This is a genomic window from Pseudonocardia sp. ICBG601, assembly GCF_020496245.1.
This window is the reverse complement of record NZ_JAHLJA010000026.1, coordinates 1-56,846: the sequence shown is the minus strand read 5'-3', so window position 1 is coordinate 56,846 and position 56,846 is coordinate 1. Positions and strand designations below refer to the sequence as shown.

Here is a 56,846-nt window from a genome sequence, read left to right as displayed (position 1 = left end):
GCGCGCCGACGCCCTCGCCGCGACCGCGGCCCGGATCGGGCCCGCCGCCCGGGCCGAGACGTGCGACGTCGCCGACCCGGACTCCGTCGCGGACCTGGCGGACCGGCTCACCGACGAGGAGGTCTCGATCGTCGTCAACAACGCCGGGATCGCCGGTCCGGTCGCCCCGCTGGTCGAGGTGAGCCCGCAGGAGTGGGACGAGGTGTTCGCGGTCAACGTGCGCGGCACCTACCTGGTGTGCCGGGCGTTCCTGCCGCCGATGCTGGAGCGCGGCGACGGCGACGTGGTCAACGTGGCCTCGGTGTCGGGGAAGCGGCCGCTCGCCCGGCGCACGCCGTACTGCGCGTCGAAGACCGCGGTGCTGGGGCTGACCTCGACGCTCGCGTTCGAGGCCGGCCCGGCCGGGGTCCGGGTCAACGCCCTGTCGCCCGGCCCGGTCGAGGGTGACCGGATGGACCGGAACTTCGCCCTCGAGGCGCGGCGGACCGGCACCGACGTCGCCGCGGCGCGCGCGGCGTTCGTCGGGCGGGCCGCGCTCGGCCGCATGATCACCGCCGACGAGGTGGGCGCGGCCGTCGTCGCGATGCTCGCCATGCCGGGGCTGTCGGGCGCCGACGTCGACCTGTCGGCCGGGATGATCGCGTGAGGGCGCGGGTCGCCGCCGGGGAGCGGCTCGCCGGGGCCCTGGTGCGGATGCCGTGCGAGGAGATCGTGGAGATGCTCGCCGTCGCCGGTCTGGACTTCGTCCTGATCGACTGCGAGCACGGCCCGGCCGACGTGTCGTCGCTGCGCACCCACATCGCGTTCGCCGACGCGCACGGGCTCCCGGTGCTGGTCCGGCCCGGGGAGGGCGAGCACCACCTGGCCCAGCGCGCGCTCGACCAGGGCGCCCGCGGGATCGTCGCCCCGCACGTGGAGGACGCGGAGGGGGCCGCGGCGCTGGTGCGGGCGCTGCGGTACCCACCGCACGGGACCCGCGGGTTCGCGACGTACCCGCGGTCGGGCCGGTTCGGCGAGGTCACCGCGGCGCAGCACCGGGCGGCGGCGCAGGACGTCCTGGTCGTGGCGATGCTCGAGTCACCCGGCGCCCTCGCCCGGGCCGGGGAGATCGTCGGGGTGGACGGGATCGACGGCTGGCTCGTCGGCGTCGCGGACCTGGGCGCGTCCCGCACCGACACCGACCCGCCCGTTGCGGAGCTGCTGGAGGCGGTGCGCGCCGACCCGGCGCTCCGCGGCGCCGCGCGGGCCGACCTCGCGGGTTCGGCGGACGCGGCCGCGGCGTCGTTCGACGGTGGGGCGCAGCTGGTGGTCTACAACCTGACCGCGGTGATGATGGCGTCGTTCCGGGAGCTGGCCGCGGCAACGGGCTGAGCGTCGCCGCCGGCAGGGCCGGCTCCGACCATGATCGCCGCGAGTGAGGGTTCCGGTGCCGTCCGTGGCACCGGAACCCTCACTCGTGCTGATCGTGCGACCGGCCCGATCGGCGCCGGGCCCGCGGACGGGTGCGGCGGTCCGGCGCACAACACCCCGGAGCCAGGGCTCGGCGCGTCCCCCTGTCCCGGGCGCGTCGGCTCCCTCACGTGCCGACGCCCGCGCGGTGATCCGCGGTACGCGCGCAGAGCCGGTCGTCGCGCGCGTCCCGACACGCGCGAACAGCCGATCACCGCGCGAGCGGCGGATCACCACGCGGGCGGCGGATCAGCACGCGCACGCGGGATCACCGCGCGGGCTCCGGATCACACACGCGAGCGATCAGCGGGCGGAGCGCCCGTGCACCTCGGACAGCCACTCCCCCAGCAATGCCGCCACCGTGTCCTGGGCCTCGACCGGGAGCAGGTGACCGACGCCCGGCAGCACGTGCAGCCGGGCGTCCGGCACCAGCTCGGCGATCTCGGTGTGCCGCTCGACCGGGCACAGCCGGTCCTGCCCACCGGCCAGCACCAGGGTCGGCACCGCGACGGCGGGCAGGGCCGGGCGCTCGTCGACGCGGGTGCCCTGCAGCCGCAGCTGGGCCGCGAGGCGCCGCTCCCCCGTCTCGTCGGCCATCCGCAGGGCGGTGGCATCGAGCGACCGGTCGTGCAGCAGCAGCTCCAGCGGCTGCAGGGCCCGGGCGGGGGCGCCGTCGTCGAGCCGGGTGAGCGCCGCGTCCCAGCCGGCGCGCTGTTCGGGGGTCGGCGGCCGGGCGTTGGTCGCCATCAGGCACAGCCCGGCGACCCGCTCCGGGGCCCCGCCGGGTCAGTGCCATCGCGACGATCCCGCCCAGGCTGAGCCCGCCGAGGGCGACCGGGCGGGCAGCCCGTCGAGCAACGCCTCGACCTGCTCGTCGAGGGTCGGCCGGTCGAGGACCGGGTGCAGCGCCCCGGCCCCCGCCGGGCCCCACAGCCGGGCCGAGCAGTTCATCCCCGGCAGCAGGACCAGCGGCGGGGACGACGGGACGCCGGGCACCGCTCAGCCCTTGACCGAGCCCGCGCCCAGACCGGCGACGAGGTAGCGCTGGGCGACGAAGGCGAACCCGATCACCGGCAGCGTCAGCAGGATCGCGGCGGCGCCCGCCTGCTGGAGCATCGGCAGGGTCTGCCCGAGCTGGGTGGCGATGAACACCGGGACGGTGCGGGCGACGACGTCGGTGAGCACGTTCGCCGTCAGGTACTCCTGGAACGCGAACAGGAACATGAAGATCCCCGCGGTCAGGATCCCGGGGCCCATCAGCGGCACCATGACCCGCCAGAGGATCTGGAAGCGGCTGCAGCCGTCGAGCATGGCGGCCTCGTCGAGCTCCTTGGGGATCTCGGCGAAGAAGTTGCGCAGCAGCCAGATCGAGAACGGCTGGTTGATCGCCACGAGCGCGGCGGCGACGGCGAAGGTCGTGTCGTAGATCCCCAGCGAGCGCGACAGCTCGTACATCGGCAGCACGACCGCGAAGCGGGGCAGCGCACGGAAGATCAGCGCCGTGATGAGCAGGGCCACCGACACCCAGCCCGGGTAGCGCGACAGCGCGTAGGCGGCGGGGATGCCGATGAGCAGCGCGATCACCGTGCTGATCAGCGCGACGACCAGGGTGTTGAGCAGGTACCGGTAGAACTCGGTGGTCTGCCACAGGTCGACGAACGCGGTGAACGTCGGGGTCCAGGTGAACACCGGCGGGTCGAGGAAGGCGACGTCGGTGGGCTTGGTGACCGACATGGCCGTCCACAGCACCGGGCTCAGCATCACCCAGCAGACCACCAGCAGCAGGCCGCCGACCAGCACGCTCCTCCCCCGCGGGCGGCGGCGGGCCCGGGCGGGGCCGGCACCGTCGGACGGGCCGGGGGCGGTGGTGGCCGGCGGGGTGGTCTGCACGCTGGTCACTGGCGGGCCTCCTTGGCCATGTCCCGGATGAACGGGGAGAGCAGCAGCACGATCAGGACGATGAGCAGCACGTTGATCGCGCTGCCGAGCCCCAGCTGCTGGCCGCCGTCCTGGAAGGCGATGTTGTAGATGTAGAGCATGATCGACTCGTTGCCGATCTGCGGTGCCTGCGGCGAGAGCGGGACGAGCTGGTCGAACGTCCGCAGCACGTCCATGATCGAGATGATCGAGACGAAGGTGAGGACGCCCCGGATGCTCGGCACGATCACGTGCCAGTGCACCCGCCAGCCGGTCGCTCCGTCGATCCGGGCGGCCTCGACGATCTCCCCCGGCACGCCCTGCAGCCCGGCGAGGATCACCAGCATGGCGAACGGCAGCATGAACCAGACCGTGTCGAGCCCGATCATGACCCGGTTCGCCCACGGCTCGGTGAACCAAAGGATCTCGGCCCCGGTGAGTTCGGTGATCAGGTAGTCGACGACGCCGCCGAAGTTGGAGTCGAACAGCCAGGAGAACATCGTGGCGCCGACGACGTTGGGCACGACGTAGGAGACCAGCAGCACGCCGAGGACCCAGGGGCGGGACCGGCCGAGCCCGTTGACCAGGACGGCGAGCAGGTAGCCCCCGACCAGCAGGACGGCGACGACCGCGACGGTCAGGCCGACGGTGAACAGCACGGCCCGCCCGAGCCGGGGGTCGGACAGGGCCTGGGCGTAGTTGTCCAGGCCGAGGAAGGTGCCGGGTTCGCCGTAGTTGACCCGCTGCAGGCTCCACTCCACCGTCTTGTAGAGCGGGAACAGCAGCAGGCCGAGCATCACCAGCAGGCTCGGGGAGACCAGCCCAGGAACTCGCGCCTGCGCATGATCGCCTCACCTCGCTCTCGTGGGTGGTGGGAAGGGGGGTCAGCGCCGGTACTCGGCGACGATCGCGGTCGCGATCTCCTGCATCTGCCGCTGACCGTCGGGGATCGTCGTCCGGCCGGCCAGCACGTCGGCGACGACCGGGCGGGTCTCGTTGCTGATCCGGGAGGTCCACGGGGACGGCTCCGGCGGCGGGGCCTTCCCCAGCGCGGTCAGCTGCGCCGGCGCGAACGGGCTGCTCGCCGGCGTCACGCTGCCCTCGCGGGCCGGGAAGGCCGCCGGCACCGCGGCCCGCGACGCCTCCTCGCCCACCGAGGCGGCGACCAGCCGGAACAGCAGGTCCTTGTCCACCTCGGTGTTCTCCGGGATGACCCAGCCGTCCACCGACAGGGCGTTGTAGAGGACGTCCCCGCCGGCGACCGACGGCGGCGGGGCGAACGCGAAGTCGGTCGCGAACCGGCTGTTGGCGGGGTCGGTGAGATCCAACATGCGGCCGCTGAACATGATCGCGATCGCGGCCGAGCCGTTGTACATCTGCTGCTGCACCGCGGGCTGGGCGAACGTCGTCACCTGCGGGTCCATGAACGGCAGCAGCGACCGCAGCTCGGTGAAGGCTCATCGACTGTTGACAAAGTATCCGGTACTAGCTCATACTGCTTTAGATGCGTATAGCGCGAGCTGCCGAGTACATGGGCATGTCGGTGGTGGGTGTTCGGAAGGCTGCCCGAGAGGGTCGGCTGCCGTGTCGAGTTTCAGCCTGCGCGGCCTGTGGGGTGTCGAAGTTCGGGCGGCCGGTGTCGCGGTCGACGTAGTCGGTGCCCAGCGAGCCCAGCGCCGCGTCGTAGGCGGTCGCGACGTCCGAGCTCGCCAGCAGCGGCAGGGCCAGCGGGTAGCGGATCCCGCCCTCGCGCTGGATGCGGTCGGCGGCCGGGCGCAGCTCGGCGAAGGTCCGCGGCGGGGCGATGCCGAGGCGGTCGAACACGTCGCGGCGGTAGGCCATGACGAAGGTCTGGGCCTGCATCGGGATGCCGTAGAGCTTCCCGTCGTAGGACAGCGCCTCGCGCATCTCGGGGTTGAGCCGGTCCAGACCGAGCTCCGCGCCGTAGCGGGCCATCAGGTCGTCGAGCGGGTGCAGCTTGCCGGTCGAGGCCTGCTGCGGGACGACGAACCCGTAGGTCTCGAGGATGTCGTAGGTGCCGTAGCGCCCGGCCAGGGTGGCCGTCGTCTTCTGCGACTGGCCCGCGTAGTCGACCGGCTCATGGTGCAGGGTCACCCCGTCCTTGGAGCAGCTGCGCACCATCGAGTTGGTGAACGGGTCGATGGCCGAGGAGTTGTAGGCCAGGACGTTGACGTCCACCGACGACGGTGGCGGCGGGAAGTCACACGGGACGAGCGTGGCGGTGGCGGCGGGGTCCGCGACCCGGCGCCGCACCCCGCGAGCAGCAGGACGACGGCGAGCCCCACCGCGACCACCGGCAGGCGGGCGCCGCGGCCGGCGACCGCGCCCCGTGTATACATACGCATGCGCGTTCAGCTCCTGAGCGCGTCGAGTCGGATGCGGGCGCTGTCCCGGTGTCCGACGAGCTGCTCGAAGTCGGACACGGTCACGGTCGGCTCGGCCTGGGCCCGGGTCGCCTCGCGCGTGGCCCGCTGGTAGGTCAGCTGTTTGAGGAAGCCGGCCACCGACAGCCCGCCGGTGTAGCGCGCGCCCCGGGTCGTCGGCAGCACGTGGTTGGTGCCGGACATGCCCTTGTCGGCGTAGGCCACCGTCGAGTGCGGGCCGAGGAACAGCGAGCCGTAGTTGTGTAGCCGCCCCAGCCACCAGTCGAGGTCCTCGGCGATCACCTCGAGGTGCTCGGGAGCGAGGGTGTCCATGACCCGGGCGACGGTCTCGCGGTCGGGCGCCAGGTAGACCGTGCCGTGGTCGCGCCAGGCCGCGCCGGCGATCTCCGCGGTGGCCAGGCCCGCGAGCTGCTTCTCGATCTCCCGCGGGACCTCCTCGGCCAGCCGCTCGGAGGTGGTGGCCAGCGACGCGGGCGAGGTCGGCCCGTGCTCGGCCTGGGCCAGCAGGTCCGCGGCGACGGTCGCGGCGTCGGCGGTGTCGTCGGCGATCACCGCGACCTCCGACGGCCCGGCCAGCACGTCGATGCCCACCTGCCCGTAGAGCTGGCGCTTGGCCTCGGCGACGTAGGCGTTGCCGGCGCCGACGATCATGTCCGAGGGCGTCCCGTCGAGCAGCCCGAACGCCATGGCGGCGAGTGCCTGCACACCGCCGACGGCGTACACCGCGTCGGCACCGCTGATGTGCGCCGCGTAGAGCACGGCCGGGTGCGGGCGCCCGTCGCGCGAGGGCGGGGTCGCCGCGACGATGTTCGGCACGCCCGCCACCCCGGCCACCCCGACCGTCATGAACGCGCCGGCCAGCAGCGGGAACCGGCCCGCCGGGAGGTAGGCGCCGACGTTCCCGACCGGGATCAGACGCTGACCGCACACCACCCCGGGCAGGACCTCGGCCTCGAAGTCCTGCAGCCGGTCCCGCTGCATCCGCGCGAACCGGCGGGTCCGGTCCGCGCCCGCCTCGAGCGCCTCGCGCAGGCCCGCGGGCAGCTCGTCCCCGGCACGAGCCAGCTCGGCGGGGGCCGACGAGCAGGTCGGTGCCGGTGAACCCGTCGAGCTCCCGGGCGTAGCGCAGCACCGCGTCCATCCCGCCGGCGGAGATGGTGCGCAGCATCTCCGAGACGGTGGCGACCACGGCCGGGTCGCGCAGGTCCGCGCTGTCGACGACGGCAGGCGCCTTCGCCACGGTGACGGGCGACCCGATGCGCCGCAGGTCCGCTTCAGTGAGATGCATACGCATACACTAAGAGCAGCGGGGGGACCTGACAAGAGGCTGACGGCGTTCGGGCCGCGCGTTTCACCTCCCGGTACCCGGCGACGACCTGCGAGGCGGGTCGTGAACGGCGGGCGGGGCCACCCCACTCGTCGTGGTGACCCGGCGGTGTGGGTGCTTGCCCCGACGCCTCCCGCCGCCGAGAGTCCCGGCCGTGCCCCGTGTCCTGTCCGTCCTGTTCGCCGCGGTGCTCGGTTGTGCCGCCCTGCCCGCGGCCGCCGTCCCCGCGGCCGCCGAAGGACCGGGGCGGACGTTCGTCGCCGTGTCGGTCGCGACGGTGTGGACCTCACCGGACAGTCCGCGCCCGCGGGACCGGGCCGCCGTCGCCACCCCGGCCGACCCGGCCGGGTGGCTGGGGTCGATGAGCAGCGCGGACCGCCGCGAGCTCACCACCGCCTCGCGCACCCAGACCCAGGTGCTGCTCGGCGCCCCGGTGACCGTGACCGCGCGTCGCGACGGCTGGGCGCAGGTCGTCGTGCCCGGCCAGCCGTCGGGCAAGGACCACCGTGGCTACCCCGGCTGGGTCCCCGAGGCCCAGCTCGTCGACGACCCCGCGTTCGGCGCGCTCGCCGCGGGGGCGCCCGCCGGCACCGTCGACGGCGTCGCGACGACCTGGCTGTACCGCGACGCGGCCCGCACCGAGCGGCTGCGCGAGGTCAGCGTCGGTACCCGGCTGCCGGTCGTCGACGAGGCGGGCGATGCGGTCCGGGTCGCGCTGCCCGGCGGCGACCAGGCATGGACGGCGGCGGAGACCCTCCGGCCGGGGGCGCCGCCCTCTCCGACCGGGGAGGGGCTGGTCGCGACAGCGCGGCTGTTCCTGGACCGTCCGTACCTCTGGGGCGGGCGCTCCGGGTTCGGTCCGGACTGCTCGGGCCTGACCGGGCTGGCCTACGCGCTGCACGGGATCACCGTCGGGCGCGGCGCCTCCGACCAGTCCCGCGGTGGACGGCCGGTCGGCGACCCCGCCGACCTGCGGCCCGGTGACCTGCTGTTCTGGAACTCCCCCGCGACGCACGTCGCGATGTACGCCGGCGGCGGCACGATGATCGAGGCGTTCGATGCGGCCACCCCGGTCCGGGTCACCCCGGTGCGGTTCGACGCGACGTACTCCGGGGCCCGCCGGTACCTGCCGTGATCTGAACACCTGACGAGGTGTGACCGCCGCCCCGGCAGGTCCCTTCGGCGGTCTCGGATGCCTACAGTGTCCGGCGTGCCGTCGCCGACCACCCGTACCCGCACCGACGCCTGTCCCGGCGTCGTCTCGCCGCACGCGGCCGCGGACGGGGCGCTGGCGCGGATCCGGCTGCCGGGCGGGACGGTCACCGCGGCGGCGCTGCGGGCGGTCGCGGCCCTTGCCCGCGAGGCCGGGGACGGCGCCGTCCACCTGACCTCGCGCGGGAACCTGCAGCTGCGCGGCCTCGACCCGGCCGCCCCGCGCCCGGTGGAGCGGCTGACCGTGGCCGGGCTGCTGCCGTCGACCACCCACGAGCGGGTCCGCAACGTGCTGGCCTCCCCGCTCTCGGGGCTCGCCGGGGGTCTTGCCGACGTCCGGGGTCTGGCCACCGCGCTCGACCGCGGCCTGTGCGCGCGCCCCGCGCTGTCGGCGCTGCCCGGCCGGTTCCTGTTCGCCCTCGACGACGGCCGCGGCGACGTCGCCGCCGAGCGTGCCGACCTGTGCTGGCGGGCACGGGGCCCCGAGTCGGGCGAGCTCCTCGTGGCGGGCGTCCCGACCGGCCGGTGCTGCTCCCCCGCCGAGGCGCCCGCGCTGCTGCTCGACGCGGCCGCGGCGTTCCTCGACCTGCGGGCCGAGCACGCCGCCGACCCGTCCGCGCGGGCCTGGCGCGCCGCGGAGCTGCCCGGCGCCGCGACCGGGGTGGCGGCCCGGCTGCGCGGACACCGGTCGGTGTCCTCCCCCGGTCCGGGGCTCGACGACAGCACGCCCGGGGGTCCCGGCCCGGTGCTCGTCGGAGCGCTGGGTGGCGGTGCGCTGGGGGTCGCGCCGGTGCTCGGGGAGCTGTCGGCCGGGCAGCTGGACCTTTTGGCCGAGTCGGCCCCGCAGCTGCTGGTCACCCCGTGGCGCACCCTGGTCCTGCCCACCCCCGCACCCGGTGCCGCAGCCCGGCTGGCGGCGGCGGGGCTCGTCGTCGACCCCGGCCACCCGGCAGTGCGGGTCAGTGCCTGCGCGGGCGCTCCGGGATGCGCGAAGTCCCTGGCCGACGTCCGCGCGCACGCGCTCGTGCTGATCGCGCGGGGCGGGCCGCGGGCGGGCGCGGGGCCCGACGCGGTGCACGTCGTCGGCTGTGGCCGGCGCTGCGGCGCCCCGCACACGGCGCACCGCGACGCGGTCGCCACCGGGCGCGACACCTACGTCATCGACGGACGCACGATCACGACCGAGGAGCTCCGCTGAGCGGGTACGACTACATCACCGACGGCAACGAGATCTACCGCCGCTCGTTCGCGACGATCCGCGAGGAGACCGATCTCTCCGGGCTCCCGCCCGGTGTCGACGACATCGCCGTCCGCATGATCCACGCCTGCGGCCAGGTCGACCTCGTCGACGACATCGCCGCCTCCGACGGCGTCGTCGCGGCCGCCCGCTCCGCGCTGCGGGCCGGTGCCCCGATCCTGTGCGACGCGATGATGGTCGCCTCCGGGGTGACCGCCGCCCGGCTCCCCGCGGACAACGAGGTGCTCTGCCTGCTGCGCGACGCCCGGGTCCCCGACCACGCGCGCCGGATCGGCAACACCCGGTCCGCGGCCGCGCTGGAGCTGCTCGCCGACCGCTTCGAGGGCGCGGTGGTCGCGATCGGGAACGCCCCGACCGCGTTGTTCCACGTGCTGGACCTCATCGACCGGGGCGACGCACCCCGCCCGGCCGCGATCATCGGCATCCCGGTCGGGTTCATCGGTGCCGCCGAGTCCAAGGTGGCTCTGTCCGAGCGGACCGACCTGGAGCACCTCGTCGTCCACGGCCGTCGTGGCGGGTCGGCGATCACCGCGGCGGCGCTGAACGCGCTGGCCCACGAACAGGAGATCATCGCGTGAACGCGCAGCACGGCGTGACGGGCACCCTCTACGGCGTCGGCCTCGGTCCGGGCGACCCCGAGCTGACCACGATCAAGGCCGCCCGGCTCGTCCGCGACGCCGACGTCATCGCCTACCACTCCGCGCGGCACGGCCGCTCCATCGCGCGGCGGATCGCCGAGCCGCACCTGTCGGGGACCGCGATCGAGGAGGCACTGGTCTACCCGGTCACCACCGAGGCCACCGACCACCCCGGCGGCTACCAGGGCGCGATCGACGCGTTCTACGCCGAGGCCGCCGCCCGGCTCGCCGCGCACCTGGACGCGGGCCGCGACGTCGTGCTGCTCGCCGAGGGCGACCCGCTGTTCTACGGCTCCTACATGCACATGCACAAGCGCCTGGCGGGGCGCTATCCCACCGAGGTCGTGCCGGGCGTCACCTCGATCAGCGGTGCGGCCGCGGCGATCGGGCAGCCGCTGGTGGAGCGCGACGAGGTGCTCACCGTGCTCCCGGGCACGCTGCCCCGTGAGGAGCTGGCCCGGCGGCTCGCGGGGACCGACTCGGCGGCGGTGATGAAGCTCGGGCGCACCTTCACCGCGGTCCGCGGGGCGATGGCCGACGCCGGCGTGCTCGACCGGGCCCGCTACGTCGAGCGGGCGACGATGGAGGGGCAGCGGACCGGGGCACTGTCCGACGTGGACCCCTCGGACGTGCCCTACTTCGCGATCACCCTGGTGCCCGGCGAGGTCGCCGCATCGGTGCCCGAGGAGGCCGTCGCGTCCGTCGCGGAGCGCGGGGGCGCGGCGGCCGAGGAGCGGTCGGTGCGCGGGCCGGGTGAGGTCGTCGTCGTCGGGACCGGGCCCGCCGGGCGGGACTGGCTGACCCCGCAGGTCGCCCGCGCGCTGTCCGAGGCGGACGACCTCGTCGGCTACGGCCCCTACCTGGACCGGGTGCCGCCGAACCCGCGTCAGACCCGGCACGCCTCGGACAACAGGGTCGAGTCCGAGCGGGCGGCGCACGCGCTGGACCTCGCCGCCTCGGGCCGGCGGGTCGCCGTCGTCTCCGCCGGGGACCCGGGGGTGTTCGCGATGGCGACCGCGGTGCTGGAGGTGGCCGCGGAGCCGAAGTACCACGACGTCCCGGTCCGGGTGCTGCCCGGCATGTCCGCGGCGCAGGCCGTGGCGGCTGCCGTCGGCGCCCCGCTGGGGCACGACCACGCCCTGATCTCGCTGTCGGACCGGCTCAAGCCGTGGGACGTCGTCGCGGACCGGCTGCGTGCCGTGGCCGCGGCCGACCTGGCGATCGCGATCTACAACCCGCGCTCGAAGGCCCGGCCGTGGCAGGTCGGGGCGGCCCGCGACGTACTGCTGGAGCACCGCGCCCCGGACACGCCGGTGGTGCTGGGCCGCGACGTCGGCGGCGCCGGGCAGCGGGTCGTCGTCACCACGCTGGGCGAGCTGGACCCGGAGCAGGTGGACATGCGGACCCTGGTGGTCGTCGGCTCGTCGACGACCCGGGCGGTCGAGCGCGGCGGCACGACCGTCGTGTTCACCCCCCGGCACTACGGCCCCGGCGGCACGACGACCGACTGATCACATCGGCTCGTTGACGACATCCTGACGGATGCCGGTTCCGCGCTAGCGTCACGCCGTGCAACTGCGGGTGTGGCGATTCGGGCCCGACGACTGGGAGCAGGCCCGCGTGGCCCGCCTCGCGTCGGTGCGGGACGGGTTCGGTGAGGACAGCGACTTCTACCGCGAGCAGGCCGCCCTCGAACCGGCCGCCTGGCGGGTGGTCCTGACCGAGCACGTCCGCTTCGCCGCCTTCGACGGCGACCGCCCGGTCGGCACCGCGTGCTGGCGGGCCGGTGACGACGGCGACGGCCTGCTGTACGGCATGTGGGTGCACCCCGACCTGCGCAGCACCGAGGTGGCCGACGCGCTGGTCGACGCGGTCACCGCCGTCGCTCGCGAGAACGGGTCGCGCACGCTGTCGCTGAAGGTGGAGCCGGACAACGCCCGCGCGATCGCGTTCTACCTCCGGACCGGGTTCGTCGCCGACGGCGTGCCCGGTCCGGGGCTGACCGTCATGAGCCGCCCGGTCTGACCGCGTCCGCGAGCCCCAGCAGGGCCGTGAGCTCGGCCAGCCCGGAGAGTCGCAGGTCCCCGTCGAGTCCCCGCAGCGCCGCGGTCGCCGCGCCGGCGGCCCGGCCCGCGTCGAGCCCGGCCTGCGCGTCCTCGACGACGAGGCAGGTGGCCGGGTCCACCCCGAGCTCGGCCGCCGCGGCGCGGTAGCCCTCCGGGTCCGGCTTGCCGTGCCGCACGTCGTCGCGGGCAACGAGCACCGGTGCGACGATCCCGGCGGCGCCGAGGCGGGCCTCGGCGAGCCGCCGGTCCGCGCTGGTCACGACGGCCCACGGGATCCGCGCCGCGTCGAGGGCGGCGAGCAGCGCGTGCGCGCCGGGCAGCGCGACGACGTCGTCGAGGTCGTCGTACTGCAGCTCGAGCTGGCGGGCCGCGGCCGCGTCGAGCGCGGCACCGGTGAGGTCCGGGCGCAGCAGCCGGATCGTGCCGTCGCTCGGCACCCCGTGCGCGACGCGGACCAGGTCGGCCTCGGCGACGCCGTACTCGCGGGCCCAGGCGGCCCAGGACCGGGCGACCGCCTCGTCGGACTCCACCAGGGTGCCGTCCATGTCGAACAGGATCGCGGCGTACACCGCACCACCTCTTTCCCTCGGACGGCGAGCATATCGAGCCTGGAAGGATCCCCTCCATGCGAGCAGTACGGATCACCGCGTTCGGTGCGCCACCCGAGGTCGTCGACCTGCCGGACCCCACGCCGCCCGCGGGCGGGGTGGTCGTGCGGGTGGAGGCGACCGGGTTGTGTGCCAGCGACCGCTTCGCCTGGGCCGGGCACGACGGCGACGTGACGCTCCCCCACGTCCCCGGCCACGAGCTGGTCGGGCGCGTGGTCGCGACCGGCACCGGGGTCACCCGGTTCCGGGCCGGTGACCGGGTCACGGCGCCGTTCGTCTGCGGCTGCGGTGTGTGCCCGGACTGCCGGGCGGGCCGCGCACAGGTCTGCCCGCACCAGCAGCAGCCCGGCTTCACCCACGACGGCTCCTTCGCCGAGCTCGTCGCGCTGCACCATGCCGACCACAACCTGGTGCCGGTCCCCGACGACGCCGACGCCGCCGGGGCCGCGCTGCTCGGCTGCCGGGTCGCCACCGCGCACCGGGCGCTGGTCGGGCGCGGCGGGCTGGTCGCCGGGGAGCGGGTCCTCGTGCTCGGCGCGGGCGGGGTCGGCCTGGCCGCGGTGCTGATCGCGGCGGCGCTGGGCGCCGAGTCGATCGTCGCGGACCCCTCGCCCGCGGCCCGGGCCCGGGCGGTCGAGCTGGGCGCGGTGGCGGCGGTGGACACCGCCCTCGGCCCGGACGCGGTCCGCGAGGCCGTCGGCGACGGCGGCGCCCGCCTCGCGGTGGAGGCCGCGGGCCGGGCGGACGCCCTGGACCTCGGCGTCCGGTCGCTGCGCCGGCAGGGGACGCTGGTGCAGGTCGGCCTGCTCGCCCGGGAGCCGGTGGTGCCGGTGCCGCTGATGATCGCGCACGAGCTCACCGTCACCGGCAGCCACGGCATGGCCGCCGCGGACTACCCGGAGCTGATGGCGCTCGTCGCCGAGGGCCGACTCGACCCGGGCCTGCTGGTGACCCGGCGGACCGGGCTGGAGGCGCTCGCCGGGGCGCTGGCCGCGGCCCCGGAACCGGGCGGGATCCTCGTCGGCCTGCCCTGAGTCCCGGCCTGTTCCGGGGCCCGGTCCGCCCCGGGTACGGCGTGCCCACGTTCCGGCCTCCCCCGGGTTCCGGCAGCCCCCGGGTTCCGGATGCCCCGACGGACGACGCGCGACCGATGGGCCGGCCGCTACCCCCGATCCGGGCCGGGCACCTCGTCCGGGGACCGCCGCGGCGCGGCGAGGCGCCGGGCGGCCTCCACGACGAAGGCACGGCGCGCGGCCCGCTCGGCCGGGTCACCGGGCTCGGCACCGGTCACCATCGAGGCGAGCTGGGGCACCGTGTGCCACCAGGCGGCCAGCGCGATCAGCGCGAACACCAGATGGGCCGGGTCGAGGCCGTCGTCGATCGTCCCGGCGCGCTGCGCGGCCGCGAACCGCTCGACCTTCTCCCGGTAGTGCCGGCTGCGCCCCGGGCGCCCGGCGACGTGTCCGGTGGCGTCCAGCCCCTCCCACTGCAGCAGCCGGGCGAGCACCGGGTGGTCGGCGTGGTGGTCGAACGTGGCCCCGGCGAACTCGCCGACGTCGTCGAGGCCGGTCCCGGTCGCGCGGACGCCGGCGGCGAGCAGCTCGAGCTGCTCGGCCAGCACGAGGTCCCAGAGTGCCTGCTTGTCGCCGAAGTAGCTGTAGAGGCGCTCCTTGTTGATCCCGGCCCGGGCGGCGATGCGGCTCATCTTCGTGCCCTCGCGGCCGCGCTCGGCGAACTCGGCGGTGGCCGCGTCCTTCAGCCGGCGTCGCGTCCCCTCGGTGTCCCAGGCCATGGCCGCACGGTAGCGAAGGGGCGTACGCTCATCTCCAACGCCATCGTTGGAGTTGGAGATCGAGATGGAGGCCGTCATGACCGAGCCGACCGGACCGGGTGCGGGCGACGTCGCCGTCGTCACCGGCGCGAACAGCGGGATCGGGTACGAGATCGCCCGCGGGCTGCTGGCCGCGGGACTCACCGTGTACGTCGGGGCGCGCGACGCCGCCCGCGGTGCCGACGCGGTCGCCGCACTCGGTGCGGGCGCCCGGCCGCTCGCGCTGGAGGTGACCGATGCGGCCTCGGTCGCGGCGGCGGCCGCCGCCGTCGAACGGGTGGACCTGCTGGTGAACAACGCCGGGGTGGGCGACTCGTTCGCGACGGCCCCGGAGTCGACCGCCGAGGACCTGCGCCGGGTCTACGAGGTGAACGTGTTCGGCGTCGTCACTGTGACCAACGCGTTCCTGCCCGCGCTGCGGCGCTCGGCTCATCCACGGATCCTCAACGTCTCCAGCGGGACCGGGTCGCTGACCTGGAGCACCGGCCCGAACCGGCAGTTCGACCACCGCTCGGGCGGGGGCGCGGCGGCCTACCGATCGTCGAAGACGGCCCTGAACGCGCTCACCGTGTCCTACGCCCAGTCGCTCGCCGACGCCGGGATCGCGGTGAACGCGCTGGCCCCGGGGCTGCGGGCGACCAACCTCAACGCCCGCGCGGCCACGTCCGCCGGGGACCCGGCCGAGGCCGCCGCCGGCGCGGTGCGGCTCCTGCTGGCCCCCGACGGCGGCCCGACCGGCACCTTCGTCGACTGGACGGGCGAGCCGGGCCCCTGGTGATCAGTCCCCGAGCAGCCGGGCCAGAGCCGCCTCCACCGTGGACTCCACCGCGACCCCACCGGGCAGCGGCGGCCGGTCGACGAGCAGGACCGCCACCCCGCGTTCCCGGGCCGCGGCGAGCTTCGGCGCGGTCGCCGCGCCGCCGGAGTCCTTGGTGACCAGCACGTGCGGGACGACGGCGTCGAACAGGGCGCGCTCGTCGTCGAGGGCGAACGGGCCCCGGTCGAGCAGCAGCTCGTGCCGGGCGGGCAGCGGGCCGTCGGGCGGGTCGACCGCCCGGATCCAGAACGCCGCGTCGACATCGGCGAAGTGCGCCAGTCCCCCGCGGCCGGTCGTGAGCAGGACCCGCCCGGCGGGGCCGGGGAGCAGGTCGGGCAGGGCGGCCGCCGCGGCGGCGACCGAGGGGACCCGGTGCCACCGGTCCCCCGGCCCGGGCGTCCAGCCCGGCCGGCGCAGCACGACCAGCGGCACCCCGGTGCCCGCGCAGGCGGCGGCCGCGTTCGCGGTCATCGTCGACGCGAACGGATGGGTGGCGTCGAGCACCGCCGCCACCCGCTCGGCACGCAGGTGCGCGGCCAGCCCGTCGGCACCGCCGAACCCGCCGATCCGGACCTCGCCGTCGGGCAGGGCCGGGCTGCGCACGGCCCCGGCCAGCGACGACACGACCCGGACGTCGTCACGGACGGCCAGCGCGGCGGCCGCGGCACGGCCCTCGGTCGTACCGCCGAGGACCAGCACCGTGCGGGGAGCACTCACACCCGTCAGGGTAGGGGGATGGCGATCACGACCGTGGTGTTCGACGTCAACGAGACCCTGTCGGACCTGACACCCATGGGGGCCCGGTTCGCCGCGCTGGGCGCACCGGAGTCGCTCGGGCCCCTGTGGTTCGCCGCGACCCTGCGCGAGGGCATGGCGCAGGCCGCGGGCGGGGAGCTGACGACCTTCGCCGAGCTGGCGACGGCGACCGCGACCGGGCTGCTGCGCCGACACGGGGTCACCGACCCCGAGGCGGGCGCGCGGCACGTCGTCGAGGGGTTCCTGGAACTGCCGGTGCACGACGACGTGCACGGCGGGGTCGCGGCGCTGCGGGCCGCGGGGCTGCGGCTGGTGACGCTGTCGAACGGCGCCGCGTCGGTGGCCGAGCGACTGCTCGGCGAGCACGGCCTGCGGGAGCAGTTCGACGCCGTGCTGTCGGTCGAGGACGCCGGGATCTGGAAGCCGGCGCCGGAGTCCTACCGGTACGCGCTGCGGGCCTGCGGGGTCGACGCGGGCGAGGCGGTGATGGTCGCGGTGCACCCGTGGGACCTGCACGGCGCCGCCCGGGTCGGGATGGCGACGGCCTGGCTGGACCGCCACGGCGACACCTGGCCCGGGTACCTCACCCCGCCGACCTTCACCGTCGGCGCGCTGCCGGAGCTGGCCGGCCATCTGGCCTGAGCCCGCGGGCCGCCGGCCGTGGTGCCGGGCCGGCCCCGGCACGGCGTCAGACCGCCGCCAGTACCGGCTCGAACGCGATCTCGGCCGCGCCGACCAGCGCGCCGTCGCGGCCGAGCGGGGACACCGCGAGCCGGGTCCCGCCCGTGGCCCGGCTGACCAGGCTGCGCCGGCGCAGCTCGGAGCCGACCCGGTCGACCACCGACGGCGGCAGCGCCCCGAACAGGTCCCCCAGCACGACGAGCTCCGGGGCCAGCATGTTCACCACCGTGACGAGCCCGGCGGTCATCCATCCGGCGTAGTCCGCCAGCAGCCGGTCGGCCCGCCCGGTACCGCGGCCAGGTCGCGCAGCTCGGCGACGAGCACCCCGCGCGGGGTGTCCTCGGGCAGCCCCAGCGCGCGGCACAGCGCGGGCTCGCCGACCTCGGTCTCCCAGCAGCCGTGCGAGCCGCAGAAGCACTCCCGCCCGTCCGGTCGGACCATGAGGTGCCCGAGCTCGCCGACGTAGCCGCCGGTGCCGCGCAGCGGCGTCCCGCCGGACACGACACCGCCGCCCACCCCGACGTCGGCGGACAGGTAGACCATGTCGGCGACATCGCGGCCGATCCCGCGCAGGTGCTCGGCGAGCGCTCCGGCCTCGGCGTCGTTGGCGACCTGCACCGGCCGGGCCAGGACGGCGGCGAGTCGGGTGCCCAGATCGACGTCGCGCCAGCCGAGGTTGGGTGCTTCGTGCACGAAGCCGTCGGAGCGCCGGACGACGCCGGGCACCGACACCCCGACCGCCTGCTCGGCGACGCCCAGCTCGTCGCGGAGCAGGGCGGCGGACTCGGCGAGGTGGGTGATCACCTCGCCGGGCAGCCGGGTGGTGCGGTGCAGGTTCCAGCTGTGCCGCCCGAGGATCTGTCCGCCGATGCCGACCATCGCCAGCGCCACCTGCTCGACCCGGATGTCGACGGCGAGCACCACCGCCGCCTGCGGGTCTGGCAGCACCAGCAGCGACGGCCGTCCGGCCCCCGAGCGCCGGGCCGGGACGGCCTCGGTGACGACGCCGGCCTCGGCGAGCCCGTCCACCACCGCCTTGATCGTGCTGCGGTTGAGGCCGAGCTCGCCGGCCAGCGTCGCGCGGGTGCAGGGTCCCTCGACGTGCAGCCGACGCAACAGGACGGCCCGGTTGTGCCGGCGCGCGTCGTCGGGTCGGGTCCCCGATCCGGGCTGGGTCATGTCACCGGCCGGTGGCCGCCGCCCGGCGCCGGGACGCCACGTCGACACCGGCCGCGAGCAGCAGCACCAGGCCGGTCACCACGAACACGACGGCGGCGGGCTGCTTGAGCAGGCCGAGACCGTTCTGCACCGTGGCCAGCACCGTGCCGCCGATGACGGCGTTGCTGATCCGGCCGCGTCCGCCGAACAGCGAGGTGCCGCCGATGACCGCGGCGCCGACCGCGAACAGCAGGGTGTTGCCGCCACCGGCCGCCGGGTTCACCGACCCGATCTTCGACGAGTAGACGATCGCGCCGATCGCGGCGAAGGCGGTGGAGATAACGAACACCGACGCCCGGATGCGGGCGACGTCGATGCCGGCCCGGCGCGCGGCCTCCCGGTTGCCGCCGACGGCGTAGACGTGGCGGCAACCGGGTCCGGTCGAGCACCCAGGTGCCGAGCACCAGCAGGACGAGCACGATCGGGACGACGTAGGGCACCCCGGCGATCGCGATGACGCCCGGCGAACGGTCCTGGACCAGCGCGAACGTCACCAGGCCGCCGAGCACCACCACCGCTCCGATCTTCAACGCGACCAGCCCCGTCGGCGGCGCGACCAGCCCGCTGCGCAGCCGGGTCCGCAGCCGGACCGTCTGGACCAGCGCGTAGCCACCGGCGACGACCACGAACAGCACCCACGACGCCGTGACCGAGAGATTGCCGTTCGCCACCGCGTTGATCAAGGGGTCGCGCAGCGCGATGGTGCCGCCGTCCCCGATGAGCTGCAGGATCACCCCCTGCCACGTGATGAACAACGCCAGCGTCACGACGAACGACGGCATCCCGATCCGGGCCACGAGGAACCCGGTGAGGCAGCCGATCACCACCCCGACGCCGACGGCGAGCCCCATCACGGTGAACGCGTTCGCCGGGACCCCGATCACGAGCACGACCGCGGTGAGCAGGCTGATCACCGACCCGGCCCACACCCGGACCAGCGCCGCGAGCACGGCACCGGCCAGCATGACCGCCGCCAGCAGGACGAACACGGTGGTGCCGGTGGCGCCGAGCACGTTGCCGTCGCTCATCAGGTGCAGCGCCATCAGCGCCGCGGCCAGCCCGGACGCCGTGCCGGCGGCCAGGTCGATCTCCCCGGTGAGCAGCACGAACATCAGGCCCATCGCGATGATGGTCGGACCGGCGCCCTGCTGGAGCAGGTTGGCGAGGTTGAGCAGACTCGGGAACGTGCCGCCCGAGTCGAGCACGCTGAACAGCACGAACAGCGCGGCCAGGCCGAGCAGCGCGGGCAGCGAGCCCAGGTCGCCGCCGCGCAGCCCGCGCAGGTAGGCCGTGATCGCCTCGCGGGTGGTGCGGGCGGTGGTGTCGATGCCGAAGTCGGCGGCCCGGTTGGCGGGGTTCGCCCGGCGGGCCGCGCTCTGCTCCTGCTCGGGCGCGGGCGTCCGTTCGGTCACGGTGTCTCCTCCCGGGCCGGCCGGGCCGGACGGGTCGGGGTGGGGGGCCATCAGGACACCGCCTGCTCGGGCCGCGGCAGCCCGAGCTCGCCGGAGCGGCCCGCGGTGATGAGCTGGACGACGTCGGAGTGGGTGACCTCGCGGGTCGGGACCTGCGCGACCATCCGGCCGAGGTAGAGGCAGGCGATCCGGTCGGACACCTCGAAGACGTCGGCCATGTTGTGGCTGATGAGCACGACGCCGAGGCCCTGCTCGGCCAGCCGTCGCACGAGGTCGAGCACCTGACGGGTCTGGGCGACGCCGAGCGCCGCGGTCGGCTCGTCGAGCAGCACGACGCGCGAGTCCCAGAGCACCGCCTTGGCGATGGCGACGGTCTGGCGCTGCCCGCCGGACAGCGACGCGACCGGGGTCCGGACCGAGGTGACGGTGCGGACCGAGAGCGACGCGAGGGTGTCGCGGGCGGCCTGCTCCATCGAGCCCTCGTCGAGCATCCAGGAGCGCCCGCGCTCGCGGCCGAGGAACATGTTCTGGACGATGTCGAGGTTGTCGGCGAGCGCGAGGTCCTGGTAGACGACCTCGATGCCGAGCTTGGCGGCGTCCGACGGGCCGGCGACGGTCACCGGAGCCCCCTCGAACAGCACCTCGCCGGAGTCGATCGGGTGGATCCCCGCGACGCACTTGACCAGGGTGGACTTTCCCGCGCCGTTGTCGCCGACGAGCGCGGTGACCTCGCCGGCGCGCACGGTCAGGTCGACGTCGTGCAGGACCTGCACGGCGCCGAAGCTCTTGGACACACCGCGCAGGGAGAGGATGGGGTCGGCCACTTCGGGCACCTTCCACGTGGGCGCCGGCCGGGCCGCGGCGGGATCACCGCCGCGGCCCGGACCGGCTGCGGGTCCTACTTGATGCCGAGCTGGCCGCAGGCGGCCTGGGTCTCGGCGTTGCAGATCTCCGAGGCCTTGACGTAGCCGGCGTCGGTGACCTTCTTGACCGAGTCCTTGGTGATCAGCTGCGGCTCGAGCAGCAGCGACTTGACGTCACGGTTGCCCTTCGGGTCCTCGACCGTCTGGGTGGCGACGCCGTCGGCGGCCGCGGTGTCGCCCTTGGCCAGGGCACCGGCGAGCTTCGCGGCGGCCTGCGCCTCCTGCTCGATCGGCTTGAACACCGTCATGTACTGGTCCCCGCGCAGGATCGCGGCGAGCCCGTCGGCGGTGGCGTCCTGGCCGGTGACCACGACCTTGCCGTTCAGGCCGTACTTGGCCAGCACCGTGACGATGGCGCCGGCGAGGCCGTCGTTGGCGGCGACGACGCCGTCGACCTTGCCGCCGTTGCCGGTGAGGATCTGCTCGAAGGTGGTGCCGCCGACCTGGTTGTCCCACTTGTCGATCTTCTGGCTCTGCACGAGCTTCAGGCCCCGGACTCGTACTTGGGCTTCAGCACGGTCTGCTGGCCGTTGTAGAACAGGGTCGCGTTGTTGTCGGTCGGCGCGCCCTCGATCTCGATGACCTGGGCGCCCGGCTTGTTGCCGATGCCCTGGACCAGGCCCTCGCCCTGCAGGGCGCCGACCTTCTCGTTGTCGAAGGAGACGTAGTAGTCGCTGACGCCGCCGAGGTTGAGCCGGTCGTAGTCGATGACCGGGATGCCCTGGGCCTTCGCCTTCTGGGCGACGGCGGTGCCGCCGTCGCTGCTGATCGAGGCGATGATCATGACCTTGACACCGCTGGAGATCATGCCGTCGGCCAGGGTGGAGAACTTCTGCTCGTCGCCCTGGGCGTTCTGGATGTCGGGGTCCATGCCCTCGGCGCGCAGCGCCGCGTCCAGCATGGGCTTGTCGAAGCCCTCCCAGCGGGCCGAGGAGTCGGTCTCGGGGAGGATCACCCCGACCTTCACCCCGCCGCCGGACCCGCCGGAGCCACCGCCGGCGGTGTCGTCGCCGCCGCCCGCGCTGTTCTGTCCGCAGCCCGCGACGGCCAGCAGCAGGCCGAGGCCCGCCGCCGCGACCGCCCGACGCAGCCGGGGACCGCGCCCCGTGTTCCGTGCCCCCATCGGGGTCTCCCTCCACGACGTTGTGGACCGCTCGCATGATCACGAACGGGTGAATGTTGCGAGCGCCAACGTATTGGGCGGAACCGGCTCCGCAACAGCCTTCTGAATCGAGACAGTTCCCGTTTCGTCATCACGATCCGGTCACGAACGCCTACTTTGTTGCCCTCGGGCACGATCCGGAGCGCCGGAACGCCGGCCCTGCCTCAGCCGCGCAGGGTGTCCAGCAGGTCCGCCTCGACCGCGGCCAGCGCCGGGTCGGTACGGCTGCGCGGACGCCCGGCGTCGACGACGAGCTCCCGCACCACCGTCGCCGGGCGCGGCGAGAACACCAGCACCCGGTCCGAGAGCAGGGCCGCCTCCCGCACGTCGTGGGTGATCAGGACCGTCGTCCAGCCGTAGCGGGCGCGCACCGACTCCAGCCAGTCCTGCATCGCGGTCCGGGTGAGTGCATCCAGCGCGCCGAACGGCTCGTCGAGCAGCAGCACCTGCCGGCCCGCGACGACGGTGCGCAGCAGCGCCGCGCGCTGACGCATGCCGCCCGAGAGCTCGCCCGGGCGGGCGTCCTCGAAGCCGGCCAGCCCGAACGGCTCGAACAGCGCGCGGGCGCGCTCGCGGGCCTCGCGGCGCGGCACGCGGGCGACCTCCAGCCCGAGGGCGGTGTTGTCGAGGACCGTGCGCCACGGGAACAGCAGGTCCTGCTGGGGCATCAGACCGAACGGGGCACCGCGCACCGGGCCGCCGTCGACCTCGATGTCGCCGGTCACCGTCGCCCGTCGAGGATGCCCGCCAGGGCCCCGAACAGCGTCGACTTGCCGCATCCCGACGGCCCGACGAGCGACACGAACTCCCCCGGCGCGACGTCCAGGCTCACCCCGGACAGCACCGGCAGGTCGCCGTAGGACACCGACAGGTCGCGCACCACGACCTTCACCGCGCACCTCCCCCGTCGTGGTCGGCCACGTACCAGGGCGTGACCAGGCGCTGGAGCAGGAAGGTCAGTGCGAACAACGTCACCGACAGCACGGCGGTGACACCGACCGCGGCGAGCACCAGGTCGGTGCGGAACTGGTTCTTCTGGAGCTGCATGAAGATCCCCAGGCCGGCCCGGGCGCCGACGTACTCGGCGAAGATCGCCCCGGTCACCGCGTAGGTGATCGCGATCCGCAGCGCCGTGAAGAACGACGGCAGCGCCCCCGGCAACCGCACGTAGCGGAACCGCTGCCAGCGCGAGGCACCCATCGACCGCAGCAGGGCGGTCGCGGCGCGGTCGGTCGCGGCGAAGCCCTCGATCAGCCCGACCGCCACCGGGAAGAACGTCACCAGCGCGATGACCAGCACCTTCGGCAGCAGGCCGAAACCGAACCAGATGATGAGCAGCGGGGCGATCGCGACCACCGGCAGCGTCTGCGAGGCCACCAGGAGGGGGGTCAGCGCCCGCCGCAGCCAGGGCGAGAAGTCCACCGCGACCGCCGCGGCCCAGGCCAGCGCCATCGAGACGGTGAACCCGATCAGCGTCACCTGGACCGTCGGGAGGGTGTTCGCCCAGAGCTCGGCCCGGAACGCCCAGCCCTGCTCGACCACCCGCAGCGGCGAGGGCAGCACCTGGGGCCGGGTGCCGGCGACGGTGACCGCGACCTGCCAGGTGAGCAGCAACGCGGTCACCAGCGCGACGGCCGGCCACAGCCGACGGGTCACGGTGCCAGGTAGTCGTTGGTGAACCAGGTCGAGAAGTCCGGCTTCTGCCGCACCGGGGCCCCGTCCGGCCCCGCGACGGTGCCGGTGTCGTAGAGGAACCCGGAGAAGCCGGCCCACTGCTGCGGGGTCTGGAACCCCACGCGGCCCCGCGCGTCGCGCAGGAAGCGCTCACTGAGCATCTGCGCGCCCCGGTCGACCAGCTCGTCGGAGGTGAACGCGCCGGGGTTGGCCTCCTTCAGCATCCGCGCCGCCGTCGCCGGGTCCTGTGCGGCCAGCGCGTAGCCCTTCTGGACGGCCTGCACGAACCTGCGGGCGGTGTCCGGGTTGTCCCGCAGCCAGGTCGAGTTGCCCAGCAGCAGCACGTTGTAGGAGTCCGGGAAGCCGTAGTCGGTGTAGCGGAAGGTACGGATCGGCTCGCCCCGCAGCTGTGCCTCGATCCCCTCGACGTTGACGAACGGCTCGGTGAAGTCGGCCTGCCCCGAGTAGAGCGCCTCGTAGGCGGCGGTGGACAGCACCTCGGTGCGGAAGTCTCCGCGCCCGCCGTCGGCCCGGATCACGGCCTGCATCTTCTGGTTCTCGCCGGGCCCGCCGAACCCGGCGTAGACCTTCCCGTCCAGGTCGCGCGGCCGCGTGAGGTCGGACCGGTCGGCGCGCACGGCGATCTCGGTGGCCCAGTGCTGCAGGATCGCCATGACCGAGGTGATGTCGGCACCCGCGGCCCTGGAGAAGGTGAACGAGTCCTGGAAGCCGATGCCGAAGTCCGCGGCGCCGGAGCCGACCAGGGTGTCCGGCGAGGTCTGGTTGTAGGGCAGGAACTCGACGTCGAGGCCGGCGTCGCGGAAGTAGCCCGCCTGCTGGGCGGCGAACAGCCCGATGTGGTTGGTGTTCGGCGTCCAGTCCAGCGCGACGCGGATCGGCCCGCCCCCGGCCGCGGCCCCGGAGCCGTCGCCCGCGGCGCAGCCGGACAGGGCGAGCGCGAGCGCCAGCACGACGGCCAGTGGACGGAGAGCACGTGACAGCACGGAGCGGCCTCCCTACGCCGGTGTGACCCGGATCAGGTTCGAACGGTCGGCGGCCGGTCCTGCCGCCCTCTCAGCCTCGGTGCGCGGGCTCCCGCGGTACGTCCGGAGACCTTACGCGGCCCGCCCGGTCCCGCCGGGGCGACGTCGGTCGCACCGCGCCGTTCGGACACCCCCCGTCACCGGAGCCGCGACTTCGGTCACCTGCGGTGATCGGTCGGACGCGCCGGGCGAGCCGCCGTCCGCGGCGGTGACCACGATCGTTATCCTCACCCACCACACCCGCGACGCTGTGTCACGGACCTCGCTCGCGGGAGCTGACGCGGAAGGGACGAGATGGCGGCCTCGCTCTGGACCTCCGGCACGACCGGGCGGCCGATGCCCGACCCGGCACCCGCCCTGGTGCGGGTCGCGTTGCAGGCCGGTTCCGTCTCCGTCGCGCACGCGGACGTCGCCGCGATGCTGTCCGGGATCTGCGTCGCACTGGTGCCCGCCGCCCGGGTCGGAGGTGCGGCGCTGCTGCTGCGCGAGCCCGCCGACCCCCGCGACGCCGAGGCCCGGCGGGTCTTCGGGTCCGACACCGCCGCCCTGCGCCTGGGCGAGCTGCAGCGCCGGGCCGACGCCGGGCCGGGCCCCGCCGCCGAGCGCGGCGACCGCACCCTGACCACGCCGGACCTGACCCGGACCGGGCCGCCCGAGCTGGCCGCGGCCGCGGCCGACTGCGGCCTGGTCCGCTCGCTGTCGGTGCCGGTCCCGGTCGCCGGGCGTACCGCGGGCGCCCTGCAGCTGTTCGCCCGGGGCGGGCCCGACGACCCGCTGGGCGAGCGGCTGGTCGTCGCGCTGGCGCCGGTGGTCACCGCACTCGCGGCCCGGCTCACCGACGTCCGCGAGCTGGCCCGGCTGCAGCTGGGCACCGCGGCGTCCGCGGTGCCCGAGCAGTCCGACGCGGTCGACCGCACCGCGCTGATCCCGGCGGCCCGCCGCTCCCCCGCGGCACCGGTGGCGCCGCGGGTGCCCGCCCAGCGGCAGGCCCGGCACCGCCGGCGCGACCAGACCTGATCCCCGGGGTCAGGTCTCCGGCCGGTCCTCGCGGGCCGCGCCCCGTTCGAGGAGCTGCTGGTGCTCCTGCAGGTAGGCCGACGCGCGCTGGCGGCTGACCCCGAACAGCCTGCCGATCCCGGCGATCGACTCGCCCTCGCCGTGCAGCGCGACGGCCTCCTCACGGCGGAACCTGCCACCCACGGCGCCCAGGCCGTCGAGGGTGCGGGTGAGGGTCTCGACGATCAGCAGCCGTGCCTCGCGCGGGACGATCTCCCGCCAGCTCAGCCCCTGCGCCCGCAGTTCCTGCAGCTCGGCCACCCGTAGGCGGGCCGAGGACAGCGCGGCGACCGACGCGTCCAGCTGGGCCGCGAGGGCGGCCAACGCGGTGTCGGCGTCGTCCGCGGGCCGGTCGCGGAGGTCCGCTCCGTCGTCCGCACCACGCTCGGTCGTCGTCACGCCGTCGAGCGTACGGGGGCGGCGACGACGGGCGGTGGCCGCGGCGTACCGTGATCCACGCAAGGGGGTTGCTCCCTCGAACAGGGCAATCCCGACAGTACGTGTGGAGGACGCGAATGGGCCGGTACGACGTCGTCATCGTCGGCGGAGGATCCGCGGGGGCGGTGCTGGCCTCGCGGCTCACGGAGGATCCCACACGCCGGGTGCTGATGCTCGAGGCGGGCCGCCCCGACCACCGCTGGGACCCGATCATCCGGATGCCCGCCGCGCTGTCCAAGGCGTGGGGCAACCCGCGCTACGACTGGTGCTACGTCACCGAGCCCGAGTCGGGTCTGGCCGGGCGCCGGATCGCCGTCCCGCGCGGGAAGGTCCTGGGCGGCAGCAGCAGCATCAACGGGATGGTCTACCAGCGGGCCCACCCGGGCGACTACGACCGCTGGTCCCGCCTGCCCGGCTGCGAGCAGTGGAGCTCGGCCCACCTGCTGCCCTACTTCCGCCGCCTGGAGCGTCGGACCTCCGAGCACGGCACCCCGCTGCCCGACGGCGGCCACGGCCCGCAGATCCTCGAGCAGGCCCCGGCGGCCGGCCCGCTGAACGCGGCGTTCCTGGCCGCGGCCCAGCAGGCCGGGCACGCGCTGGTCGACTCGACGAACGGTCCGGTCCAGGAGGGCTTCTCCCGCACCGAACGCACGATCTCGCGCGGGCGCCGCTTCTCGGCCACCGACGCGTGGCTGCACCCGGTCGCCGGCTCCCGGCCCAACCTGACCGTGCGCACTGGCGCCCTGGTCCGCGCGCTGCGCACCGACGCCCGCGGCACCCGGGTCATCGGGGTCCGCTACCGCGCCTCCGACGGCACCATCCGCGACGTCGACGCCGGCGAGACGATCCTGGCCGCCGGTTCCATCGCGACACCGCAGCTGCTCCAGGTGTCCGGTTTCGGTGACCCGGAGCACCTCGCGGGCATCGGCGTCGAGACCCGGGTGGCGCTGCCGGGGGTCGGCGCGAACCTGCAGGACCACCTCGCGGTGCACCTGCAGCACGCCTGCTCCCAGCCGATCTCGCTGGCGCCGCGGCGGGCACCGCACCGGCTGCCCGCCGCGGCGGCCCGCTGGCTGGTCTCGGGCACCGGGGTCGGGGCGAGCAACCACTTCGAGATCGGCGGGTTCGCCTCCACCTCGATGGCCGGGGACATCCCGGACGTGATGATGCTGTTCGCGCCGGTCGCGATGCGCTTCGCGCCGGACGTCCCGCCGGTCGGGCACGGCTACGAGATGCACGTCTCGGTGATGGCGGGCGACGTCCGGGGGACGGTGCGCGCGGTGTCCCGCGACACCGCGGTCCCGCCGCGCCTGGTGCAGAACTACCTGGTCACCGACGGCGACCGGCGTCGCTGGGTGGAGGCCGTCGGCCTGGCCAGGGAGATCCTGAACCAGCCGGCGTTCGCCGACCTCGACGCCGGGGAGACCTTCCCCGGGGAGGCCGTCCGCTCCGACGCCGAGATCCTCGACTGGGTGTCCCGGCGCGCCCAGAACGGGCTGCACCCGACCAGCACCGCGCGGATGGGCACCGACGCCGACGCCGTCGTGGACCCGTCGACGCTGCAGGTGCACGGCACCGAGGGCCTGCGGGTCGTCGACGCGTCGATCTTCCCGGACGCGCCCAACGCCAACACCTACGGCCCCGTGGTGGCGGTGGCAGAGCGGGCCGCCGACATCGTCACCGGCGCGACCCCGCTGCCCGCCGACCCGGCGCCGTCGCGGCGGGCCGGGACGCACGAGGGCACGGGCTCCGGACAGGAGCCGTTCGCGCCGGCATCCTGAGGCGCCCGACCTCCTGACACCCCCGACATGCCGAACGGGGCGGGGATCCGATCGGATCCCCGCCCCGTTCGCGGGTCTGTGTGTGGGGCCGCGGCGGCCCCGGGCGTCACTCCCCGGTCTGCACCTGCACCCCGGACTCACGCAGCTTCTCGGCGTGGGCACGACCGTGGTGGTTGCAGAACAGGAGTTCCCCACCGGAGGGCAGGATCGCGCGCACCTTGGCAGCCGCACCGCAGCGGTCGCAACGGTCGGCAAGGGTCAGTTCGGGCCGGGTCAGCGTTTCGGGCTGCATAGCGGTCTCCCTCCGTCGCGGCGGCGGGCTTCGGGCGCTCGCCGCCGTATCACTGTGACGACCGCACGAGCGGCTCGCCCACACCTGTACAGACGCTCGAGGCCCCTGTACGTGTTCCCGGGATGCGTCGCGACGTCCGTCACGTGTGGCGCGGGCCGCACGGTCCGGTGGCGCCGCGATGTACCCGCGGTGACCGATTGCGTATGAAGTTGACTGCGTGTGAATCATGCGGGGAACTCGGCCGACGTGCAAGCGCGCCACGGTAAATACGGTGTGTCGCGGACTACGGTGGGCGAGTGAGTCCCCGCCCGTCGCCCGATCGTGTTCCCGCTCCGCTGCTGTTCCTGGCCGGTGGGATCTCGATGTACGTGGGGGCCGCACTGGCCGTCGGGCTGTTCGACCGGCTGGCGCCGTCGGCGGTCGCCGAGCTGCGGCTGATCGGTGCCGCGCTGCTGCTGGCCTGGCGCCGCCCCGACCGCGACGCCTGGCGCGGCGTCCGCCTCGGCCGCGCGGGGGTGTTCGGGCTGGCCACGGCCCTGATGAACGTCGCCTACTACGAGGCGATCGCCCGGCTGCCGCTCGGCACTGCGGTGGCGGTCGAGTTCACCGGCCCGGTCCTGGTCGCGGCACTCGCCTCCCGCCGGTTCCGCGACATCGGCGCGGTCGGCCTGGCCGCCGTCGGCGTGCTCCTGATCGCCGACGTCCGCTGGTCCGGCAGCCCGGCCGGTGTGCTGTGGGCACTGGGCGCGGCGGCGATGTGGGCCGCCTACATCGTGCTGGGCAAGCGGGTCGCACGCGCCGGTTCCGGCATCGACGACCTGGCGACGGGGTTCACCGTGGCCGCCGTCGTCCTGGTCCCGCTGTTGTTCGTCGGGGGTCCGGGAGCCGCGACCGGGTTCGGCGTCGCGAACCTCGCACCGCTCGCCGATCCGGCGGTGCTCGCCCTGTCCATCGGGCTGGGTGTGCTCAGCTCGCTGATCCCCTACGTGCTGGACCAGGTCGTGCTGCGCCGGGTCGGGCAGGCCCGGTTCGCGGTGCTGCTGGCGCTGCTGCCCGCCACCGCGACCCTGGTCGGGCTCGTGGTGCTCGGTCAGCTGCCCGGGACGCTGGAGGCGGTCGGGATCGGCCTGGTGGTCCTCGCCGTGGCCCTGCGGTCCCGCGACGGCGACGAACCCGTCCCCCTGCCCGCCACGTCCGCCCGGGACCGGGCCGCCCCATCCTGACCGATCCGCCCTGACCGGCCCGGCGACACGACGCCCGCGGTGATCCGTTCCGCGCGCGGTGATCCGCGGTCCGCACGGTGATCCGCCGTCCGCGCGCTGATCCGGAGTCCGCACGCTGATCCGTCCGCGCACGGTCCTCCGGAGTCCACACGCTGACCCGCGGCGCTCGCTGATCCCCAGTCCGCGCTGATCCGGAGTCCGCGCGCTGATCCGCCATCCCCACGGTGATCCGCGGTGCGCGCGCAGATCCGCAGTCCGCGCGGTGATCCGCAGTCTGCGCGGTGATCCGCAGTCCGCGCGGTGATCCGCAGTCTGCGCGGTGATCCGCGGTCCGCGCGTGTCCGGACGCGCGCGTCGAGCGGATCAGCGCGCGCGGAACGGATCACCGTGTGCTCGGCCGCACCGGCGTCCCGGTGGTGCTGCGGTGGCGCTGCGGTGGCGCTGCAGCCCCGCGACGGCGACAGGCCGCCCCATCGCCCGGGCACGGGCCGCCGTGCCCTTCCGGCCCGGCCTGCGCGGTGGTCCCAGCACGACGGTGCTGCCTGCGGGCCCCGCCCGCGCAGGAACGGGGCTCGCGCGCGGTCGCGGCCCGCGAGGGCGGCCCTCAGCGCCAGGAACGCAGGGTCGCGATGCGTTCCTCGAGCTGCTCGATGGTCGCCATCGCCACCGGCGGGCCGCCGCAGTGCGCCCGCAGCTCGTTGTGGATCTTCCCGTGCGGCTTGCGGGTCTTGTGGTTGTGCAGCGCGACCAGGGTGTTGAGCTCCTTGCGCAGGGTCTGCAGCCGCTCCCGGACGCTCTGCCCGCGTTCGGCGGCCGGCGGCGGGGTCGGTTCGGTCGCCGGCGTCGCGCGGGCCTGGGCACCGGTGCGCGGTGACCCCTTCGCGATCCACTCCGCCTGCCGCTGGGACAGCAGGGTGCGCACCTGGTCGGGCTCCAGCAGACCGGGCAGCCCGAGGTAGTCCTCCTCGTCGGCGGAGTAGGTGGCGCCCTCGTAGATCAGCTGGTCCAGCTCGGCGTCGGCGCCGAGGGAGGTGAACGCCTGCTCCTGCTCACCGGGCTCGTCCTTGACCTTGTTGGCCTCGTTCAGCTCGGCGTCGTTCCAGACCTCCTCGGGCCGCTGCGGCTTGCCGAGGACGTGGTCGCGCTGCGCCTCCAGCTCGCTGGCCAGGCCGAGCAGCACCGGGACGCTGGGGACGAACACCGACGCGGTCTCGCCCTGCCGCCGCGACCGCACGAAGCGGCCGATGGCCTGGGCGAAGTAGAGCGGGGTCGAGGCGCTGGTGGCGTAGACGCCGACGGCGAGGCGCGGCACGTCGACGCCCTCGGACACCATCCGGACCGCGACCATCCACCGCTCGGTGGAGCGGGAGAACTCCGCGATCCGCTCCGAGCCGCCGCCTCGTCGGACAGCACGACCGCGGGCCGCACCCCGGTGATGCCGGTCAGCAACGCGGCGTAGGCCCGTGCCGCGGTCTGGTCGGTGGCGATGACCAGGCCGCCCGCGTCGGGCATGCCCCCGTCGCGGTGGCTCTGCAGGCGGCGGTCGGCCGCGGCGAGCACCGCGGGCATCCAGTCCCCCGAGGGGTCGAGCGCGGTCCGCCAGGCCATCGCGGTCTGCTCGCGGGTCAGCGGCTCCCCCAGCCGGGCCGACATCTCCTCGCCGGCACTGGTGCGCCAGTTGGAGGTGCCGGAGTAGGCCAGGAAGACGACCGGCCGGACCACGTTGTCGGCGAGCGCCTCGGCGTAGCCGTACTGGTGGTCGGCGCGGCTGCGCGGGGCGCCCTCGGCGTCGGGGACGTACTCGACGAACGGGATCGGGTTGTCGTCGGAGCGGAACGGCGTACCGGTCAGGGCCAGGCGGCGGGTGGCGGGCTCGAACGCCTCGTAGACGCCCTCGCCCCAGCTCTTGGCGTCGCCGGCGTGGTGGATCTCGTCGAGGATCACCAGCATCCGGCGGTTCTCGGTCCGGTTGCGGTGCAGCATCGGGTGCGCGGCGACGCCGGCGTAGGTGATCGCGATGCCCTGGTAGTCCCGCGAGGTGCCGCCCGCGGAGTTGCGGAACTCGGGTCGAGCGCGATCCCGGCGGCCGCGGCCGACTCGGCCCACTGGTACTTCAGGTGCTCGGTCGGGGTGACGACGGTGATCGCGTCGACCACCCGGTCGCGCAGCAGCTCCGACGCGACGCGCAGGGCGAAGGTCGTCTTGCCCGCGCCCGGGGTCGCGACCGCGAGGAAGTCCCGCGGCGAGGTCGCGAGGTAGCGGGCGAGTGCGCTGCGCTGCCACGCGCGCAGCGGGCGGGTGTCGGGCGACACGAGCTGGGTCTGCGACACACGTCTCCCCTGGTCCGTGGGTCGTTCCCGGGTGGGAACCGGCGATTCCCCGCCACGTCCGCGCGTCGACGCCGACACGGCTGCGGGGCGCGGATCAGGGTAGCCGGGCGTCGTGGCGGCGCCGCCCGGTGGGCGGGCAGGGAGCCTCCCCGGCGGTGACGGGCCAGGTCAGCCCCGGGGCAGCCGCGGGCGGCGGGCAGTGAGGACGAACGCGGGCGGGAGGTTGGCGAGCACCGCGCGGCCGTGCACGACCTCCTCGAAGGCCGCGGCGAGCCGGCGGCGGAGCCGGCGGGCGGGCGGCAGGGCCCGGGTCACCGAGTAGCCGAACTGGGTCAGGGCGCCGTGGGGGTTCAGACAGCCGGCGACGACGTCGGTCAGCCACGGCTCCTCGCGCGGGTAGGCCGCCCACGGCAGCCCGGACACGACGACGTCGGCACGGGCGAGCCCGCGGGCGGCCAGCAGCGCGGGCAGCTCGGCCGCGTCGGCGACGGCGACGTCGAGGCCGGGGTGGCGGGCCCGCAGCAGCGTGGCCAGGCGCGGGTTCAGCTCGACGGCCAGATGGTGGCCGCGGCCGCCGAGCCGCTCGGCGATGACGTCGGTGAACGCCCCGGTGCCCGGCCCCAGCTCGACGACGACCGGGTCCCCGGTCGCGGGGACCGGCGCCGTCGCGGCGAGGGCCAGCGCCCGGGAGCTCGGCAGCGCCGATGCCGTGCGCAGCGGGTCGCGCAGGAATTCCCGTAGGAACGCACCCGCCCCGGCGGTGGAGGTCAGCGTTGCCGTCAGCGGGGCCGTCTGCGGTGACGTCTGCGGTGCCGGGGACGGGTGGACGGTGCGACGGTGCTCATCGGGCTCCGGGTTCTCGTGCGACGCGACCGGGCCACCGTGCCGGTCCGGTCCGAACGCCGCCCGACGACGGGGTGAACGCGCCGCGACCGGTCGCGGTGGGGATGATGGAGGCGATGAGCGAGCGCGACCGCACCCCAGCCGACGCCGGCCCCCTCGCCCTGCCCGCGGCGGGGCTGCGGCTGGCGGCCGCCGTGTCCGCACGGCCGCTGCTGCTCCTGCGCCGCGGCGGCGGCTGGGTCGCCGAGCTGGGCCGGGTCGGCCTGGGCCGCTCCGACCTGGCTCCGGACGTGCCGGCCGGCCCGGTCGCACCGGTGGCGCGGTGCGTGGCCCAGGTGCTGCTCGCGACGACCGGGGCGGTGGCCGGGCTGCTCGACGACGCCGTCGCGAGCCCCGACATGCCCCTGCCCGCCGCGGACGCCGAGCGGCTGCGCGCGACCCTCGCGGGCCTCACGTCACTGCTGCTGCCGGGCGCCGGCCCGCTCGTGATCACCGGATCGGCGGGAGCCGGTGCCAGGGACGGCGCCGCTGCCACGGCCAGGACCGGTCCCGGCCGGCAGGACGACCGCGGACGGGCCGCCGCCGTGACCGACGCCACCGCGGCCACCGCGGCCACCGACACCGTGGCCACCGACCGCGTGGCCACCACCGACAGCGTGGCCACCGACACCACGACCGCCGACGAGGCCTGCCCGGCCCCGGCCGAGGCCGCCGAGCGGGTCTTCACACCCCCCGGCGCCGACACCCCCTCGGTCCCGTTCGACACCGGCGCCCGCGACGCCCGGGGCGGCCCCGTCCCCGGCCGCGACGTCGCCGCCACCCCCGGCGCGGTCGTCCTGCGCACCCCGATGTTCGAGCTGCTGCAGTACCTGCCGCGGACCGAGAAGGTGCGCGACACCCCGGTGCTGGTCGTCCCGCCGCTGGTGCACCGCTACTGGCTGGCCGATCTCGCGCCGGGGTACTCGCTGGTCGAGCACCTGCTCGAGAAGGGCCTGCAGGTGTTCGCGCTGTCCTGGCGCCCGGCCGGCCCGGCCGACGCCGCCCGGGACCTCGACGCGCACGCCGCCGCCGTCCTCGACGCCGTCGACGCCTGCGGGCGGATCACCCGCGCCCCGCGGGTGTCGCTGCTCGGGGTGCGCACCGGCGGGCTGCTGACCGCGGCGGTGCAGGCCCACCAGGCCGCGATCGGGCTCGACGACCGGGTCGCCGCGGTCGCCTACCTCGCCACCGTCCTCGACCAGTCCGACGCGCTGCCCGGCTTCGCGCCCGACCCGGCGACCGTCGCGGAGACCGCCGACCTGGCCGCCCGCGACGGCGTCCTCGACGGCGCGACGGCGGTGCGGGCCTGGGCGTGGCGGCGCGGCCCGGACCGGGTGCTGCCGTGGGCGGTGCCACACGGTGGCGGGACCGCCGACCTGGACGGCCGCGCCGCGCGGGCGATGCGGGCCTGGGTGGCCGACCTGCTGCCGCTGCCCGCCGGGCTGCACACCGACCTCGCCGCGCTCGCCGCGGCCACCGGCGACGGCGCGGACCCCGACCGGCCCGACGTGCGGGTCCTCGGCACCCCCGTCCGGTTCGCCGAGCTGCGGCGCGACAGCTACCTCGTGGCCGCCGACGACGACCCGGTACAGCCCTGGACGGGTGGGTACCGCACCGCACAGCGCCTCGGCGGCGGCTGCCGGCTCGTGCTGGCCCCCGGTGACCAGGCGGGGGCGCTGATCGCACCGCCGTCGATGGCGACCGGGTTCCGGGCCGCCCCCTGCTCCACCGGCGACGGCGTGGCGCAGCGCTGGCGGGCCGGGGCCGAGGCCGTCGAGGGCTCCTGGTGGGACGACCTGGCCCGCGGGCTGGTCGAGCGGTCCGGCACGGTGCGCGACGCACCCCCGAGCTGGGCGGCCGCCGCCTGCGACCGCTGTTCCCCGCGCCGGGCACCTACCTGGGCGAACCCGCCCCCGTCTGAGGGCGGGCCCGGGATCGTCACACCTCGGCCTTTCCGGCACCCCACCGCCCGGCCACGGCGCCTAGGCTCGGCGGTGATGACCACTTCCAGCTCCCGTCCCGTGGGCGGGGCAGGCCTCGAGGAGCACGACGTGCTCGGCGGCGGTCGGGCCCTGCGCGTCGTGCGTCGCCCCGCCTCCGGCCCGGGCCCCCGCCGTACCCCGCTGCTGCTGTGCAACGGCATCGGCGCCGCCACCGACGTGCTCGACCCGCTGGTCGCGGCGCTGCCCGCGGACCTCGACGTCATCCGGTTCGCCCCGCCGGGCATCGGCGGGTCAGCGGTGCCGCGGATGCCGTACCACCTGACGTGGATGGCGCACCGGCTCGGCCAGGTGCTCACGAAGCTGGGCGTGCGCGAGGCCGACGTCCTGGGGTTCTCCTGGGGCGGGATGCTGGCCCAGCAGCTGGCGATCAGCCGTCGACGACGGGTCCGCAAGCTCGTGCTCGTCGCGACCGGGCCGGGGGCGCTGATGATCCCCGCCTCGCCGCGGGTGATGGCCGTCATGACCTCGCCGAAGCGCCACCAGGACCCGTCCTACATCGACGCCGTCGCCGCCCGCATCTACGGCGGCTCGCTGCGCGACCACCCGGAACGGGCCGCGGAGGCACTCGGCGCGGGCGCCCGGCGCGGCCCGATGCGCGGCTACTACTACCAGCTGATGGCGCTCTCGGGCTGGACCAGCCTGCCGCTGCTGCCGGCGATCACCGCCGACACCCTGATCATCGCCGGCGACGACGACCCGATCGTCCCGCGCGGCAACGCCACGATGCTGCACCGCGGGATCCGCCGCTCCCGGATCAGCCGCTACCCCGGTGGGCACCTGGAGCTGCTGCTCGACCCGGAGCCGTTCGCCGCGGAGATCGACACCTTCCTGCGGTCCTGATCCCGGTCCCACCCGGCCCCCGCCCGAGCGGGTCCGCGCGGGTGGACGCACGATGGCCGGGTGGTGACCCCCGCACGAACGACCGGTGCACGCACGACCGGTGTACGCACGACGCCCGCCCGCCCGGCCCGCGACACGGTCCTGCGGCCGTGGGGTGGCCCGGCGGACTCGGCGGCACTGGCCGCGCTCGACGACGGCGCCCCCGGCATCGGCGACACCACCGGACCGGAGTGGCACGACGACGCCGCGGCCGACCCGGCACGGATGCACCTGATCCTCGAACGCCCCGGCGAGCCCGGCCCGGCGGGCTACGCCGTGCTGGCCGCGCCGCGCGGCCCGGAACCGGGCGTCGAGCTGCACCGGCTCGTGGTCCATCCCGACCGGCGCGGCACCGGCGCCGGGCGGGCACTGCTCGGTGCCGCCCTCGCCGTCGCCGGGGTGCCCGGTGCGACCGGGGAGACCCCCGAGCGGCCACCGTGGGCGGGGACGGGGCGGCTGTGGCTCGAGGTGGCCGCGGACAACGCCGCGGCGCTGGCGCTCTACCGGTCGGCCGGGATGGTCACCGAGACCGTGCTGCGCGCCGTGCCCGGTGACCCGTGCTCCACCCCGCTGCGGCTGCTGCTCGCGCGGGGCTGAGCCGGTCCCGGCGTGCCCTCAGCGCAGGCGTGGCGCCCTCTCGGCGCCGCCTCGGGCGGGTCTCACTCGCCGTCGCCGCCACCAGGGGGGAGCCCGTCGAAGATCTCCTTGCACTGCGGGCACACCGGCGACCCCGGCTTGGGCGACTTGGTCACCGGGAAGGTCTCGCCGCACAGTGCCACGACCATGTTCCCCAGGACGGCGCTCTCGGCGATCCGGTCCTTCTTGACGTAGTGGAACATGTCCGGCCGGTCGTCACCGGTCTTGTCGGTGGTCTCCGGCCGGGTGTCGACCTCGGGCAGCGTCGTCGTGGACATGGCGCCCATGATGCCCGAACACGGCCTCAACGCGTGGAGGTGGTGCCGCCGCCCGCCGTGCCCGTGGGCTGCTCGTCGTCGGTCGTGGGCCCGTCACCGGGAGGTGGCTCGTCCGCCTGGTCGATCACCGGGTGCGGGCGGGCCTCGATGGCCCGGTGCCCCTGGCGGTGCCGGTTGGGCTTCTCGGCCTTGCGCGGCAGCCGGTCGTTCGCGATCAGCACCGCCATCCACGGCAGCGGCACGGAGATCACGAGCAGGGTCACCGCGACCCACGGGTAGGTGTAGAAGACGCCGGCGAGGACCATGCACGGGATCCGCATGCCCATCGTCCACTTGTAGCGCCGCTTGCGGATCTCCAGTTCCTCTTCGTAGGACATCTGCGCGTCCGTGATGAGAACGGGGTCCTCGCGTCGCTGGTCAGCCACTGTCGAACCACCTCCCTCTCCATGGTGACACCCCTGTGCGTTCTCTGCGCGGGCGCCCGCGGGGCGCCTCGCGCACATCCGAGGGTCCGTCGACGGTGGGATCCAGCGACTCCCAGCGACGCAGCCGCGCGGCGAGCAGCCGCGACCACCACACGACGTCGTCCGGGGTCGCCGCGATCGACAGCCCGGCCGCGGGCAGCCGCTCCCGCAGGGTCTGCGCGGTGGACTCCGGATGCCCCGGGTCCCCGGTCCAGGCCAGGATCTGCACCGGCACCGTGATCCGCTCCAGCTCCTCCGGTGCGGGGAGGTCGGTGGCGGCCGCGCCGCGCAGGATGGCCGGGAGCAGGTCGGCGCGTACGTCGGGTTCGGTCCGCGGGCGGCCCGGGCGGCCGGGGGGAGATCCGCGTCGTCGGCGCCGGCGTCGAGCGCCGCGATGCCGGCGGCCTCCACGGCCAGCGCGGAGCGCTCGTAGTCGCGGGCCCGGGCGCGCCGGGTCTCCCAGGCGGTCGGCGGCAGCATCAGGGTGAGGCTGGCGAACCGGCCCGGGTCGGCCAGTGCGGCGTGCAGCAGCGTTCCGGCGCCCATCGACGGTCCGACCCCGTGCACCCGCTCACCGGGCAGGACGTGGTCGAGCAGCCCCAGCAGGTCCCGGGCCAGCGCGGGCCACCGGTAGTCGGCGGGGTCGGTGGTGCCGCCGGAGAGGCCGTGGCCGCGCGCGTCGTAGCGCAGCAGCCGGATGCCCTCGACCCGGGAGGCGATGTCGAGCCGCATCAGGGTCTCGCGGCGGCGGCTGGAGGTGAGGCCGTGCAGCGCCACCACCGCCGGAGCGCCGGGTTCGTCGCGTACGTCGAAGTCGAGCGTCGCCCCGGCGATCCCGAACGTGGCCATGCGCTACGCCTCCTGATCATCGTCGGCCTAGGTTATGGCCATGCGGCTGACGAGCGTGACGCACCTGCGCCTTCCCTACGGGACGCTGCTCGGCTACGACGTCACCGTCGGCCGCAGGGGCGACCCGGTCCCGGTCTCGTTCGACCAGCGCCGCCACGTCGACCGCGGGGACCGGCCCGGCTCGTGGATGGCGATCACCTGCCGGCTGCCCGCGGTCGACCTCGACGCGCTGGCCGAGGCCTGGCTGGCGGTGCTGCGCCGGCACGGGACGCTGCGCACGGTGTTCTCCCCCGGCCCTGCCGGTCCCCGGCTGCACGAGGTGGACCTGCGTCCCGGCCGCTGGGTCACCCACCCCATCGCGCCCGGCCAGGCCGTCGACGACGCCGTCCGGCGGATGCTCGACGAGCGCTGCACCCCCTACGCGGCGCCCTCGCACCGGCTCTGTGTGATCCTCACCGCGGACCGGCCGACGCTCGTCGTGGCCGCCGACCACGCCCACGTCGACATGTGGTCGCTGCTGGTGATCCTGCGCGACCTCGTGCAGGGCCTGGGCGGGACGCTGCCGGCCGGCACCGTGCGCCCCTTCGCCGAGCACACCGCCGCCCTGGCCGGCCGCGAGCCCGCACCCGACCAGGTCCGGCAGCGCTGGGCGGAGATCCTGGCCGCGGGCGGCGACGTGATGCCCCGCTTCCCGCTGCCGCTCGGGGAGCTCACCCCCGCTCCCCCGGAGCGCGTGGAGGTGCGCGACGTGCTCGGCGTCGACGACTGCGCGCTGTTCGAACGCCGGGCACGCGCATCCGGGGTGTCGACGCTGGCGTTGGTCACCTCGGTCATGACCCGCACCACCCGGGAGCTGGCGCACGCCCCGCTGCGCGCGGTGTTCCCGGTGCACAGCCGCTACGACGACCGGTGGCACGGCTCGGTCGGCTGGTTCATCACCAACGCGGTGATCGACGCGGGCGACCCGGACCCGCGGGCCTGCGCCGACGCCGTCCGCGAGGCCGTGCGGCTCGGGTCCTGGCCGCTCGACGACGTGCTGGCCCCCTGGGGCGGGATGCCCGAGGCCCCCGGCATGTTCGCGATCTCCTGGCTGGACCTGCGACGGCTGCCGGTGCGCATCGACCACGCCGGGCTGGAGGCGCAGTACGTCAGCTCCGCGGGCGACGCCGACGGCGTGATGCTCTGGTTCATCCTCGACGAGGCGGGCCTGCACCTGCGCTGCCGCTACCCCGACACCGACGAGGCCAGGGAGAACGTCGGCGCCTGGCTGGACCGGGTCGTCGACGGCGTCCGGGCCTCGGCCCACCCGGCGGGTGCGGACGTCGTGCTGGCCGGGGGCCGGCTCGTCGTCGACCGGGCCACCCGGGCCGACGTCCCCGCGGTCGTCGCGCTGCTGTCGGGCGCCGGGGACACCGCCGACCCGGACGACCCGGACGACCCGGACCTCGCGCCCTACGAGGAGGCCTTCGACGCCCTGGACCGCGACCCCGGCCGGTTCCTCGCGGTCGCCCGCGCCGGCGACGGCCGGGTGGTCGCGACCGTGCAGCTCACGATCCTGCCCGGGCCCGTCCTGCGTGGCACGACCCGGTTGCAGGTCGAGGGGCTGCGGGTCGCCGTCGGGTGGCGGCGGCGCGGGGTCGGGTCGGCGCTGCTGGAGTGGGCGCACGAGCACGGGCGCGCCCGCGGCGCCGTCCTGGCCCGGGCCGGGGACACCGCCGGGGACGGGCCGCACCCGTTCCTGGCGCGGTTCGGCTACCAGCCCGACCGGGCCGGGTACACCCGGCCGCTCTGACCCTGCCGGCCGGCGGGGCGGCTCAGGCCCCGTCGGGCCCGTTGCCGAGCAGCGGCTCGTCGGCGGAGCGGACCTCGGAGCCGGGCAGCCCGTCGGGGTGCTCGGCGCGGACCCGGTCCAGCGCGTCCAGCGCGATCCCGAGGTGCTTGCGCTTGCTCGTCTCGTAGAACGCCCGCGCGCCGCCGGCCAGTTTGGGCTCGGCGTGCAGCGGCTTGTCCGACACGCACAGCAGGGTCGCGTTCGGGATCCGGTAGCGGAAGCCGTTGGCCGCGATCGTCGCGGACTCCATGTCCACCGCGACGGCCCGGGCCAGCCGCATCCGGTGCAGCGTCGCGGCCTGGTTGAACTCCCAGTTGCGGTTGTCGGTGGTGTGCACGACCCCCGGTCGCCAGGTCGCCTCGGCCGCGCCGAGCGCGTCCATCAGGTAGCCGTTGAGCCGGATGCTCGGGATGACCGGGACGTCCGCCGGGAGCACCTCGTCGAGCACGTGATCGGCCCGCTGGTAGGCCGTGGCCAGCACGAAGTCGCCCAGCTCCTGGCGGTTCCGCAGGCCGCCACAGTGCCCGATCATGATCATGGTGTCCGGGCGGAGCACCGCGAGGTGGTCGGTGACGGTCTTGGCGTTGGCCGGGCCGACGCCGATGTTCACCAGGGTCACGCCGTCGCCGTCGGCGCCCGGGTGGTGGTAGGCGGGCATCTGGACACCGGCGCGGTCGGGCCGCTCGGCGTCGGGGAAGCGCTCCAGGAACGACTCGACGTGCATGGCGTAGTTGGTGAACAGCACGTGCCGCTGGAAGGACTCGGCCGGGGTGCCGGTGTAGTGCGAGAGCCGGTCGAGCGAGAGCGCCATGCGTTCCGGGCCGAACAGGAACAGCTTCTTCACGCGCAGGTCGAAGCGGTCCTCGTCGAGCGCGGCGAAGAACTCCGGGTCGGTGAACGCCCGGGCCGGTCGGGCGGCGCGGGCGGTGACGGTGGCCCCGGCGGCGAGCAGGCCGCGCAGCTCCCGGTGCAGGTAGCGGCGGATCGCGCACGGCCGGGCGAACTCGCCGGAGATCCGCGGGTTGTGCGTCGACCAGGGGCGCACGACCTCGAGCTCGGGGTACCAGCCGTCGTCGTAGACCGACTGGAGGGCGTCGAGCAGCCGGGCGATCTCGTGGTCGAGCTTCTCGGCCGGCACCGGTGGGCGAACCTGCTCGATCATGGCGGGGGTCACGACGCCTCCCCGTCCTCGGCGCCGTGCGCGTGCAGCGCGCCCGGGGCGACGGCGACCGCCGACACGATCTCCAGCACGCGGCGGGCGAGCCCGTCGGTCAACCGGTAGCGGACCAGCCGTCCCTCGCGGTGGGCGGTGACCATGCCGTGTGCGCGCAGCAGGCGCAGCGCGTGCGAGACGGCCGAGTCGCTCATCCCGACGGCGACGGCGAGGTCGGAGACGCAGAGGTCCCCGGCGTGCTGCAGCGCGAGCAGCAGCGACAGACGGTTGGCCTCGCCCAGGACGTCCAGGACGGTCGCCGCCTCGGCCACCTTCTCCGAGTCGGCGAGCACCGCGACGGCGTCGCAGACCTGGTCCGGGTCGATCACGCGTGCGCCGGCGAGCGCCTCCGGAACCTTGTGCACGCCTGTGATGCTAGCCCTCTCGGCGGATCACTTCGCCGCAGCGGCCTTCTTCTCGCGCGCCGCGGCCTTGATCGCCTTCTTCGTGTCGCGCACCTCGAGGAGGGTCTGCCCGTCGACGACGTCGGCCGCGGAGAGCCGGGTGCCGTCGGCGCCGTAGTCCCCCGCGGCCTCCCGCCAGCCGTCCGGGGTGACCCCGTACTGCTTGCCGAGGATCGCGAGGAAGATCTTCGCCTTCTGCTCGCCGTAGCCGGGCAGCGCCTTGAGCCTGCGCAGCACCTCACGTCCGTCGGGCGCGGCGCCGTCGGCCCCGGGCCGGGTCCAGATCGCGGCCGGGTCCCCGTCCCAGTCCTCCACGATCACGCGGCACATCTCCTGCACCCGCTTGGCCATCGAGCCGCCGTAGCGGTGGATGGCGGGCGGGGTGGTGGCGAGCGTCGCGAAGGCCTCGGGGTCGTGGTCGGCGATGACGCGCACGTCGAGCCCACCGAGGCGTTCGTAGAGCTTCAGCGGGCCACGGAACGCGACCTCCATCTGGATCTGCTGGTCGAGCAGCATGCCGATCAGCAACGCGAGGGGCTCGCGTTCCAGCAGCGCGTCGGCCTCCGGTTCCTGGGCGATGCAGATCCCGCTCATGCCGCACAGGATGGCACGCGACAATGGCGGGGTGCTCCCCCATCTCGACGCCGGTGCCATCGAACGCGTCCGCGGCTGCCTGCTGGACGCGGCCTACACCCCGGACGGCGTGCGCGCCCTGCTGGGGCGCTCCGCGCACGACGCGCTGACCCGCGGCGAACCGGAGCCCGCCGCCCGTGCCAGCCGCGACGGCGGTGAGCTCGGCACCCTGGTGCGGCTGTTCCTGCTCGAGGACACCGAGCCCGAGCCGGCGGTGACCGCGGCACTGGGCGACCTGGACCCGCTGCTGGAGGCCCGGATCCTGCGTCGCACCCCCGACGGCATCCGGGCCGCGCTGGACGTGCGCCCCTACGGCGAGGGCGTCGGCGCCGAGGGCGAGCCGGGCACCGACTGGTGGGTGGTGTCCGACATCGACACCCCCGCCGCGCGGCAGGACCGCGAGCACGTCACCGGCGTCGGCGGGGCGTCGCTGACGCTGGCCGCGGCGACCGTCCGCCGCCGGTCGGCACCCTGCTCGACCTGGGCACCGGCTGCGGGGTGCAGGCGCTGCACGGCTCCCGGCACGCGATGCGGGTCACCGCCACCGACGTGCTGCCCCGGGCGCTGGCGCTGGCCCGGCTGTCGCTGGGGCTGTCCGGGGTGGAGGTCGACCTGCGGGAGGGTCCGTGGTTCGCCCCGGTGGCCGGGGAGCGCTTCGACCAGGTGGTGTCCAACCCGCCGTTCGTGCCGGGCCCGCCGCGGGTGGACTACGTCTACCGCGACTCCGGCACCGCCGGGGACTCCGCGCTGGCCGCGCTGCTGGGCGAGCTGCCCGACCTGCTCAACCCGGGCGGGGTCGCGCAGCTGCTGGGGTCGTGGCTGCACGTGCGCGGCGAGGACTGGCCGGACCGGGTGCGTTCCTGGCTGCCCGCCGGCGTCGACGCCTGGGTGCTCCAGCGCGAGGTCGTCGACCCTGGCCTGCACGTGGGCACCTGGCAGCGCGACGCCGGGCTGGTCCCGAGCTCGCGGGCGGCGCGCGAGCAGGCCGGGGCCTGGCTGGACTGGATGGCCGCCGAGCGGGTGGAGGGGGTCGGGTTCGGCTTCCTGATGCTGCGCCGCACCTCCGACCCCGAGGCCGAGCCGACCGTCGTGGTCGAGGACCTGCCCGGCGAGCTGGGCGAGGGACTGGGCCGGGAGATGACCGGCTGGCTGGACCGGGTCGACTGGCTGCGCGCCCACACCCGCGACGACGACCTGCTGGGCGCACGGCTGCTGCTCGCCCCGGAGACCGTGCTGGAGTCGGCGTCGTCGGTCGACCCCGACGGCGGCTGGGCCGAGCTGTCCACGACCGTGCGCCGCTGGGGCGGCCCCGGCTGGGAGCACCCCGTCGACGGCCCGGCGGCGGCGCTGCTGGCCGGCTGCCGCGGCGAGCTGCCCCTGTCGGAGCTGCTGGCGCTGCTGTCCTACGCCCACGACCTGCCGACCGACGCCCTGGTCGCGGCGACCCTGCCCGCGGTGCGCGAGTTCGTGCGGCACGGGCTCCTGCAGCCGGTGGACGGCTGGCCGCACCCGGTGCCCGCGCGGACCGCGGCCGCGTCGCCGTCGGGGCCGGTCGGGTGAGGGCCGTCGTCGCGCGGGTGCGGCGGGCGTCGGTGACGGTCGAGGCGCCCGACGGCACACCGCTGCGGGTGTCCGGGGAGATCGGGCCCGGGCTGCTGGTACTGCTCGGCGTGCACGTCGACGACGTCGGCTCCGACCCCGCCGCGACCGCACGGAAGGTCGACACGATGGCCCGCAAGCTGCACGAGCTGCGGATCCTCACCGGGGCGGACGGCGGCGAGCTGTCCTGCGCCGACACCGGCGCCCCGCTGCTGGTCGTCAGCCAGTTCACCCTGTACGGCGAGACCCGGAAGGGCCGCCGGCCGTCCTGGTCGGCGGCCGCGCGACCGCAGGACGCCGAGCCGGTCGTCGACGCCGTGGTGGCCGCACTGCGCGGGCGCGGCGCGACGGTGCGGACGGGCGAGTTCGGGGCGCGGATGGCCGTGGAGTCGGTCAACGACGGGCCGTTCACGGTGCTCGTCGAGGTCTGAACGCCGAGCTCGTCGCCGCGGCTCTCGTCGCCGCAGTCTCGTCATCGCGTCACAGCGTCCTCTCACCGGACTCTCAGCCGGAAAGGGGACGATGTGGGCATGGTCGCGTATCTGCTGTCGTCGTTGCTGGGGTTGTTCCAGCTCGTCCTGATCGCGCGGGTCGTCGTGGACTGGATCGAGGTGCTCGGGTCCGGGCGGGGTGGCGCCGTGCTCGACACCGCCCGGCGGATCACCCACGGGCTCACCGAACCGGTCGTCGCCCCGATCCGCCGCCGGGTGCAGCCGGTGCGGATGGGAGCGGTCGGGCTGGACCTGTCGGTCCTGATCGTGTTCGTGGTCGTGCTGCTCGCCCGGGTCCTCGTGGTGCCGCTGATCCCGTTCTGACCGCCCTCGGGGTGACGGCTGGCCCAGCCTCTCCCCCACCGCCGGTAGGGACACCCGGTCCCGTCACACGACGACGGCCCCCGCCCGGGTGACCGGGCGGGGGCCGTCGAGGTCGTTCAGGGAGTCCCAGGTCGGGGACTCACTTGGTGGTGCTGCGGGTGGCGCGCGCGGTCTTCTCCGCGACGGCCTCGGCGCTGCGCCCAGCGTGCTCGGTCACGGCCTCGGCCGCCTTGGTCGCCTGCTCGGTGACCTGGTCGAACACCGAGGTACCGGCGCTGACGACGGTCCGCGCGAACTCGCGCTGGTGGCCGAGCACCTGCTCGTAGAAGTCGAAGACGCGCTCGACGGCGGCGCCCGCGTCGGGCAGCTGCGGGCGGTCCCCCGGCACCGAACTGGCGGGCCAGGCCGCTCGCGGCCTCGGTCCACCCGCGGACGGACTCGGTGACCAGGTCCTGGCCACGCTTGGCGATGTCGACGAACTGCTCGGTGGAGGCGGTCATCGGTGCTTCCCTCCCGGGAGACGTGTCTGGGGTGCGGACGGGGCGCACGACGAGCACCCCGGCATGCCAAGAAAACTACGCACGCCCGTTAAGTATGTCAAGCACGCCTGCTCAGTCCCGCTGCACGAAGCTCCGGTACACCCCGAGCAGCGCCGCCTTCTGCTCGTCGGACAGCCGTGCGTCGGCCTCGATCGCCGCCTCGACACCCGGCGGGGACGTGGCCGCGGCCTCCTCGGGCGGGGCGGCGTCGCCCGCGGTGTCCGGGTCGCCGACCGCCCAGCCGGCCCGGCTGAGCATCTGGTCGGTGTTGAGGTGCAGCGCGTCGGCGATCGAGCGCAGCACCTTCAGCGACGGCTGGTGCAGCCCCCGCTCGACCTGGCTGAGGTAGGCGTTGGACACCTGGGTCATCGCCGCCATCTCCCGCAGCGAGAGCTTCGCCATCTGCCGCTGCGCCCGGATGAACCCGCCCAGGGCGTTCACCTGCGCGCTCCAGGCGTCCTCGGCGGCCCTGCGGCCGTTCTCACGCAGCTCGTCGGCAGTGGTCCCCCCGGCGCTCGGTCTCCGGCGGCCGCCGCGGGCGCGGGTCTCCCCCACGCGGCAGTCGCCGGCGCGCGGGCACAGAACGTACGCGGTCCATGGCGACGCATTCTCCCCGCCGGACCGCGGTTGTGCACGCATCCGGTGCAGTGTCCATGATGGATGGTGCCGGTCGCCGGCCATCGTGGACACCGCGCCGCCCGGGTGACCAGCGGTCATCATCGGGGCGGCGACGGGGCCGGGGTGCCGGATCAGCCCCGCAGCACGTAACGGCCGGGAGCGGGCTCCAGCGGCGGGTGCGCGTCGGACCCGATCCTCTTCGGCGCCGCGACCTCCGCGCCCGCACGCTCGGCGATCCACGGCGTCCAGTCCTCCCACCAGGAGGCCTTGCGCTCGGTGGCGTCGTCGCGCCAGTCCTCGGCGCGGGCCGGGAGGTCGTCGCTCTCGCCGAACCAGTGCCGCGACTTCGGCGACGGCGGGTTCACCACGCCGGCGATGTGCCCGGAGTTCGACAGCACGAACCGCACGGTGCCCCCGATCTTCGACGCCCCGGTGTAGACCGACTTCCAGGGCGCGATGTGGTCGGACTCCGCGGTGACGACGTAGCTGTCGGGCCGGATGTCGGCCACGTCGAGCCGCTCCCCCGCCAGCTCCAGCTTACCCTCGGCGAAGCGGTTCTCCAGGTACAGCGTCCGCAGGTACTCGGTCTGCATCGCGGCCGGCATGCGGGTGGAGTCGGAGTTCCAGGTCAGCATGTCGAAGGGCTTCGGGTCCTCGCCGAGCATCCAGTCGTTGACGACGTAGTTCCAGACCAGGTCGGTGGACCGCAGCAGGTCGAAGGTCGTCTTCATGCTGGTGGCGGGCAGGTACCCGTCCTTGCGCATGTTCCGCTCGAGCCGGTTCACCGTCTTCTCGTCGGTGAACACGCCCAGCTGGCCGGGGCCGGAGTAGTCGAGCAGCGTGTTCATCAGGGTCAGCGAGTTGACGCGCTGGTCGCCCTTGGCCTCCAGCCACGCCGTCATCGCCGCGGACAGTGCGCCACCCAGGCAGAGCCCGGCGACGTTGACCTTGTCCTGCCCGGTGATCTCCCGGACGACGTCCATGGCCGCGACCGGCCCCTCCTGCAGGTAGTCGCTCATCGTCACGTCGGCCAGCGACGAGTCCGGGTTGCGGTAGCTGATCATGAAGACGGTGTGGCCGTGCTGCACCGCCCACTCCACCAGCGACTTCTGCGGCGCGAGATCCATGATGTAGTACTTGTTGATCCACGGCGGGCTCATGAGCAGCGGGACCTCGTGGACCTCGGCGGTCTGCGGCTCGTACTGGATGAGCTCGATCAGCCGGTTGCGGAACACGACGTGCCCCGGGGTGACCGCGAGGTCCTTGCCCACCTGGAAGGCGCGGGGGTGACCTCAGGGCCCCGGCAAAGTCGCTAGATGATCTTGTAGGTGGTCAGTGGTCGATGGGGGTCGCGGGCGTGGTGGCGGAGTGCTGCGGCGATGTTGCTGACGCCGTGCAGGCGTAGCGCGGTGATCGCGAGGTTCCGCAACGCCGACATGACCTGCGGGGCGTGACCGGTGTGGGCGGTGGCGCGGTCTTCGTCGAAGCAGACATCACGGACCCAGTGCAGGCGATTCTCGATCGACCAGTGCCCACGGATCCAGCGGGCGAGCAGTCCTGGATCGGCGTCGGTGCTGGTCAGGCTGGTGATCGCGTAGGCGGTCTCGGTTCTCCACTTCCCGCCAGGCCGCAGTGGGCGACGCCGGCGCACCAGCTTGATCGCCTGGGATGCGTGGGGGAAGAACTCTGCGCCCAGGTCGGGACAGGGGTGCAGGCTGACCACGCTGATCGTGCGGGTCTCGACGCGGCCGTGCCCACGCCCGCGTTGACGATCAGCGACGCCGATCTGGGTCCAGGGCAGCGCCCGTACCCGTGCCAGCAGCGTGGGCTGGTTCGCTTTGATCGTCATCAGGTAGTGCCCGCCGCGGCGGTGCAGGTAGTCGGCGTGGGCTCGCTGGGTGTGCAGAGCGTCCGCGGTGACCAGTACATCGTCGAGGTCGAGGGGGTCGAGCAGCGCGGTGAACGCGGTGATCTCGCTGCCCTTCTCTGCGACCTGAACCTGGCCGAGCACGCCACCGCTGGTCTGGTCGAGCACCGACACCAGATGCGGGAGCCAGACCCTGCCGTCGGCGGCACGGACGCGGGCGCCGCGCAGGGTCTTGCCGTCCAAGGCCAGCACGCGACGCTGTTCTCGCCGGGGTGTGCCCTCCGGGGCCGGCTGGGCGCTGAGCTGGGGCAACACCCAGGACTGCAACGCCGCCTCCAGCGCCGAGGCGTCGACCCGTTGCAGGACCCGGCGGATGGTCGACTCGTGCGGAGCGACCGCGCCCACCCCGAGCACGTCCAGCACGGCGCGGCCGACGTCATGGGCGTACTCGGCGATCGCGGTGAACGACCGGGCCCCCGCCAACACCGCGCACGCCCCCAGTAGCAACACCGCGAGGACACCGTGGCGGACACCGCGTGGTTTCCGCGGGTCCGGCACTCGCGACAGGGCCTCCACCAGCGACAACCCCGCCGCCTCACCGACCGGCGCGGCTCTCCCCGCGTCAGGACCGACCTCCAGGCCTTCCAGAGCAGCAACGATCGGAGACACTGACACTGCGGACACAGGCTTCCTGACGTGAGCAAGGATTCGACACCCTCATGATCACGCCAAGCCTGTGTCCGCACCCACCCCCACCCCCCACATCACCGCAGCTCAGGACCCACCCATCACGACTTTGCCGGGGCCCTGGGGGTATCCACGGGCGATGCGGCGGGTGATGGTGTTGATCGCGGCCCAGCGGATCATGGCTTCGGATGTGGTGGGGTGGCGTTCGTAGTCTCGGGCCAGGCGTCGGTGTGCGGTGAGCCAGGCCAGGGTCCGTTCGACCACCCACCTTCGTGGGAGGACGGTGAATCCGCGCTGCTCGGGTGGCTTGCGGATGATCTCGATCGTTGTCTGCAGGATCGTGGCGGCCCAGTCGAGCAGTCGCCCGGCGAAGCCGGCGTCGGCGTAGACGAACCGCACCCTGGTGCGCAGGTAGAGGTTGAGCAGGATCGGCTTGGCGCCGTCGCGGTCCTGTACCGAGGCCGAGCACACCATCGTGGTCAGCAGCAGACCGAGGGTGTCGGTCACGATGAACCGTTTCCGCCCGCCTGTCTTCTTCCCGGCGTCGTAGCCGCGGGAGTCCTGGCCGACGGTGTCGGCGCCCTTGACCGACTGGGAATCGATGATCCCCGCACTCGGCTCCGGATCACGGCCCTCGGCGATACGTAACTGCCCCCGCACGACCGGGAGGATCTTCTCGGTGACCTTCTGCTGTTCCCACTGGTTGAAGTACCAGTAGACGGTCTGCCAGGGCGGGAAGTCCACCGGCAACGCCCGCCAGGCACACCCGGTCCGCACGACATACAAGATCGCGTCCAGCACGTCCCGACGAGCATGAGCAACAGGCCGCCCCCGCCGCGCGAGCGGCGGTAACAACGGCTCGATCACCACCCACTGGGCATCACTGGTGTCCGAGGGGTACCGGCGCGGTCGTTCCTGCATGCCGACCACGATGGAGCACCCCAGCCGTGTCGACCATCCCGACACACCCACCATTTCCAAACACGCTCTGAGACTTGTAAGGCCTCTCACCTGCGCTAAGGGAAGCAAGCACTACTCCGGAGTAGCCAGCGCTTGCTTGAGATACCGAACGCGCTTTACCGTTCGGTAACCCGGTTAGCCCCCGGTCATCAGAGTTGATGGGAGAGGCCCATGAGCACGGCGATCACCCGACGGTCCGCACCCTCCGGGGAGCACGGACCACGTGCCCTTCCCGAGACCCCCGTGGCCGCGGCCACCGGGAGCGACGACCGGCCGGACCCCCTCCGGTACCTCGTGTCGTACAACACCCGGAACCTGACGAAGGTCGTGACCGAGGTCGGTCGCGCCACCGGCGCCTACTGGATCGACGCGGTCCAGCGGATGGCCCGGCCCGGCGACGCCGCCCGGCGCGGGCTGCTGTGGCTCTCGGCGATGGCCGACCGGCGCGAGCCGACCTGGCACCTGGCCAACGAGGTGGTGCTGTCGACGCCGTTCGCGTCGTTGCGCGACTTCACCGCCGCCGAGCACCGCGACGACGACGTGGTCCCCACCCTGGTGCTGCCGCCCCAGGCCGGGCACTCCTCGACCGTCGTGGACTACTCGCCGCAGCAGAGCCAGATCGCCATGATCCGCGCCTCGGGCCTGACGAAGGTCTACGCACTGGACTGGCGGCCCGCGACGACCGCGACGAAGAACGTCACGATCACCGACTACCTCGCGGTGATCGACCGGTCCATCCGGCGGATGGGCGGCAAGGCCAACCTGGTGGGCGACTGCCAGGGCGGCTGGCTGGCGACGATCTACGCCGCGCTGCACCCGGACCGGGTCAACACCCTGACCCTGGCCGGGGCGCCGATCGACTTCCACGCCGGCGAGTCGGTCATCGCCGCGTCGACCCGGCTGATGGCGGGCACGATGGGGATGGCGCCGTACAAGGCACTGGTCGCCGCGGGCGGCGGCAACATGCCGGGTTCGGCGGTGCTGTCGAACTTCATCTCGATCCAGCCGCAGTCGGAGATCTCCCGCCAGCTGCAGCTGCTGGAGAACATCGACGACCCCACCCACGTCGAGCGCTACCGGGTGTTCGAGGACTGGTTCAAGTACACCCAGGACATCCCCGGCGCGTTCTACCTGTGGCTGGTGGAGAACCTGTTCTGGAAGAACCGGCTGATCAAGGGCACGCTCACCGTCGACGGCCGGACCGTCGACATGGGGGCGATCGACTGCCCGCTGCTGCTCCTGGCGGGCTCGTCGGACCACATCACCCCGGCGCCGCAGCTGTTCGCCGCGGCGGAGAAGGTCGGGACCCCGGCCGCGGACGTCACCTACCGGACGGCGAGCGCCGGTCACCTGGGCCTGTTCATGGGCCGCGACGCGCTGCGCCACGACTGGCCGGTGCTGATGGAGACCGTGTACGGCCACTCGGTGCCGGGCCGGAAGAACACCGGCGCCGGCAAGGCGTCGCGGCGGCGCAGCAGTGTCCGGGCGGTGGCCGACCCGCGGGACACCCCGCGGGTGCCCGCACCCTGACCGGCCCGCCCGGACGGGTCGCTCACTAAGAGGACCCTGAGAGAACCGCAACTGCATGTGACCGACGACACGGCCCCGCAGCCACTTTTCCCGGCCTGCGGGGCCTTGTCGTGGGAACGATCCCCGGAACGGATGCGTTGACTCCGTACAGGGCAAGCGGCGAGGCCCATCAATCGCCCGCCGCAGCCCGCGCAGGGGAGGAATTGCACATGACGGTGACCACGACCGCTCCGGCCGTACCCGGCCCGCGCCTCACGACCGAGGCCCCCGCTCGCGCCACCGTGTCGTCGTCCGACACGAAGCGGACCGCCCCGCCGGTCGCCCGCAGCTCCCGCCGTCGCACCGACGGCGACGGAGGCACCGCGCTGGAGACCACCGTACCCGGTGCCGCGGCCGCCGTGGCGGAGGATCTCGACGCCCAGAGCCCCGCCGCGGACCTGGTGCGCGTCTACCTGAACGGGATCGGCAAGACCGCGCTGCTGACCGCGGAGCAGGAGGTCGAGCTGGCCCGGCGCATCGAGGCCGGCGTGTTCGCCCAGCACCGGCTGGACACCGCCGCCGCCGACGGCACGCTCGACGAGCTGGACCCGCAGTACCGCCGCGACCTGCGCGCGGTCGTCCGCGACGGGCTGCTGGCCAAGAACCACCTCCTGGAGGCGAACCTGCGCCTCGTGGTGAGCCTGGCCAAGCGCTACACCGGGCGCGGGATGCCGCTGCTGGACCTGATCCAGGAGGGCAACCTCGGCCTGATCCGCGCGGTGGAGAAGTTCGACTACACCAAGGGCTTCAAGTTCTCGACCTACGCGACCTGGTGGATCCGGCAGGCCATCACCCGTGGCATGGCCGACCAGGCCCGCACCATCCGGCTGCCCGTGCACCTGGTGGAGCAGGTCAACAAGCTGGCCCGGATCAAGCGCGACATGCACCAGCGCCAGGGCCGCGAGCCCACCGAGGCCGAGCTGGCGGCCGAGTCGGGCATCCCGGAGCGCAAGATCCAGGACCTGCTCGACCACGCCCGCGACCCGGTGAGCCTGGACATGCCGGTCGGGTCCGAGGAGGAGGCGCCGCTCGGTGACTTCATCGAGGACGCCGAGGCGACCGACGCCGAGAACACCGTGATCTCGAGCCTGCTGCACGACGACCTCCGCCGGGTGCTGGCCACCCTGGAGGACCGCGAGCAGAAGGTCATCCGGATGCGGTTCGGCCTCGACGACGGGCAGCCGCACACGCTCGACCAGATCGGGCGCGCCTTCAAGCTCTCCCGCGAGCGGGTGCGCCAGATCGAGCGCGAGGTCATGTCGAAGCTGCGGGTCGGCGAGCGCGCCGACAAGCTGCGCGCCTACGCGAGCTGAGCCGGATCGGCCGGGCGTCCCCCCACCCGGCTCCGGTGAAGGACGGCCGGCGGAGCGATCGCTCCGCCGGCCGTTGCCGTCTCGGGCACCCCGGGGCTCCCCACGAGTTCGGGATGCACGGCACGGGGAGTTCTACCGGATCGATTCCGCGGCGGGTGGCGCGACACGACGACGGGCCGGGGGTGGCGCGTGCCACCCCCGGCCGCGGTCGTTGTCGCTGCCGGGTCGGCGCGCCTACAGTCGAGTCATGTCCCGCTCCTCCACCGGACCGGCCGTGGGCGCGCACTCCGCCCCGGTGACCCCCTCGGTGACCCCGGAGGCCATGCGCGACGCACTGGGCGCGTTCGCGTCCGGCGTCGTCGTCGTCACCGCGGTCGGACCGGACGGGCCGATGGGGTTCACCTGTCAGTCCTTCGCCTCGCTGTCGCTGGACCCGCCGCTGGTGAGCTTCGCGCCCTCGCGCGGGTCCTCCACCTGGCCGCGCATCCGCCAGGTGGGCCGGTTCTGCGTGAACGTGCTGGCCGCCGACCACGAGCACCACAGCGCCGGCTTCGCCCGCTCCGGGGTCGACAAGTTCGCCGGGGTGTCCTGGACGGCGGCGCCGTCCGGCTCGCCGGTCCTGGAGGGCGTCGGCGCCTGGGTCGACTGCACCCTGTGGAACGAGTACGACGGCGGCGACCACACGATCGTCGCCGCCCGGGTCGACGCGCTCGGCGCGGACCCGGAGCGGCTGCCGCTGCTGTTCCACCGCGGCACCTACTCCCTGACCCCGCGGGCCGCGTCGTGAGCGGTGTCGTGAGCGGTGGCGCGGGCCGCATCATCGGCGTCGTCGCCGGGCCCGAGCCGGGCGGGCGCACCGCGGCCGTCGTCGCCGGGATCCTCGCCGGCACCGGGGCCGACACCGCGCTGATCGAGCTGTCGCAGACCCCCGTCGCCGAGGTCACCGCGGCCTTCGCCGAGGCCGACGCCGTCGTGTTCGGCAGCCCGGTCTACCGGGCCGGGCACACGGCGTCGCTGCGGGCACTGCTGGAGGCCACCGAACGCGGCAAGTGGGGCGAGAAGACCGCCCCGCTCCAGGGCAAGGCGGCCGCGGTCGTGCTGACCGGGGCGAGCGGGCACCACTTCCTCGCCGTCGACGGGCTGCGCTCGGTGCTGGCCGGGTTCTTCGCCGTGCAGGTCCTCTCCCCCGGGCTCTACCTCGACCACTCCGGATACCTGGACCGCAACACCCTCACCGAACAGTCCGCGGAGCTCGCGGCGGCGCACGGGCGGGCACTGGCCGACCTGACCACCGCGGTGCGCGGCTCCGAGGCGCTGCGGGCGATCACCCCAGTCGTCTGAGCACCACCCGCGTCAGTGCCCGCGTCACCGCCCGGCCGGGGCGGCGGCGCGGGCGCAGCCGAGCGCCACGAGCGCGCCGAGCAGGGTGAACCCGGTCGCGACCAGCACGGCCACCTGCCAGCCCGCCAGCAGCTGGGCCACCGGCTCGTTCCCGGCCGGCGAGGTCAGCACCGAGGTCACCGTGACACCGACGGCGGCGCCCAGGTAGCGGGCGGTGTTGTTGATGCCGCTGCCGGTACCCGCGCGGTCCGGCGGCACCGAGGCCACTGCCTCGCGGCCGAGCGTCGCGTTGACGACCGGGGACCGGCCATCGGGTGCGGCACGACGAACTGGACCACGACGAACCCGGCCAGCAGTGCCGCCCCGACTACGAGCAGCACGACCGTCGCGGTGGTGACCGGCAGCCGTCGCGCCTCGGTGAGGCCTGCGAGCAGCACCGTCAGCCCGGCCGCGAGCAGCACCATCCCGCTGACGTCGACCGGCCGCGGGGCGCCGGCGGTGGACTCGGTCAACAGCGCCCGCGCGGCCACGGCCAGCACCAGCCCGGCGACGCCGACGGCCAGGTAGAGCACCCGCCACGGCAGCACCCCGGCGAGCAGCGGCCCGGCGGCGATCCCGGCGGCCAGCGCCGCGCCCCACAGCCCGGTCGCGGCCGAGCGGCGCGGGCCCGGCGGCAGCGCGTGCCCGATCAGGGCGAGACTGCACGCGACGACCGCGGCCGCCCCGACGCCCTGGCCGATCCGGCCGGCGACGAACCCGGCGGTGCCGGTGGCGAACGCCCCGCCCGCCGAGGCCAGGGCCAGCACCACCGCGCCGGTCGTGAACACCGCGCGCCGCCCCAGCCGATCGGCCAGGGTCCCCGCGGTCAGCAGCACCGCGGTGAGCCCCAGGCTCATCGAGCTCAGGATCCAGGAGCGCCCCGACGGCGAGGAGCCCAGGTCGGCCGCGATCGGGGCCAGGGTGGCCAGTGGCGCGGTGTAGCTGACCAGGGCCAACGTCGTTCCGAGCGACGCCACCGCCACCGTGCGTCGGGCCACGCCGCCACCCCCGTCGTCACCGCTGACCGGTCATGATCAGGACGGACGCTACGCCGCGGGGCTCAGCTGGGCAGGCCGAGCAGCGCGGGCAGGTCCGCGACCGAGTCGATGACGGCGTCGGCGCCCGCGGCGCGCAGCCGCGGCTCGCCGTGTGCCCCGCCCCGCACCCCGACGGCGAGGCCCGCCCCCGCCCGGACGGCGGCGTCGATGTCGGCGGTCGCGTCACCGGTCACGGCGACCTGCGCGGGCTCGGTCCCGGCCCGCCGGGCGGCGGCGTGGAGCAGGTCGGGCTCTGGCAGGCCGCGACCGTCGACGTCGGCGGGCGACAGGACCATGTCCGCCCGCTCGGTGAACCCGAGCGCCGACACCAGGCGGTCCCGCAGCTCGGGGTCGAACCCGCAGGTCAGAGCCACGCTCAGGCCGGCGTCGCGGAGTGCGTCGAGGGTCTGCGCGGCGCCGGGGACCGGGCGTACGCGGCCCGCGTCCAACGCGGCGTGCAGGTGGTCGGCGAACGCGGAGTGCGCGCGGCGGGCCCGGTACATGTCGCCGTCGAGCAGTTCGCCGAGCACCGTCATGACCGGGCGGTCCATGGTCGCGCGGGCCTGGCGGTCCAGCGCCGGGTAGCACGGGCCGTCGACACGGACCCCGGCGGCGCGCAGGGCGGCACGCAGACCGGCGAGCACGAGCCCGTCGTCGGCCATCGTCGTACCCGCCAGGTCGAGCACCGCCAGTTGCACGGGTGAACTCCACCGGCGCCGGATGACGATCACCCGTCTCCCGGTCGACTTCCGGGTGAACCGGCCGCGTCACTCCGGGGCCGGCGGACTCCGGGGCGTTGCGGCGGTCACCACAGCTCGCCGTCGCGCCAGTCGCAGACGAGGGCGCGGGTCGGGTCGAGCGGCGCGTCGACGGGCAGGACGTGCACGCTGCCGCGCTCGTCGGGGGTGTCGACGATGCCGTCCGGGGTGAGTGCCGCGAGCGGGCCGCGCCACGGTTCCCACCCGAGCCTGCGGTAGAGCCGCGCGGCACGGGCGGCGGCGCCGAGGGCCCCGAGCCGGTACCCGCCGCGCACGATCCGGTCCACCTCGGCCATCAGCAGCCCGCCGAGCCCGCCGCCCTGGAGCCCGGGCCGCACGGCGACGGCCTCGACGTAGCCGGTGCGCAGCGCGACGCCGTCGTGCAGCAGCCGCCGCCCCACGACGGCCGCGTGCCCGACCGGGTCGTGCACCGGCCCGGCGAGCACGTGCACCCCGCCGAGTGCGTGGTCGAACGAGGCGTCGTCGAACCCGCCGGTCCCGTCGGCGTCGGCGGGGAACGCGGCGTCGAGCAGGGCGCGCAGGCCCTGTAGCCCGTCGCGCCCGAGATCGGCGGTGGGCAGGACGGTCAGGCGCACCCGGCCGATCCTTCCGCAGGGCCCCACTCCGTGCCTCAGAAGGTCGGGAGCATCCATCCGAGCACCGGGGTCGACTGCAGGAACACCAGCACGCACAGCACCGCGAGCAGCCCGACGCTCCACAGGACGGTCCGCCGGAACAGCTCGGACTCCCGGCCGGCGATGCCCACGGCCGTCGCCGCGATGGTCAGGTTCTGCGGGCTGATCATCTTCCCGACGACGCCGCCGGAGGTGTTCGCCGCGACCATCAGGTGCGGGTCGAGCCCGGCCCGCTCGGCCGCGGTCTGCTGCAGCGTCGCGAACAGGGCGTTGGCCGAGGTGTCCGAGCCGGTGACCGCGGTGCCGAGCCAGCCGAGGATCGGCGACAGGAAGGCGAAGGCCGCGCCGGTCCCGGCGATCCAGGTGCCGATGGAGATCGTCTGCCCGGACAGGTTCATCACGTAGGCGAGCGCGAGGACGGTGGCCACGGTCAGGAAGGCGAACCGCAGCCGGTACGCGGTCCCGGTGAACTCGCGGACGGCCGTCGCGGGCGGCAGCCGGTACAGCGCGGCGACGCCGATGCCGCAGATCAGCAGCAGCGAGCCGGGTGAGGACAGCCACTGGAGGCTGTAGACCGTGGTCGACACCGGGTCCCCGGACGCGCCGAGGACCTGCCCGTCCAGGCCCGGCCACCCGATCCTGACGTCGGTCCCGGACAGGAAGGACGTCACCGGGCCGACCAGCTTCGCCACCGAGAACACCACGATGATCAGCAGGTATGGGGCGAAGGCCATGACCAGCCGGCCGGCCGACAGTGCCTGCGAGCGCTCGGCGAGGGTGCGCTGCTCGGTCGCGACGGACCGGCCGCCGTTGGCTCCGCCCGGCTCCTCGACGGGCGCGTCGGCGGTGCGCTCGATGCGCAGTGTCTCCCTCGCCTCGGCGCCGCCGCGCGGCTGCCAGAAGCGCAGCAGGAGCACGCCGGCGGCCAGCCCGGCCAGCGAGGCGACGATGTCGGGAGCTCGACCGACAGGTAGGTGGCGGCCAGCCACTGGGCGAGGGCGAACGCGAGTCCGATGACGAGCGCGACCGGCCAGACCTGGCGCACGCCGCGCCTGCCGTCGACGAGCAGCACCAGCAGCGTCGGGACGACGACCGCGAGCCACCGGGGTCTGGTGTCCGACGACGGCACCGATCTCGTCGTACGGGATCCCGGTGAGGGTGCCCGCGGTGATGATCGGGGTGCCGACCGCGCCGAACGCGACGGGTGCGGTGTTGGCCAGCAGCACGACGACCGCCGCCCGGACCGGGGAGAACCCGAGCGCCATCAGCATGACGCCGGTGATCGCCACCGGGGGCGCCGAACCCGGCCAGCGCCTCGAGCAGCCCGACGAAGCAGAACGCGATGATGATCGCCTGTACCCGGGGGTCGTCGGAGATCAGCCCGAAGGCGGCGCGCAGGTCCTCGAACCGGCCCGCGGGCCACGGTGAGCTGGTAGAGCCAGATCGCGGTGAAGACGATCCACATGATCGGGAAGAGACC

General features: G+C 74.7%; 53 protein-coding genes, 8 pseudogenes and 1 riboswitch (1 of these 62 running past the window's edge). Of the genes and pseudogenes, 23 read left to right on the top strand and 38 right to left on the bottom strand.

The window, feature by feature from the left end; all coding sequences use genetic code 11:
• A protein-coding gene (locus tag KPL57_RS09465) for an SDR family NAD(P)-dependent oxidoreductase (protein ID WP_226351275.1) crosses the window boundary here: on the top strand, positions 1-646 show its 3' portion. It extends 116 nt beyond the left edge of the window; 646 of the gene's 762 nt are visible here — the last part of the coding sequence; its start codon lies off the left edge, out of view; it ends in the stop codon at positions 644-646.
• Positions 643-1,371, top strand: coding sequence for an HpcH/HpaI aldolase/citrate lyase family protein (locus KPL57_RS09460; RefSeq protein ID WP_226351274.1), 729 nt, complete (start codon positions 643-645; stop codon positions 1,369-1,371). Before KPL57_RS09465 ends, KPL57_RS09460 begins: the two co-directional genes overlap by 4 nt.
• 381 nt (positions 1,372-1,752) lie before the next feature.
• Here the strand turns inward: KPL57_RS09460 and KPL57_RS09455 are convergent.
• The 7 genes and pseudogenes from KPL57_RS09455 to hisD form a co-directional block, all read right to left on the bottom strand.
• A pseudogene (locus KPL57_RS09455) lies at positions 1,753-2,208 on the bottom strand (alpha/beta fold hydrolase); the annotation flags it as partial.
• Positions 2,209-2,235: 27 nt separating this feature from the next.
• Complete coding sequence (locus KPL57_RS09450) at positions 2,236-2,445, bottom strand: hypothetical protein (protein ID WP_226351273.1); 210 nt, start codon at positions 2,443-2,445, stop codon at positions 2,236-2,238.
• Between the two features lie 3 nt (positions 2,446-2,448).
• Complete coding sequence (locus KPL57_RS09445) at positions 2,449-3,348, bottom strand: carbohydrate ABC transporter permease (protein ID WP_226351272.1); 900 nt, start codon at positions 3,346-3,348, stop codon at positions 2,449-2,451.
• Positions 3,345-4,163 carry a carbohydrate ABC transporter permease gene (locus tag KPL57_RS09440; protein WP_226351271.1) on the bottom strand — a complete coding sequence of 273 codons (819 nt, stop codon included), beginning with the start codon at positions 4,161-4,163 and terminating at the stop codon, positions 3,345-3,347. Before KPL57_RS09440 ends, KPL57_RS09445 begins: the two co-directional genes overlap by 4 nt.
• Positions 4,164-4,250: 87 nt before the next feature.
• Positions 4,251-4,790 (bottom strand): extracellular solute-binding protein, encoded by a 540-nt coding sequence (locus tag KPL57_RS09435; protein ID WP_226351270.1) that lies wholly within the window; start codon positions 4,788-4,790, stop codon positions 4,251-4,253.
• Between the two features lie 76 nt (positions 4,791-4,866).
• On the bottom strand, positions 4,867-5,640 hold the full coding sequence (locus tag KPL57_RS09430) for an extracellular solute-binding protein (protein WP_226351269.1): 774 nt from the start codon (positions 5,638-5,640) through the stop codon (positions 4,867-4,869).
• 98 nt (positions 5,641-5,738) lie between these two features.
• Positions 5,739-7,187, bottom strand: coding sequence for a histidinol dehydrogenase (hisD, locus tag KPL57_RS09425; protein ID WP_226351268.1), 1,449 nt, complete (start codon positions 7,185-7,187; stop codon positions 5,739-5,741).
• A gap of 65 nt (positions 7,188-7,252) precedes the next feature.
• Here hisD and KPL57_RS09420 point away from each other — a divergent pair, with 65 nt between their 5' ends.
• The 5 genes from KPL57_RS09420 (at position 7,253) to KPL57_RS09400 (ending at position 12,231) form a co-directional block, all read left to right on the top strand.
• Positions 7,253-8,233, top strand: coding sequence for a C40 family peptidase (locus tag KPL57_RS09420; protein WP_226351267.1), 981 nt, complete (start codon positions 7,253-7,255; stop codon positions 8,231-8,233).
• A 75-nt stretch (positions 8,234-8,308) separates the two neighbouring features.
• A complete protein-coding gene (locus tag KPL57_RS09415; protein ID WP_226351266.1) occupies positions 8,309-9,508 on the top strand; it encodes a precorrin-3B synthase in 1,200 nt (399 codons plus the stop codon).
• The gene (locus tag KPL57_RS09410; protein WP_226351319.1) at positions 9,505-10,146 is read left to right on the top strand and encodes a precorrin-8X methylmutase; all 642 of its coding nucleotides are present in this window, start codon (positions 9,505-9,507) and stop codon (positions 10,144-10,146) included. Before KPL57_RS09415 ends, KPL57_RS09410 begins: the two co-directional genes overlap by 4 nt.
• A gap of 14 nt (positions 10,147-10,160) precedes the next feature.
• Positions 10,161-11,717 carry a precorrin-2 C(20)-methyltransferase gene (locus tag KPL57_RS09405; protein ID WP_226351318.1) on the top strand — a complete coding sequence of 519 codons (1,557 nt, stop codon included), beginning with the start codon at positions 10,161-10,163 and terminating at the stop codon, positions 11,715-11,717.
• 58 nt (positions 11,718-11,775) lie between these two features.
• On the top strand, positions 11,776-12,231 hold the full coding sequence (locus KPL57_RS09400) for a GNAT family N-acetyltransferase (RefSeq protein WP_226351265.1): 456 nt from the start codon (positions 11,776-11,778) through the stop codon (positions 12,229-12,231).
• On the opposite strand, the gene KPL57_RS09395 is transcribed toward KPL57_RS09400, so the two are convergent.
• Positions 12,212-12,841, bottom strand: coding sequence for an HAD-IA family hydrolase (locus KPL57_RS09395; protein ID WP_226351264.1), 630 nt, complete (start codon positions 12,839-12,841; stop codon positions 12,212-12,214). The genes KPL57_RS09400 and KPL57_RS09395 overlap by 20 nt on opposite strands.
• A 56-nt stretch (positions 12,842-12,897) precedes the next feature.
• Here KPL57_RS09395 and KPL57_RS66140 point away from each other — a divergent pair, with 56 nt between their 5' ends.
• A complete protein-coding gene (locus KPL57_RS66140; RefSeq protein ID WP_264197913.1) occupies positions 12,898-13,914 on the top strand; it encodes an alcohol dehydrogenase catalytic domain-containing protein in 1,017 nt (338 codons plus the stop codon).
• A gap of 128 nt (positions 13,915-14,042) precedes the next feature.
• On the opposite strand, the gene KPL57_RS09375 is transcribed toward KPL57_RS66140, so the two are convergent.
• Positions 14,043-14,672 (bottom strand): TetR family transcriptional regulator, encoded by a 630-nt coding sequence (locus KPL57_RS09375; RefSeq protein ID WP_226351263.1) that lies wholly within the window; start codon positions 14,670-14,672, stop codon positions 14,043-14,045.
• A gap of 76 nt (positions 14,673-14,748) precedes the next feature.
• Here KPL57_RS09375 and KPL57_RS09370 point away from each other — a divergent pair, with 76 nt between their 5' ends.
• Positions 14,749-15,489, top strand: a complete 741-nt coding sequence (locus KPL57_RS09370; RefSeq protein ID WP_226351262.1) for an SDR family NAD(P)-dependent oxidoreductase — start codon at positions 14,749-14,751, stop codon at positions 15,487-15,489.
• Here KPL57_RS09370 and KPL57_RS09365 read toward each other — a convergent pair whose 3' ends face one another.
• Positions 15,490-16,245 (bottom strand): cobalt-precorrin-6A reductase, encoded by a 756-nt coding sequence (locus tag KPL57_RS09365; protein ID WP_226351261.1) that lies wholly within the window; start codon positions 16,243-16,245, stop codon positions 15,490-15,492.
• Positions 16,246-16,263: 18 nt separating this feature from the next.
• Between KPL57_RS09365 and KPL57_RS09360 the strand changes: the two genes are divergently transcribed.
• The gene (locus tag KPL57_RS09360; RefSeq protein ID WP_226351260.1) at positions 16,264-16,926 is read left to right on the top strand and encodes a haloacid dehalogenase type II; all 663 of its coding nucleotides are present in this window, start codon (positions 16,264-16,266) and stop codon (positions 16,924-16,926) included.
• A gap of 46 nt (positions 16,927-16,972) precedes the next feature.
• Here KPL57_RS09360 and KPL57_RS09355 read toward each other — a convergent pair.
• The 8 genes and pseudogenes from KPL57_RS09355 to KPL57_RS09325 form a co-directional block, all read right to left on the bottom strand.
• Positions 16,973-18,144, bottom strand: a pseudogene (locus KPL57_RS09355) (ROK family protein).
• Between the two features lies 1 nt (position 18,145).
• Positions 18,146-19,646 (bottom strand): annotated as a pseudogene (locus KPL57_RS09350) (sugar ABC transporter permease).
• On the bottom strand, positions 19,646-20,419 hold the full coding sequence (locus tag KPL57_RS09345) for an ATP-binding cassette domain-containing protein (protein ID WP_020626774.1): 774 nt from the start codon (positions 20,417-20,419) through the stop codon (positions 19,646-19,648). Before KPL57_RS09345 ends, KPL57_RS09350 begins: the two are co-directional and overlap by 1 nt.
• Positions 20,420-20,493: 74 nt before the next feature.
• Positions 20,494-21,641, bottom strand: a pseudogene (locus KPL57_RS09340) (sugar ABC transporter substrate-binding protein).
• Between the two features lie 203 nt (positions 21,642-21,844).
• Positions 21,845-22,405 (bottom strand): ABC transporter ATP-binding protein, encoded by a 561-nt coding sequence (locus KPL57_RS09335; RefSeq protein ID WP_308252835.1) that lies wholly within the window; start codon positions 22,403-22,405, stop codon positions 21,845-21,847.
• Entirely contained in the window at positions 22,402-22,572 is a 171-nt protein-coding gene (locus tag KPL57_RS69510; protein ID WP_308252834.1) for an ATP-binding cassette domain-containing protein, read from the bottom strand. The genes KPL57_RS09335 and KPL57_RS69510 overlap by 4 nt, the downstream gene beginning before the upstream one ends.
• Positions 22,569-23,336 carry an ABC transporter permease gene (locus KPL57_RS09330; RefSeq protein ID WP_226351259.1) on the bottom strand — a complete coding sequence of 256 codons (768 nt, stop codon included), beginning with the start codon at positions 23,334-23,336 and terminating at the stop codon, positions 22,569-22,571. Before KPL57_RS09330 ends, KPL57_RS69510 begins: the two co-directional genes overlap by 4 nt.
• Positions 23,333-24,358: an ABC transporter substrate-binding protein gene (locus tag KPL57_RS09325; protein WP_226351258.1), complete on the bottom strand. Its 1,026-nt coding sequence runs from the start codon at positions 24,356-24,358 to the stop codon at positions 23,333-23,335. Before KPL57_RS09325 ends, KPL57_RS09330 begins: the two co-directional genes overlap by 4 nt.
• Positions 24,350-24,463: riboswitch (TPP riboswitch) on the bottom strand. (Overlaps the previous gene by 9 nt.)
• 228 nt (positions 24,464-24,691) lie before the next feature.
• Between KPL57_RS09325 and KPL57_RS09320 the strand changes: the two genes are divergently transcribed.
• Positions 24,692-25,414 carry a hypothetical protein gene (locus tag KPL57_RS09320; protein ID WP_226351257.1) on the top strand — a complete coding sequence of 241 codons (723 nt, stop codon included), beginning with the start codon at positions 24,692-24,694 and terminating at the stop codon, positions 25,412-25,414.
• Between the two features lie 9 nt (positions 25,415-25,423).
• Here the strand turns inward: KPL57_RS09320 and KPL57_RS09315 are convergent, their stop codons facing one another.
• Positions 25,424-25,852 carry a hypothetical protein gene (locus KPL57_RS09315; RefSeq protein ID WP_226351256.1) on the bottom strand — a complete coding sequence of 143 codons (429 nt, stop codon included), beginning with the start codon at positions 25,850-25,852 and terminating at the stop codon, positions 25,424-25,426.
• Positions 25,853-25,968: 116 nt separating this feature from the next.
• Here KPL57_RS09315 and KPL57_RS09310 point away from each other — a divergent pair, with 116 nt between their 5' ends.
• Positions 25,969-27,672: a choline dehydrogenase gene (locus KPL57_RS09310; RefSeq protein ID WP_226351255.1), complete on the top strand. Its 1,704-nt coding sequence runs from the start codon at positions 25,969-25,971 to the stop codon at positions 27,670-27,672.
• A gap of 106 nt (positions 27,673-27,778) precedes the next feature.
• On the opposite strand, the gene KPL57_RS09305 is transcribed toward KPL57_RS09310, so the two are convergent.
• Positions 27,779-27,964, bottom strand: a complete 186-nt coding sequence (locus tag KPL57_RS09305; RefSeq protein ID WP_020623547.1) for a hypothetical protein — start codon at positions 27,962-27,964, stop codon at positions 27,779-27,781.
• Positions 27,965-28,326: 362 nt separating this feature from the next.
• Between KPL57_RS09305 and KPL57_RS09300 the strand changes: the two genes are divergently transcribed.
• The gene (locus KPL57_RS09300; protein WP_226351316.1) at positions 28,327-29,187 is read left to right on the top strand and encodes a DMT family transporter; all 861 of its coding nucleotides are present in this window, start codon (positions 28,327-28,329) and stop codon (positions 29,185-29,187) included.
• Positions 29,188-29,791: 604 nt separating this feature from the next.
• Here the strand turns inward: KPL57_RS09300 and KPL57_RS09295 are convergent.
• Positions 29,792-31,517: pseudogene (locus tag KPL57_RS09295) on the bottom strand (DEAD/DEAH box helicase).
• Between the two features lie 168 nt (positions 31,518-31,685).
• On the bottom strand, positions 31,686-32,564 hold the full coding sequence (locus tag KPL57_RS09290; RefSeq protein WP_226351254.1) for a class I SAM-dependent methyltransferase: 879 nt from the start codon (positions 32,562-32,564) through the stop codon (positions 31,686-31,688).
• Here KPL57_RS09290 and KPL57_RS09285 point away from each other — a divergent pair.
• On the top strand, positions 32,477-35,242 hold the full coding sequence (locus KPL57_RS09285) for an alpha/beta fold hydrolase (protein ID WP_226351253.1): 2,766 nt from the start codon (positions 32,477-32,479) through the stop codon (positions 35,240-35,242). The genes KPL57_RS09290 and KPL57_RS09285 overlap by 88 nt on opposite strands.
• A 63-nt stretch (positions 35,243-35,305) precedes the next feature.
• Positions 35,306-35,878 (top strand): GNAT family N-acetyltransferase, encoded by a 573-nt coding sequence (locus tag KPL57_RS09280; RefSeq protein ID WP_226351252.1) that lies wholly within the window; start codon positions 35,306-35,308, stop codon positions 35,876-35,878.
• Between the two features lie 62 nt (positions 35,879-35,940).
• Here the strand turns inward: KPL57_RS09280 and KPL57_RS09275 are convergent, their stop codons facing one another.
• Together KPL57_RS09275 and KPL57_RS69505 are read right to left on the bottom strand one after the other, a co-directional pair.
• Positions 35,941-36,195 (bottom strand): DUF3039 domain-containing protein, encoded by a 255-nt coding sequence (locus KPL57_RS09275; protein WP_043279309.1) that lies wholly within the window; start codon positions 36,193-36,195, stop codon positions 35,941-35,943.
• 26 nt (positions 36,196-36,221) lie between these two features.
• Positions 36,222-37,508, bottom strand: a complete 1,287-nt coding sequence (locus KPL57_RS69505; protein ID WP_308252833.1) for an alpha/beta fold hydrolase — start codon at positions 37,506-37,508, stop codon at positions 36,222-36,224.
• A 40-nt stretch (positions 37,509-37,548) separates the two neighbouring features.
• On the opposite strand from KPL57_RS69505, the gene KPL57_RS09260 reads away from it, so the two are divergent.
• On the top strand, positions 37,549-39,300 hold the full coding sequence (locus tag KPL57_RS09260) for a GNAT family N-acetyltransferase (RefSeq protein WP_226351251.1): 1,752 nt from the start codon (positions 37,549-37,551) through the stop codon (positions 39,298-39,300).
• Between the two features lie 22 nt (positions 39,301-39,322).
• Here the strand turns inward: KPL57_RS09260 and KPL57_RS09255 are convergent, their stop codons facing one another.
• The 3 genes from KPL57_RS09255 to KPL57_RS09245 are packed head-to-tail and all read right to left on the bottom strand — an operon-like array spanning position 39,323 to position 41,550.
• Positions 39,323-40,513, bottom strand: a complete 1,191-nt coding sequence (locus KPL57_RS09255; protein WP_020622892.1) for an AMP nucleosidase — start codon at positions 40,511-40,513, stop codon at positions 39,323-39,325.
• Positions 40,510-40,917, bottom strand: a complete 408-nt coding sequence (locus KPL57_RS09250) for a helix-turn-helix transcriptional regulator (RefSeq protein WP_226351250.1) — start codon at positions 40,915-40,917, stop codon at positions 40,510-40,512. Before KPL57_RS09250 ends, KPL57_RS09255 begins: the two co-directional genes overlap by 4 nt.
• 27 nt (positions 40,918-40,944) lie before the next feature.
• Entirely contained in the window at positions 40,945-41,550 is a 606-nt protein-coding gene (locus KPL57_RS09245; protein WP_226351249.1) for an HhH-GPD-type base excision DNA repair protein, read from the bottom strand.
• A 10-nt stretch (positions 41,551-41,560) separates the two neighbouring features.
• Here KPL57_RS09245 and KPL57_RS09235 point away from each other — a divergent pair.
• From KPL57_RS09235 to KPL57_RS09225, 3 genes and pseudogenes are all read left to right on the top strand, one after another.
• Positions 41,561-43,149, top strand: a pseudogene (locus KPL57_RS09235) (methyltransferase).
• On the top strand, positions 43,146-43,619 hold the full coding sequence (gene dtd / locus KPL57_RS09230) for a D-aminoacyl-tRNA deacylase (protein ID WP_226351248.1): 474 nt from the start codon (positions 43,146-43,148) through the stop codon (positions 43,617-43,619). The pseudogene KPL57_RS09235 and the gene dtd overlap by 4 nt, the downstream one beginning before the upstream one ends.
• Before the next feature lie 99 nt (positions 43,620-43,718).
• Positions 43,719-44,003: a YggT family protein gene (locus KPL57_RS09225; protein WP_020622897.1), complete on the top strand. Its 285-nt coding sequence runs from the start codon at positions 43,719-43,721 to the stop codon at positions 44,001-44,003.
• Between the two features lie 139 nt (positions 44,004-44,142).
• On the opposite strand, the gene KPL57_RS09220 is transcribed toward KPL57_RS09225, so the two are convergent.
• The 5 genes from KPL57_RS09220 to KPL57_RS09200 form a co-directional block, all read right to left on the bottom strand.
• A complete protein-coding gene (locus KPL57_RS09220) occupies positions 44,143-44,391 on the bottom strand; it encodes a hypothetical protein (protein ID WP_226351247.1) in 249 nt (82 codons plus the stop codon).
• Between the two features lie 223 nt (positions 44,392-44,614).
• Complete coding sequence (locus KPL57_RS09215) at positions 44,615-45,097, bottom strand: helix-turn-helix domain-containing protein (RefSeq protein ID WP_226351246.1); 483 nt, start codon at positions 45,095-45,097, stop codon at positions 44,615-44,617.
• A gap of 194 nt (positions 45,098-45,291) precedes the next feature.
• The gene (locus KPL57_RS09210) at positions 45,292-46,431 is read right to left on the bottom strand and encodes an alpha/beta hydrolase (RefSeq protein WP_226351245.1); all 1,140 of its coding nucleotides are present in this window, start codon (positions 46,429-46,431) and stop codon (positions 45,292-45,294) included.
• 41 nt (positions 46,432-46,472) lie between these two features.
• Positions 46,473-47,696 (bottom strand): ISAs1 family transposase, encoded by a 1,224-nt coding sequence (locus tag KPL57_RS09205; protein WP_226350739.1) that lies wholly within the window; start codon positions 47,694-47,696, stop codon positions 46,473-46,475.
• 105 nt (positions 47,697-47,801) lie between these two features.
• Positions 47,802-48,635, bottom strand: coding sequence for an IS5 family transposase (locus KPL57_RS09200; RefSeq protein WP_226351313.1), 834 nt, complete (start codon positions 48,633-48,635; stop codon positions 47,802-47,804).
• Between the two features lie 210 nt (positions 48,636-48,845).
• Here KPL57_RS09200 and KPL57_RS09195 point away from each other — a divergent pair, with 210 nt between their 5' ends.
• The 4 genes from KPL57_RS09195 (at position 48,846) to KPL57_RS09180 (ending at position 52,897) form a co-directional block, all read left to right on the top strand.
• Complete coding sequence (locus KPL57_RS09195; protein WP_083908054.1) at positions 48,846-50,204, top strand: alpha/beta fold hydrolase; 1,359 nt, start codon at positions 48,846-48,848, stop codon at positions 50,202-50,204.
• 203 nt (positions 50,205-50,407) lie between these two features.
• Positions 50,408-51,556 (top strand): sigma-70 family RNA polymerase sigma factor, encoded by a 1,149-nt coding sequence (locus KPL57_RS09190; RefSeq protein WP_226351244.1) that lies wholly within the window; start codon positions 50,408-50,410, stop codon positions 51,554-51,556.
• Between the two features lie 247 nt (positions 51,557-51,803).
• Complete coding sequence (locus KPL57_RS09185; RefSeq protein ID WP_020627816.1) at positions 51,804-52,343, top strand: flavin reductase family protein; 540 nt, start codon at positions 51,804-51,806, stop codon at positions 52,341-52,343.
• Positions 52,340-52,897, top strand: coding sequence for an NAD(P)H-dependent oxidoreductase (locus KPL57_RS09180; RefSeq protein ID WP_226351243.1), 558 nt, complete (start codon positions 52,340-52,342; stop codon positions 52,895-52,897). Before KPL57_RS09185 ends, KPL57_RS09180 begins: the two co-directional genes overlap by 4 nt.
• A 24-nt stretch (positions 52,898-52,921) precedes the next feature.
• Here KPL57_RS09180 and KPL57_RS09175 read toward each other — a convergent pair whose 3' ends face one another.
• The 6 genes and pseudogenes from KPL57_RS09175 to KPL57_RS66125 form a co-directional block, all read right to left on the bottom strand.
• The gene (locus KPL57_RS09175; protein WP_226351242.1) at positions 52,922-53,077 is read right to left on the bottom strand and encodes a hypothetical protein; all 156 of its coding nucleotides are present in this window, start codon (positions 53,075-53,077) and stop codon (positions 52,922-52,924) included.
• Complete coding sequence (locus KPL57_RS09170; protein WP_226351241.1) at positions 53,074-53,934, bottom strand: MFS transporter; 861 nt, start codon at positions 53,932-53,934, stop codon at positions 53,074-53,076. Before KPL57_RS09170 ends, KPL57_RS09175 begins: the two co-directional genes overlap by 4 nt.
• 62 nt (positions 53,935-53,996) lie before the next feature.
• Positions 53,997-54,671 carry an HAD family hydrolase gene (locus tag KPL57_RS09165; RefSeq protein ID WP_226351240.1) on the bottom strand — a complete coding sequence of 225 codons (675 nt, stop codon included), beginning with the start codon at positions 54,669-54,671 and terminating at the stop codon, positions 53,997-53,999.
• 107 nt (positions 54,672-54,778) lie between these two features.
• The gene (locus tag KPL57_RS09160; protein ID WP_226351239.1) at positions 54,779-55,327 is read right to left on the bottom strand and encodes a GNAT family N-acetyltransferase; all 549 of its coding nucleotides are present in this window, start codon (positions 55,325-55,327) and stop codon (positions 54,779-54,781) included.
• A gap of 35 nt (positions 55,328-55,362) precedes the next feature.
• Positions 55,363-56,411 (bottom strand): annotated as a pseudogene (locus tag KPL57_RS09155) (L-lactate permease).
• 115 nt (positions 56,412-56,526) lie between these two features.
• A pseudogene (locus KPL57_RS66125) lies at positions 56,527-56,631 on the bottom strand (L-lactate permease); the annotation flags it as partial.
• Positions 56,632-56,846: the final 215 nt, after the last annotated feature.

Bases quoted from the DNA above. Each gene is read 5' to 3' on its own strand.
- KPL57_RS09310 (WP_226351255.1), top strand. From the start codon at position 25,969: ATGGGCCGGTACGACGTCGTCATCGTCGGCGGAGGATCCGCGGGGGCG.
- KPL57_RS09375 (WP_226351263.1), bottom strand. From the start codon at position 14,672: ATGGCCTGGGACACCGAGGGGACGCGACGCCGGCTGAAGGACGCGGCC.
- KPL57_RS09300 (WP_226351316.1), top strand. From the start codon at position 28,327: ATGTACGTGGGGGCCGCACTGGCCGTCGGGCTGTTCGACCGGCTGGCG.
- KPL57_RS09225 (WP_020622897.1), top strand. From the start codon at position 43,719: ATGGTCGCGTATCTGCTGTCGTCGTTGCTGGGGTTGTTCCAGCTCGTC.
- KPL57_RS09370 (WP_226351262.1), top strand. From the start codon at position 14,749: ATGACCGAGCCGACCGGACCGGGTGCGGGCGACGTCGCCGTCGTCACC.
- KPL57_RS09440 (WP_226351271.1), bottom strand. From the start codon at position 4,163: ATGCTCGGCCTGCTGCTGTTCCCGCTCTACAAGACGGTGGAGTGGAGC.
- KPL57_RS09435 (WP_226351270.1), bottom strand. From the start codon at position 4,790: ATGGACCCGCAGGTGACGACGTTCGCCCAGCCCGCGGTGCAGCAGCAG.
- KPL57_RS09195 (WP_083908054.1), top strand. From the start codon at position 48,846: ATGAGCACGGCGATCACCCGACGGTCCGCACCCTCCGGGGAGCACGGA.
- KPL57_RS66140 (WP_264197913.1), top strand. From the start codon at position 12,898: ATGCGAGCAGTACGGATCACCGCGTTCGGTGCGCCACCCGAGGTCGTC.
- KPL57_RS09360 (WP_226351260.1), top strand. From the start codon at position 16,264: ATGGCGATCACGACCGTGGTGTTCGACGTCAACGAGACCCTGTCGGAC.
- KPL57_RS09305 (WP_020623547.1), bottom strand. From the start codon at position 27,964: ATGCAGCCCGAAACGCTGACCCGGCCCGAACTGACCCTTGCCGACCGT.
- KPL57_RS09200 (WP_226351313.1), bottom strand. From the start codon at position 48,635: ATGCAGGAACGACCGCGCCGGTACCCCTCGGACACCAGTGATGCCCAG.
- KPL57_RS09185 (WP_020627816.1), top strand. From the start codon at position 51,804: ATGTCCCGCTCCTCCACCGGACCGGCCGTGGGCGCGCACTCCGCCCCG.
- KPL57_RS09285 (WP_226351253.1), top strand. From the start codon at position 32,477: ATGAGCGAGCGCGACCGCACCCCAGCCGACGCCGGCCCCCTCGCCCTG.
- KPL57_RS09275 (WP_043279309.1), bottom strand. From the start codon at position 36,195: ATGTCCACGACGACGCTGCCCGAGGTCGACACCCGGCCGGAGACCACC.
- KPL57_RS09320 (WP_226351257.1), top strand. From the start codon at position 24,692: ATGGCGGCCTCGCTCTGGACCTCCGGCACGACCGGGCGGCCGATGCCC.
- KPL57_RS69505 (WP_308252833.1), bottom strand. From the start codon at position 37,508: ATGGCCACGTTCGGGATCGCCGGGGCGACGCTCGACTTCGACGTACGC.
- KPL57_RS09245 (WP_226351249.1), bottom strand. From the start codon at position 41,550: ATGAGCGGGATCTGCATCGCCCAGGAACCGGAGGCCGACGCGCTGCTG.
- KPL57_RS09260 (WP_226351251.1), top strand. From the start codon at position 37,549: ATGCGGCTGACGAGCGTGACGCACCTGCGCCTTCCCTACGGGACGCTG.